The organism is Streptomyces sp. NPDC000404, from assembly GCF_040300365.1.
GTDB classification, from domain to species: domain Bacteria; phylum Actinomycetota; class Actinomycetes; order Streptomycetales; family Streptomycetaceae; genus Streptomyces; species Streptomyces ramulosus.
In genome coordinates this window covers 56,442-112,132 of the sequence record NZ_JBEPDN010000016.1, presented here as the reverse complement: position 1 = coordinate 112,132, position 55,691 = coordinate 56,442, and the positions used below count along the sequence as shown (strand labels likewise).

Genomic DNA, 55,691 nt, shown 5'->3' with positions numbered 1-55,691 from the left:
CCGAACGCCTTCGCCTGCGCGATCTCGTTCTCGTGGTGCGGGAAGACGAGGTCGACGCCGCCGCCGTGGATGTCGAAGGCGCTGCCCAGGTACTTGTGCGCCATCGCGGAGCACTCCAGGTGCCAGCCGGGGCGGCCGCGGCCCCAGGGCGTCTCCCAGCTGGGCTCGCCCTCCTTGGCCGCCTTCCACATCGCGAAGTCCCGCGCGTCCCGCTTGCCGGTCTCGCCCTCGCCCGACGGCTGCCGCAGGCTGTCCAGCTCCTGGTTGGACAGCTCCAGGTAGCCGGGGAAGGAGCGGACGTCGAAGTAGACGTTGCCATCGGCCGCGTAGGCGTGGCCGCGCTCGATGAGGCCGCGCATCATCTCGATCATCTCGGGGATGTGGCCGGTGGCCCGCGGCTCGTAGGTCGGGCGGAGGCAGCCGAGCGCGTCGTACGCCTCGTTGAAGGCGACCTCGTTGGCGTATCCGATCGACCACCACGGGCGACCCTGCTCGGCGGCCTTCTTGATGATCTTGTCGTCGATGTCGGTCACGTTGCGGACGAACGTCACGTCGTAGCCGCGGTAGCTGAACCAGCGGCGCATGATGTCGAAGTTCAGACCGGACCTGATGTGCCCGATGTGCGGCGCAGCCTGCACCGTCGCGCCACACAGGTAGATCGAGACACAGCCCGGAACGAGCGGGGTGAAGTCACGGATCTGCCGGGCGCTGGTGTCGTACAGGCGAATCGTCACGGAACCAGGGTAGTCGGAACGAGGGAGTGCCCCGTGCCCCCTGGGGGCCGCGGTCACCGAAGCGTGACACTCGCCCGTTTCGCTCCGGATCGCCGTACGGAACCGGAGCACGCACCGCGGCGGCCCGCGCCCCCGGCACCGCGCCCGGCTCACCGCTGCCGTGCCGGCCGCACGGTCAGAGGCTGTCGACCACCCGCCGCGGCGCGATCCGTATGATCACCCGCTCACCGCCCTCGGCCTCCGCCTCGGGCGCGAACTCCGCGAAGTCCTTTCCGGTGTACCTCCGCGACAGCTCGTCGATCAGATCCCGGTCGTCGGCGGCGAGGGTGGCGGTGCCGCGGATCTCGGCGTAGACGTACGGCGCGCCCGGCGGCTGGACGAGGACGGTGGCGCGGGAATCGCGCGCCAGATTCCTGGCTTTGCGGCGGCCGCGAGTCGTGGAGATCAAGAGCTCCTCCCCCTCCCGCAGCACCCAGACCGGCGAGAGCTGCGGGCTGCCGTCCGGCTGCACCGTGGCCAGCGTCACGACGACGGGGGTGTCGAGGAGATCCTTCAGAGCATCGGAAAGGGTGGCGGTCACGCGAGGTCCTTCCTGGGACTCGGTCCGGCGGCGAACACTCCCTACCTTGCCCCCAACTCCCCGCCGCATCACGGCATTCCCGCAGTCGTCAGGGAGATACCGGGGCTGCCCGTAGGGGCCACCCGCCGCATCGGCGGACCGCCTCCGGTACCTCCCCTACGGGCTCCCGCCGCGGAACGGGGCCGGCCGCCGCCCGGCGCCCGGCCCCGTTCCGTCCGCGGCTCACGCCGTGCGGACCACCAACGCCGTCGCCACCGCCGCAAGGCCCTCCGCACGGCCGGTCAGACCGAGGCCGTCCGATGTCGTCCCGGACACCGAGACCGGCGCCCCGACGGCGGCGGACAGCGCCCGCTGCGCCTCCTCCCGCCGCTTGCCGACCTTCGGCCGTACGCCGATGACCTGCACGGCGACGTTGCCGATGGCGAACCCTTCGGCCCGTACGATGCGCGCCGCCTCGGCGAGCAGGGTCACACCGGAGGCGCCGGACCACTCGGGGCGGTCGGTGCCGAAGTGCGCGCCGAGGTCGCCGATCCCGGCGGCGGAGAACAGCGCGTCGCAGGCGGCGTGCGCGGCCACATCGCCGTCACTGTGCCCGGCGAGGCCGTACTCGGCGCCCTCCCACAGCAGCCCGGCGCACCACAGCTCCCGTCCCCGCTCGAAGGCGTGGACGTCGGTGCCGATCCCGACGAGCGGCATCCCGGGCAGCCCGACGACGCCCCCTGCCTCCGGCCCCGACTGCTCGGCCGGCTCAGACATACCCATCAGTGGCCCTCCTACGGGCGAGTACGGCCTCGGCCAGGACGAGGTCCAGCGGCCGGGTCACCTTGAACGCTTCCTCATGGCCGGGGACGACGACGACCGGCGCCCCGAGCCGTTCCACCAGCCCCGCGTCGTCGGTGGCGCCCTCGCCCTCGACGACCGTGTCGTGCGCCTTGAGCAGGGTCTCCCGGTCGAAGCCCTGCGGCGTCTGCACGGCGCGCAGCAGCGCCCGCTCGGGGGTGCCGGTCACCGGTTCCGCCTCGCCCCGGGGGCGCGGTTCGACCTGCTTGACGGTGTCGGCGAGCGGCAGCGCCGGGACGACCGCCGGGGCGCCGGCGCGGACGGCGGCGATCACCGCGTCGACGGTGTCGACGGGCACCAGCGGCCGCGCCGCATCGTGCACGAGGACCACGTCGATGCCGTCGGGCAGCGCGTCGAGCCCGCGGCGCACCGACTCCTGACGGGTCTCGCCGCCGGGCACCACCAGCAGCTCGGCGCGGCTGAAGGAGTGCTCGTCGAGGAGGGCGCGCACCTCGGGCGCGCCGTCCGGCGGGGCGACCACGACGACGAGGGAGACGGCGCGGGACGCGGCCATCGCGCGCACCGCGTGGACCAGCATCGGGGTGCCGCCGAGGGTCCGCAGCGCCTTGGGGGCGCCGGGGCCGAGGCGGACGCCGCGGCCGGCCGCGGGGATCACCGCCGCGGTGCGGATCTGGCGGGAGGAATCTGGCATCGAGGGCTCCGGAGTCCGGGAGGTCCCGGAATTGGGGCAGACAGGTTTGTTGTCGCGGCCGACGTGGGTATGGCCACACCGTGCCGGGCGCCACGCCTCAACCGCCCCTTCCGTGACAGTGGTCGAGGCAGTTGTTCCGAGCCCGGCACACCACTTCGCCGCCCGGCGGGCGCCAGCCGTCCCGGGATCGGCCGCGCGGAGCGCAGATATGCCGCAGCGCCCGGCAACAGATCCTCCCGAAGGGATCGTCATCGGGCACCGCGGCATCACTGCGTGCTCATTGCTGCGGCGCGTCGTGCGCGCCGCTCACCACGCCGGTCCGTCCGTGTATGGGTCGCACGGAGCGCTACGGCGCGGTCTGCGCGTCGTCAGGACGCGAGGACCTCGTCGAGCAGGGCCTCGGCCTTGTCTTCGTTGGTGTTCTCCGCGAGGGCGAGCTCGCTCACCAGGATCTGGCGTGCCTTGGCGAGCATGCGCTTCTCACCGGCGGACAGTCCGCGCTCACGCTCCCGGCGCCAGAGATCGCGCACCACTTCGGCGACCTTGATCACGTCACCGGAGGCGAGCTTCTCAAGATTCGCCTTGTAACGACGGGACCAGTTCGTCGGCTCTTCGGCGTACGGTGCACGCAGCACCTCGAAGACCCGGTCCAGCCCGTCCTGGCCGACCACATCGCGCACACCGACGAACTCCGCATTGTCCGCCGGCACGCGAACCGTAAGATCGCCCTGGGCGACCTTCAGCACCAAGTAGGTCTTGTCCACGCCTTTGATCTGGCGAGTTTCGATGGCCTCGATCAGCGCGGCCCCGTGATGGGGATAGACCACGGTGTCGCCAACCTTGAACGTCATGTGACAGGTACCCCTTCCGTGGCTATCCATGCTAACACGGGAACGGACCGTTCTGAATGGCGTTTTCGCAGGTCAGGGCATATCTCAGGGCTTGACAACAACGGCCGCGCCGTGCTGCACAGGGGGGCGGAATGCAGGTATCCGCAGGTGAGAGGTGTTTCTCCGGTGAAGGGAAACGCGTTCGCGGCGAGCCCGGAAGTCCCCGTCCAACGGGGTGAAAGGTCCGCTTTGTACGGATCCGTATGAGCGACTTCCGCTACTCCGTTCGGACTCCTGCGTTCTCTCGGACGGGTTTCTGGAATTGATCACCTTCGGGTGCGCGGACCCGGTGATCAATTCCGCGGGCGGACGGTTTTCCAGGCGAATACTTCTTTCACCGGGGAACGGCACGGAATCCGGCCGCCCGGCCGCTGTAACGCACTCTCCGCGCATATTCCCGTCACAAACCACACGCCGTCGCACCCCGCGGAAGACACATCTGGAGGGGACGGTTCCGGCGCGTCGGGACGGTGGGTGATCGCGCTGGGGGCGGGTCGGGTGCGGCGGCGCGAAGGCGGCTCGGTAACCTAGCGGCGCTGACACACCCTTAGGGCGGCTTTACGCACCCGTCGATCATGACGCGTACGCTGCGCCGCCCAGCCGTCCATCCGCGACCGGACGCCGTTCGGCCGCCGAAGCTCGTCCAAGGAGATGCCGCCGCCGTGAGCCGCAGCCTTCGACGCGGCGTCCTCGCCGCCACCGTCCTCACGCTCTCCGTCGCCTCGCTCTCCGCGTGCAGCGCGGGGAACGACGCCCAGACGCTGGGGATCAAGCCGGACAACGCCGAGACCTCCGTCGGTGACATCAAGGTCCAGAACGCCAACGTGGTCACCCAGCCCGACCTGAAGGCCAAGGGCCCGGCCGTGGTCACCGCGACGGTGTTCAACAACGGCGCCAAGGACCAGAAGCTCGACTCCATCACCCTGCCCGGCACCGGCCAGAGCGCCGAGCTGAGCCCGGCGAAGGGCGCCAAGGGCCCGCTCACCGTGCCCGCCGGCGGCTACCTGGTGCTCGGCGGCAAGGGCAACGCCTCGGCGGTCCTGGCCAACGGCCGGGAGGCCGCGCAGGACGGCAACGCGCAGCCGGTCACCTTCTCCTTCAGCCGCACCGGCAAGGTCCAGCTCCCGGCGCTGGTCGTGCCGGCCAACGGCTACTTCAAGGACTTCGGCCCCGAGGTCGTCCCGCAGCCCGGCACGACGCCGTCCGGCACCGGCCAGCCCTCCGAGAGCGGCAAGCCCTCGGAGTCGGGCAAGCCGTCGGAGTCCGGCAAGCCCACCGAGTCGGGCAAGCCCGGTGAGCCCGCCGGCCAGGGCGAAGAGGCGCACGCCGGCCACTGAGCCGCCGCCACCCGCAGCAACGCCACTGGGGCGCTCCTCCGATCCGGAGGGGCGCCCCAGTGGCGTGCGGTGGCCGCCCCGGAGGGCGGCCGGGCACGGTTACGGCTCGAACTTGTAGCCCAGGCCGCGGACGGTGACGAGGTAGCGCGGGGCGCCCGGGTCCGGTTCGATCTTGGCCCGGAGCCGCTTGACGTGGACGTCCAGCGTCTTGGTGTCGCCCACGTAGTCGGCGCCCCAGACGCGGTCGATGAGCTGCATACGCGTCAGCACCCGGCCGGCGTTGCGCAGCAGCATCTCCAGGAGGTCGAACTCCTTGAGGGGCAGGTCGACCTTGCCGCCGCCGACGGTCACGACGTGCCGGTCGACGTCCATGCGGACCGGACCGGCCTCCAGCGCCTGCGGCGCGACCTCCTCCGGCTCGCCGCGGCGGCGCAGCACCGCGCGGATCCGGGCGACCAGCTCGCGCGAGGAGAACGGCTTGGTGACGTAGTCGTCGGCTCCTATTTCCAGGCCGACGACCTTGTCGATCTCGCTGTCCTTGGCGGTCACCATGATGACCGGGACGTTGGAGCGGCCCCGCAGCTGGCGGCAGACCTCGGTGCCGGGCAGGCCCGGCAGCATCAGGTCGAGCAGGACCAGATCGGCGCCGTTGCGCTCGAACTCGTCCAGGCCGTCGGGGCCCGTCGCCGCGATGGCGACCTCGAAGCCCTCCTTGCGGAGCATGTACGACAGTGCGTCGCTGAACGATTCCTCGTCCTCGACGACGAGCACTCGGGTCACGGAAGGACCTCCGGGGCGGGGTGAGCGGGAAGTGGATCGTTGAAGGTCTCGTACGGGCGGTCCTCGTCGTCGAGGCCCTCCGCAGCGGTGCGGTCGTCGGAGCGTTCGCGGTCGCGTACGGCGCCGGCTTCCGGGAGACGCAGGGTGAAGGTGGAGCCCTGTCCCTCAGCGCTCCACACGGTGACCTCTCCGCCGTGGGAGGCGGCCACGTGTTTGACGATGGCGAGGCCGAGGCCGGTCCCGCCGGTGGCGCGCGAGCGCGCCGGGTCCACGCGGTAGAACCGCTCGAATATGCGGTCCCGGTCCTTCTCCGAGATGCCGATGCCCTGGTCGGTCACGGCGATCTCGATCAGGTCGCCCCCGGGCGCGGACACCCGGCGGGCGGCGATGCCGACGCGGGTGTGCGCCGGGGAGTAGTTGACGGCGTTCTCGACGAGATTGCCGAGGGCGGCGGCGAGCTGACCGCGGTTGCCCCAGACGTGCAGGTCGGGGACGGGCAGCGGGCGGCGGGCGCTCTCGCTCTCCGCGGTGGAGCCGGAGGGCACGCCCATGTTGGAGGCCATGGTGATCTGCTTCGTGCCGGCCGGCTGGCGGCAGCGGTCCATCGCCTCGGCGACCAGCTCCTTGACCGGCACCGGCTCGGCGTCCTCCAGCGGGTCGTCGTTCTGGACCCGGGAGAGGTCGATCAGCTCCTGGACGAGGTTGGTCAGGCGGGTGGCCTCGTTCTGCATCCGGCCGGCGAAGCGGGTGACGGCCTCGGGGTCGTCGCTGGCGTCCATCACCGCTTCGGACAGCAGGGAGAGCGCGCCGACCGGGGTCTTCAGCTCATGGCTGACGTTGGCGACGAAGTCCCGGCGGACCGCCTCGATGCGGCGGGCCTCGGTGAGGTCCTCGACGAGGAGGAGCACCAGCCGGGAGCCGAGCGGGGCGACGCGGGCGGAGACCGCGAGGGTGTCGCCGCGGCCGGTGCCGCGGCGGGGCAGATCCAGCTCGACCTGGCGTATCTCGCCGTCGCGGCGGGTGTCGCGGGTCATCTGCATCATCGGCTCGACCGCGAGCTTCCCGCCGCGGACCAGCCCGAGGGCGTACGCGGCGGAGCTGGCCTTGACGACGGCGTCGGACTCGTCGAGCACGACGGCGGAGGAGCGGAGGACGGAGAGTACGGTGTCGACCCCGGGCGGCAGGACGGCGTCGGTGTGCAGGGAGGTGCGGGTGGGTTTGACCTGGTCCCGCTCGCTCCAGCGGAACGCCAGCATGGCGAAGACGCCGGTCCCCAGACCGGCGACGGCTGCCACTGCGGCGAAGGCCGCGTCCACGTTCATGACTCCAGGTTATGCGGCAGGTCCGACACTTCCCCAGCCGTCCGGGTGTCTGCTCGAACACCCGTCGCCCAGAGTTCACCGTGGCGTCAGAAGTGGTTCATTCCGGCGGCCGCGAATCGGCTGTTCGGGGTGATTCCCGGCCGTTCCGGCGCCCTCGGCCGCGCCGGGCGGCTCCGCGTGCTCCCCCCGGAAGGGGCACGTCACGGGCGTGCGGGGGCGCCTCGGGGGCCGTTCCGTGCGCCGCTCCGGCCGTGGCCGCGTCGCCCAGAGTTCACCTTGAGGCCGTCCCCGCTTCACCCCCGGTGGCACCGCTCTTCGTGATGCCCGCGCACTGTGAGCCGTGCGGATGCGGGCGTCAAGCGGGCCCGCGGCGGCGCACGGCGCGGTGCCGGAACGGTCCGCCGGAGCCGGTGCTTCCGGCGTCCGTGCCGGATCCGGCACCCGGACACTCTCCGGGCCCGTCCGAGGCCCCCTTCCCCGGGCCCCGGGCGGCCGGCGGGCTCTTCGCGGAGTCCGCTCCGTCCGCACACCGTCCGTGGGAGCGTGGGAGCGGAACGTGTGTGCGCATCGTCCGCGCCTCCGTTCGCCCACGTCACCAGTCGATGCGAGAGAAGGTCACAGATGCGGGACGCGTACCACGAGGAGCTGGATTCGATCGGCGAAGGCCTGGTCGAGATGGCCCGCCTCGTCGGCTCCGCGATCGGGCGCGCCACCACGGCGATCCTGGACGCGGACCTCAAGCTGGCCGAGAGCGTGATCGCCGCCGACGAGAAGGTCGACGATCTGCAGCGCGATCTGGAGGCCCGGGCGATAACCCTGCTCGCCCGGCAGCAGCCAGTCGCCACCGACCTGCGGATCGTCGTCACCTCGCTGCGGATGAGCGCCGACCTGGAGCGCTCCGGTGACCTCGCCCAGCACGTCGCGAAGCTGGCCCGGCTGCGCTTCCCGGAGACGGCCGTACCGCGTGATCTGCACGCCACCATCCTGGAGATGGGCCAGCTGGCGCAGCGCCTGATGGCGAAGGCGGGCGAGGTCATCATCACCAAGGACGTCGATCTGGCGCTCCAGCTGGAGCAGGACGACGACGCGATGGACCGGCTGCACCGCGCGCTCTTCCAGCACCTGATGGACGACCGCTGGAAGCACGGCATCGAGACGGCCGTGGACGTGACGCTGCTGGGCCGCTACTACGAGCGGTTCGCCGACCACGCGGTCTCGGTGGCCAAGCGGGTGGTCTACCTGGTGACCGGTGAGCACGCCGACGAGATCGCCCCGCCGACGGGCGTCGAGGGCGCCTGATCCGGCCACTCGCGGCGGGCGCGGACGGGCCCGGCGGCGGGCCGGCCGGGGCGGCGGCGCCGGCCTGCCGGGGCCGGGTGCCGGTCGCGTGCGCCGGGGCCGTGTGCCTCCACGCGCCGTTGACGCGCCGCGGTGCGCGGGCTTGGAATGGCGGCAGGTGATCCAGAGGAGGCAAGTCATGGCACGCACGGAGAACCACGAGACGACGGCCCGCACCGAACAGGTCCCCGGCGAACGGCCCCGTCTGCCGCTGCTCGGCGCATGCGGCTGCGGCGCCGGGTGCAGCTGCGGCTGCCAGGGCGGCGCGCCCTGCCAGTGCGGCGGATCCTGCGGCTGACGTTCGGGCGGCCGCCCCAGAGGCACGACGGCCCCGCGCACCTTCGGGTGCGCGGGGCTTTGCGCTGGGTGCCTGCGTGACGGCGGTGGCGTACGAGTCGCGGGCCCGCAGGTCAGGGGGCGGCGGGTCCCCCGTACGGCCGTAAGCTGACGGAGCGGCGGGCCGGGGGGCCCGCGGGATTCGCATCAGGGGGAACGCACACGCCATGCCGCAGCCGACCGACGCGCACACCACGGATGCCCTGATCGAGCACCGCAGGGAGATCGCCGACCTCCAGCAGCGGATCAAGAACCGGCGCCTTCAGGTACTCGGCCTGTGGCTCACGCCCGTGCTGCTGGTGCTGACGCCGGCGGTGTGGGCGGCGCTGAATCTGCTGATCTGGCTGCGCTCGGACATGCCGGGGGCGCTCAACGGCACCCTGCTCGGCCTGCTCGTCGTGCTGGCGATCGCCACCCTCGTGCAGTTCATGGTCGAGTTCGACGGGAGCTCGCCGTGGCGGGACGCCCGCACCCCGCTGAAGAAGCTGAAGCTCGAACTCGAACTCACCGAGGAGCGCCGCATCCTGGAGGCGCGGCGGCTCACCCCGCCCACGGTGGAGCGGCAGGCGTCGTACAAGGAGCGCATCCCCGGGGAGGTCGCTCGGCTGCGCCGGGAGTCGCGGCACTACCGGCGGGTGCATCTGGTGATGCAGTGGCTGCTGTTCCTCAGCTCGGCCGCGATCTCGGCGGTCACGGCCTGGTTCGACCCACCGCAACCGGCGAAAGGCGCGCTGATCGCCCTCGCGTTCGTCGTCACCGTCGTCACGGGCGCCGCCGGGTACTTCAAGCCGCGGGAGCGGGCCTTCAACCTCCAGCAGACTGCCGACAGCATGGAGCAGCACACCACCGCGCTGGAGCTGGGGATCGCGCCGTACGCCCTCCCGGACGACCGGGAGAACCTGGAGGCGTTCGCCACCACGGTGGAGGGGCTGCGCGCGGACCAACGGATGCGCGAACAGCAACTGGACCAGCCGCAGCAGGGGCAGCAGGAAGTGATCTGAGCCGCACCCCGGGAGCGGCGAAGGACGCGGCGGTCCGCCCGCCGCCTGTGGTTGGGTGGATGTCGATCTTGTAGGTGACTGCCGCGGGGGAGGAAGCATGGCCGAGGAGCAAGGGCCCCAGGTCAAGAAGAAGAAGCACGAGTTCACGTGGTCGGACTGAGTGGAGGGCGCGGTGCTGCTGGTGACAGCGGTGCTGTTCGTGCAGTGGCTGATCGAGAAATAGCCCGCCGGCCCACGGACGGCCCCGGAACGGCGACAAGCCCCCTGCCCACGGAGAATCCGCGGGCAGGGGGCTTGTCGTCAGGGATTACTTCTTCTTGCCCTGGTTCTTCACCGCTTCGATGGCGGCCTTGGCGGCCTCCGGGTCGAGGTAGGTGCCGCCCGGGGTGACGGGCTTGAAGTCGGCGTCCAGCTCGTAGGAGAGGGGGATGCCGGTGGGGATGTTGAGGCCCGCGATGTCGGCGTCGGAGATGCCGTCGAGGTGCTTGACCAGGGCGCGGAGGCTGTTGCCGTGGGCCGCGACCAGGACCGTCTTGCCGGCCAGCAGGTCGGGGACGATGCCGTCGAACCAGTACGGGAGCATGCGGACGACGACGTCCTTGAGGCACTCGGTCCGCGGGCGCAGCTCCGGCGGGAGGGCGGCGTAGCGCGCGTCGTCGAACTGGGAGAACTCGGCGTCGCGGGCGAGGGCCGGCGGCGGGGTGTCGTACGAGCGGCGCCACTTCATGAACTGCTCCTCGCCGAACTCGGCGAGGGTCTGCGCCTTGTCCTTGCCCTGGAGGGCGCCGTAGTGGCGCTCGTTCAGGCGCCAGCTGCGGTGGACGGGGATCCAGTGGCGGTCGGCGGCCTCCAGGGCCAGCTGCGCGGTGCGGATGGCGCGCTTCTGGAGGGAGGTGTGCACGACGTCGGGGAGCAGACCGGCGTCCTTCAGCAGCTCTCCGCCGCGGACCGCCTCCTTCTCGCCCTTCTCGTTGAGGTTGACGTCCACCCAGCCGGTGAACAGGTTCTTCGCGTTCCACTCGCTCTCGCCGTGGCGGAGGAGGATCAGCTTGTACGGTGCGTCGGCCATGCCTTCGAGCCTAATCGACGCCCGGCGGGTGAACGCCGCGAGGCCGGGCCGGGCGGGGAGCGGCACCCGGGGCGGCCGCCGGGCCGAAGCCGCAGGTGGGCGTGGGGGCGGGCGGGCGTGGCCGGTGCGGGCGGCGGGGGACGGGTGCCCCGGCCGCGCGGTGTCTTCCGCCGGCCCGGGGGCCCGGCGCGGGGCGGGTGCGCCGGGGGCGCGTGGCCGGTGGTGCCCGCCCCCGGGACGTTTGACGGTTCCCGTCAATTCGATGGCCGCGGCGTCGGGGCGCTCAGTAGTTTTCCGGTCGGTGGCGGTGCCCGGTGGGGGCGCCGCCGGTCCGGTCGGGTGCCGTGCGCGGTGCCGTCGTCCGCTCATCGTCGGGGGAAAATGACATGCCCGCAGCATCGCGGTTCGCCAGGGCTCTGCCCGCGAGTTTCTCCGGTCTGCCGGCCGCGTTCTGGTGGTTGTGGACCAGCACCCTGGTCAACCGCCTGGGCGGGTTCGTCTCCACGTTTTTGGCCCTCTACCTGACCGTCGAGCGCGGCTACTCCGCCTCGTACGCCGGGTTGGTCGGGGCGCTCTACGGGCTCGGCGGGGTGGTGGGTTCCGTCGGGTCGGGGGTGCTGACGGACCGGGTCGGGCGGCGGCCGACGATGCTGCTGTCGCAGCTGGCGACCGCCGGGTCGGTGGCGACGCTCGGGTTCATGACGCATCCGGTGGCCATCGCGGCGGTGGCGGGTGTCGTCGGCGCCGCCTCCAGCGCCTCGCGGCCCGCCGTGCAGGCGATGATGGCGGACATCGTCGCGCCCGAGGACCGCACCCGCGCCTTCGCGCTCAACTACTGGGCGATCAACATCGGCTTCGCCGTCTCCTCGACGGCCGCCGGGCTGATCGCGGAGCACGGCTATCTGCTGCTCTTCCTCGGCGAGGCGACGCTGGTGCTGGTCTGCGCGCTGGTGGTGTTCCGCAAGCTGCCGGAGTCCCGTCCGCAGGCGGCGGAGGCGGACGGCGGGGAGCGGGCGGCGCCCGCGCGGGTGTCGATGCTGACGGTGGCGCGCGACGGCCGCTTCATGACGGTCGTCGGGCTCAACCTCCTCCTCGCGCTCCTCTTCCAGCAGGCGTATGTGTCGCTGCCGGTGTCGATGGGCCTCGACGGGTTCGGCAGCGGCGACTTCGGACTGGTCATCGCGGTGAACGGCGCGCTGATCGTGCTGCTCCAGATACCGGTCACCCGCTTCATCGAGCACCGCAGCCCCACCGCGCTGCTGATCGGCTCCGCGCTGCTGGCCGGGTACGGCTTCGGGCTCACCGCGGTCGGCGGTTCGGTCGCGGTGTACGCGGTGACCGTCGCCGTCTGGACGCTCGGCGAGATCGTCAACTCCCCCACCCAGATGGGGCTGGTGGTCCGCCTCTCGCCCACCCACGCCCGCGGTCGCTACCAGGGGATGTACGCCATGTCGTGGTCGGTCGCCTCGCTGGCCGCGCCGCTGGTCGGCGGCACCGTCATCGACCACTACGGGCCGCAGGTGCTGTGGGCGGACTGCGCCGTCGTCGGCACCGTCGCGGCGGTCGGCTACGCGCTGCTGCTGCGCCGTCTGCCGGGCACCGGCGCCTCACGGCCGCAGCGCGCGCTGGGCGTCGTAAAGGTTGGGCGGAAAGACCGTGCCCGGGTGTCCGTACCGCTCGGCGCGGGTGCGCAGCGGTCCGGTGAAGTCGGGGGTGTCGATCTGGCCGAACGGGCGGACCTCGCTGATCGCGACGGTCGCGCTGTACGGGGCGATGTCGTCGAGCCGTACGCAGCCGGCGCGGTGGTTGGTGACGGTGATGTTCCAGTGGGTGAAGCGGGCGCCGTAGAGCGGTCCGGCGCTGCCGTCGCCGCCGTGTGCGCCGTCGTTGGTGAGGGTGATGTCCGTCCGGACGTTGGCGAACGGCAGTCCGCGGTGGGTGTCGAAGGTGCCCATCGCCATCCGGCCCCGTGACCAGACGTTGTGGCTGGACAGCCCCTCGACGTTGATGCCGTGCAGTTGGGTGCCGGGCGGCGCCGGGACGGTGCGGCGGTCGAGGGTGAAGTCCTCGACGAGGTTGTCGTGCGAGCCCTCGCGGCAGCAGTACGGGTGGTGGCTGCCGCGCCCGGAGACGCGGGTGCGGCGCAGCGTGCACGCCTTGGCGGCGACGAGCAGGAAGCCGTTGTCGACGTGGCGGACGTGGACGTCGTCGACCCAGCAGTCCCAGGCGCACTGGAGGGCGACGCCGTTGTAGCCCTTGTCGAGGAGGTGCGGGGACTGCGGTGTCTCGGTCATCTCCAGGGTGAGCGCCTCGACCCCGGCGCCGGTCAGCGGCCTGATGTGGGTGGTGAGGCGGGGGCGGAAGGCGGGGCGGGTGTCGAGCGGCAGCGGACGGTCGAGGGTGATGCGGCGGCGCCGGGGGTCGACGGCGGTGATCCGGCAGGGCCACTCGTAGGGGACGTACGAGGTGAGCTTGGTCTTGTCGTCCCAGGAGTAGTCCGCGGCGCCCGGGATGTCGCCGCTCATATGGCGTAGCAGGGTGTGGTCGGCGTCGTCGGAGAGCTGGAGCAGGACGCGGGCGCCGGGGCGCAGGGCGGTGGTGTCGGCGACGGTGAGGGTGCTCTCGCCGCGGCGGGCGGGGCGGATGGTGGTGAGGGTGCGCCAGGCGTCGCGGCGGTTGCCGGTCCAGCCCTCGAACGGCCACTCCCGTGCCGTGATCGCCTCCGTCAGGGACTCCCAACGTGCCTGCGGGCAGAGCCAGACGAGGCCGCCCGCCCAGGACCAGCTGGATTTGTCGCCGCCGTAGCGGCTGCCGTACGGGCCGATGAGGTCGGTGAGGCTGCGGGTGGCGTACAGCGTGGTGCGGCCGCTGCCCGCGCCGCGCAGCACGACGTCGTCGTGACCGATGCGGATGACGGAGTCGATGCGGTAGGTGCCCGGCGGGAGGTACACGGTGCCGCCGCCGCGCCGTCCGGCGTCCCGCAGCGCGCGGTTGAGGGCCGGGGCGGCGTCCGCCGAGCCGTCGGGGCGGGCGCCGTAATCCCGGACCGCGTCGGCCACCACGGGTCGCCGGGGCACCTCGGCGCCGCCGCGGTATCCGGCGCGGCCCACGTAGGGGATCTGCGGGTGGGTGAAGGGGCTGCGGGCGAACTCCCGCCAGAGCGCGGCCGTGGGGGCGCGGGCATCGGCCGGTTCCGCGGACGGCGGCCGTCCGGTGGCCGGTCCGGGCCGGGGTGCGGCGGTCGCGCTGCCGGGCGGCAGGGCCGCCGCCGCGGCGGCCCCGATCGCACCGCCGAGCAGCCCTCGCCTCGTGGTCACCATGCGTCCCGCCCTCCCACGTATACGTATGTGATCGGTGTTCAGGTTGCTGACGGCGTGAGGATGCCACGGGTCGCGGACGGGCGGAAGAGGTCCGGACAACCTCGGCGTTCGGGTCCGGAGGCGTGCTGTCGGGGTGGCCGCGCCCCCGATACGGGTGTCAGCCCCCTCGCGCCCGGCCCGGCGGGTCCACGATGCTGAACACGGGGTCCGCGGCAGCGCGGCGGTCGCCCGGTGGATCGCGTACGGAGGACGGGGGGCGCGGGCGCCGGTGCCGCGCCGGGGCGCGGGCGCGACGCGAGGTACGGCACCGGGCGCCGGAGCGCCCTTCGGGGAACGGCCGTACACGGAGGCGGAGGGAGACGGCAGGGATGGATTCGGCGGAGCAGCGGGTGATCCGGCGGGCGGCGACGGTGGCCGCCGCGGTCATGACGGCCAGTCTGATCGTGGGGGTGGTCTGCGGGACCGGCGGCACGGGCAGACCGGGGGGACGCCCCGGGCCCGGCGGGTCCGGCGAGCCGGTGGCGACGGTGCATTCCACGGGCTCGATGAAGCCGGTGGGTTCGATGAAGCCGGTGGGTTCGGCGGGTACGGCCGGCCGCGGCGCACCGGCGGCCGGCGCACGGGCGCGGACACCGGACGCCGAGTCCTTACGCCTCACGGCGGGCGGCGGCCCGGCGGGTGGACGGCCCCCGGTGGGCGCGAGGGACGCCTTCGGGGGTGCGGCGGGGCCGGGCGTCCGCAACGGCGGGGCGCAGGCGGGCGATTCCAGGGGCGCGCGGCCGGATGCCGGGGAGGGGCTCCCTCCCCGGTCTCACTCCTCCCCCGCTCCCCGCGTCAGATGACCGAACGCCTCAAGGTTCCGCGTCGACTCGCCGCGGGCGACCCGCCAGGCGTACTCCTTGCGGATCGCCGTGGCGAAGCCCATCTCCAGCAGGGTGTTGAAGCTGCCGTCGGCGTTCTCCAGGACGGTGCCGAGGATGCGGTCCAGCTCCTCCTCGGTGACGGCGGTGAGCGGGAACTTCCCGACGAGGTAGACGTCGCCGAGCTGGTCGATCGCGTAACTCACGCCGTAGAGGCGGGTGTTGCGCTCCAGGAGCCAGCGGTGGACGGCCTCGTGGTTCTCGTCGGGGCGCCGGACGACGAAGGCGTTGACGGAGAGGGAGTGGCGGCCGACGACGAGGGAGCAGGTGGTGGCGAGCTTGCGGGTGCCGGGCAGCGTGACGACGTAGCGGCCGGGGGCGGGGGACTCCCACTCCAGCCCGGCCTCGCCGAGCGTGCGCTCGATCACCGCGGCGGCGGCCGTCCCGGCACCCCGGTCCGTCCGCCCGCTCTGCACCTCAGTCGCCTCGTCAGCCATGGGGTGATCGTAGGTGACGGCGCCTTTCCTGCAGTGCGGCGGCGTAGACGTCGCCGGTGGCGGCTGCCGCGGTGTCCCAGCCGAAGGACTGGGCGTGCCGGGCTGCCGCGGCGCCCATCCGGGCGGGCAGCGCCGGATCGGTGACGAAGCGGTCCAGGGCGCGGGCGTAGTCGGCCGGGTCGTGGCCGGGGACGAGCTGACCGGTCACGCCGTCGCGGACGGCCACCGGCAGACCGCCGACCTCGGCGGCGATCACCGGGGTGCCGCACGCCTGCGCCTCGATCGCGACGAGCCCGAAGGATTCGCTGTACGAGGGCATGACCAGCACGGATGCGGCGCGGTACCAGTCGGCGAGCTGCTGCTGGCCGACCGGCGGGCGGAAGCGGACGACGTCGGCGATACCGAGCAGGGCGGCGAGTTTCTGGAGCTCCTCGGGCTTGGCCAGGCCGCTGCCGCTGGGGCCGCCGACCACCGGGACGACGAGCCGGGAGCGCAGCTCGGGCCGCTGTTCCAGGAGGACGGCGACGGCCCGCAGCAGCACGTCGGGGGCCTTGAGGGGCTGTATGCGCCCGGCGAAGAGCGGGATCAGCGCGTCCTGCGGCAGGCCGAGGCGGTCGCGGGCGGCGGCGCGGCCGGCGGCGACGGAGGCGTCCGCGCCGGGGCCGGTCAGGGTGACGGGGGTGGCGCCGGGGCCGAGGGGGCGGAAGCGGTCGAGGTTGACGCCGGGGTGGACGACGGCGACCCGGGCGGGGTCGGCGTCGTAGTGGCGGACCAGCTCGTCGCCCTCCTCGGCGGTGTTGGCTATGAGGCGGTCGGCGGCGCGGACGATCTGGGTCTCGCCGATGACGCGGGCGGCGGGCTCGGGGGTGTCGCCCGCGGCGAGCGAGGCGTTCTTGACCTTGGCCATGGTGTGCATGGCGTGGACGAGCGGGACGCCCCAGCGTTCGGCGGCGAGCCAGCCGACGTGGCCGGAGAGCCAGTAGTGGGCGTGGACGAGGTCGTAGTGGCCGGGGCGGTGGCCCGCCCAGGCCTGCATCACGCCGTGGGTGAAGGCGCAGAGCTGGGCGGGCAGCTCCTCCTTGGCGAGCCCTTCGTACGGCCCGGCGTCGACGTGACGGACGAGGACGCCGGGGGCCAGCTCCACGGCGGGCGGGAGGGTGGCGGTGGTGGCGCGGGTGAAGATCTCCACCTCGATGTTGATCGCGGCGAGCTTCCGGGCCAGTTCGACGATGTAGACGTTCATGCCGCCGGCGTCGCCGGTGCCGGGCTGGTGGAGCGGGGAGGTGTGGACGCTGAGCATCGCCACCCGGCGGGGGCGGCGGCCGGCTCCGGGGAGCCGCAGCCGGGGCGGGCCCGGGTGCTGGCCGAGGGGACGGCTGCGGAGCCGGGACACGTAATGGCTCACTGCGAGCTACCTCTCTCCTGTGGCGGGCTGCGCGCCTCCGGCCTGGTGTAACAACGCGGGCGCGGCTTCCATTTCCCCCGGACCGCCCGCGTTCTGACCGTTATCGATCCGTTACCCTTCGCGGCGGGGTGCCGACTGGACGTGATCACCGCAGCTCGGAAGGGATCCGCCCCGAGGCCGCTTAGGCTCGTCGTATGCCCCGCCGCTCCGCCGCCCCGTCCGCCCGTCCCGTCGGGAACGCCACCCGGGGCACCACCAACCCGAACCGGCTGCGCCGGATGGACCGCTGGATCGCCGCCGAGCACGGGGCGGCGCTGCGGCGCAGCGGGGACCCGGTCGCCGTCGATCTCGGCTACGGGGCGGCGCCCTGGACGGCGCTGGAGCTGCTGACGCGGCTGCGGACGGCCCGGCCGGACGCGCGGGTGGTCGGGGTGGAGATAGATCCGGAGCGGGTGGCGGCGGCCCGGCCGTTCGAGCGGCCCGGGCTGGAGTTCCGGCACGGCGGGTTCGAGGTGCCGCTGCCCGGCGCCCCGGGGCGGGCGCCGGCGTTGATCCGGGCGGCGAACGTGCTGCGGCAGTACGACGAGGACGAGGTCGCGGCGGTCTGGCGGCGGCTCTGCGCGCGGCTGGCGCCGGACGGGCTGCTGGTCGAGGGCACCTGCGACGAGATCGGGCGCCGCCATGTGTGGGTGGCGCTGGGGCCCGAGGGGCCGCGCACGGTGACCTTCGCGGCCCGGCTCGCCTCCCTGGACACCCCGTCCGACCTGGCCGAACGGCTGCCGAAGGCGTTGATCCACCGCAATGTTCCGGGTGAACCGATACATGCCTTCCTCCGCGATTTCGACCGCGCCTGGGCGGCGGCCGCCCCGCTCGGCGCGCTGGGCGCCCGGCAGCGCTGGCTGGCCGCGACCCGTGCGCTGGCCGCCGACTGGCCGCTGACCGGCGACCCGCGCCGCCGCCGTCAGGGCGAGGTCACGGTGGAGTGGGCGGCGGTGGCGCCCCGGGGGTGAGGCCCGGCGGGGGCGTTCACCGCGTACGGGCCGGGCCCGGCGGGCCGCCACGGCCCGCGCGCACCGGCCGGGCCCTCACGCCGCCGGCACCCGCTCCCCCGCCACCCTCCGCGCCAGCTCCCGCAGCCGGGTTTCCGTCCGGGAGCCTTCCGGGGCGCTGTAGGTCACCAAGGTCTGGTCGTCGTCCTCCGCGGCGAGGCGGAGGCTCTCGAAGGTGAGGTCCATGGCGCCGACCCAGGGGTGGACGATGCGTTTGACGCCGTAGCGGCATTCGCTGACCGCCTGGGCCTCCCAGGCGGTGCGGAACTCCGGGCTGCGGTCGAGGAGTTCACCGACGACCGCGGCGATCCGGGCATCGCCCGGGCAGCGGCCGCTCTCGGCGCGCAGGGTGCCGACCACCTGCTCGGCGACGCGTTCCCAGTCCGGGTGGAGGGTGCGGGCGGCCGGGTCGAGGAAGACCAGCAGCGCGGAGTTGCGGCGGTCGGGGGCGACGGATTCGAGGTCGAAGGCGATCCGGCCGCCCAGCGCGTTCCAGGCGAGGAGGTCCAGGCCGCGGCCGACGACCATCGCCGGAACCGCGCCGTCCATCGCGTGCAGCAGCTGCCGCACCTCGGGCCGTACGGTCCGGCCGGGTGCACCCGGGCCCGTCGGTGCGCGGCGGCCGCGGGAGGCGAGGTTGCGCAGATACGTCGCCTCCCCGCCGGTCAGCCGCAGCGCCCCGGCGAGGGCGTCGAGGACCCCGTCGGAGACCGCGGGGGCGCGGCCCTGCTCGATACGGGTGTAGTAGTCGACGCTGATGCCGGCGAGGCCGGCGACCTCCTCGCGGCGCAGACCGCGCACCCGGCGGCGGTGCAGCCCGCCGGGCAGCCCGAGGGCGTCCGGATCGAGCGCCGCGCGGCGGGCCTTGAGGAACGAGCTGATCTCGGCTTCGGCAGACGGCATCCGCCCAGTATGCGGCGGGGCCCGCTCGGGTGGTTCTGCCGGACCCAGGATGCGGCGGGTCTGGTGGCGCGCGGGCGCGGACCGCAGGCTGAGGTCGTCCGCCGCCGGACCCGCGGGGCCGGCGGGCAGGGCTCGGGGGTGTCTTCCCGATCTTCGTGGGGCCGTGACGCGGCACCCACCCCACTCTCCCCAGGAGGAACAGCAGATGAGGCACAGGACGCTCGGCGGCACCGGGATTTCAGTGAGCGAGTTCGCGCTGGGCGCGATGATGCTCAGCCCCATGGGCGGCACCGACCCCGACGAGGGCGTGCGGGCCGTCCAGCGGGCGCTGGAGGCCGGCATCAACTTCGTGGACACCGCCGACATGTACGCGGCGGGCGAGTCGGAGCGGATCGTCGGCCGGGCGCTCAAGGGCCGCCGCGACGAGGTGGTGCTGGCGACCAAGTTCCACCAGCCGATGGGCGACGACCCCAACCAGCGGGGCGGCTCCCGGCGTTGGATCGTCCGCGCGGTCGAGGACAGCCTGCGGCGGCTGGACACCGACCGCATCGACCTCTACCAGATGCACCGCCCCGACCCGGCCACCGATCTGGACGAGACGCTCGGCGCGCTGTCGGACCTCGTCCGGGCGGGAAAGGTGCTGGCGGTGGGGAGTTCGACGTTCCCCGCCGAGCAGATCGTCGAGGCGCAGTGGGTCTCCGAGCGGCGCGGCCACGTCCGCTTCCGCACCGAGCAGCCGCCGTACTCGATCCTGAACCGCGGCGTGGAGGCGGCGGTGCTGCCGACCGCCCAGCGGTACGGGATGGGCGTGCTGACCTGGGGTCCGCTGGGCGCCGGCTGGCTGTCCGGGCGGGATCTGTCGGTGAGTTCGCGGGCGTCGCTGGAGACGCAGAAGTTCGACCTGTCGCTGCCGGGCAACGCCCGCAAGGCCGAGGCGGTGGCGGAGTTGAAGCAGGTGGCGGCGGAGGCGGGGATGACGCTGCCGCATCTGGCGACGGCGTTCGTCCGCGCGCACCCGGCGGTGACGTCCGTGATCATCGGGCCGCGCACCCTCGACCAGCTGAACGGCCTGCTGGCGGGCGCGGACGTGACGCTGGGCGCGGACCTCCTGGACCGCATCGACGCCATCGTCCCGCCTGGCTGCGACCTCAACCCCGCCGACAACTACTACGTCGCCCCGGCGGTGGCGGACGCGGCGCTGCGGCGGCGGTGACCCGTCGCGGCCCGCGGCGTCGCGGGGGCCGGCGGCCGGGTCACCACGGCACCGGGCCCGCGTCCTCGAAGAAGCCGCCGGTCGGGCCGTCATCCGGCAGCGTCGCCAGCCGGATCGCAGCCGCCGCGCCCTGCTGCGGGGTCCGGGTGCCGCTAAAACCGTTGAGATCGGTCGCGCAATACCCCGGGCAGACCGCATTGACCAGGATGTTCGTCTCGCGCAGCTCCTTGGCGTACTGGACGGTGACGGCGTTGAGGAAGGTCTTCGACGGCGCGTAGGCGACGGCGATCGGGCCCGTGTCGGTGCCGGGGGTGGTCTGCCGGGTGAGGGAGCCGGTGCCGCTGGAGACGTTCACGATCCGCGGCGACGGGGAGCGGCGCAGCAGCGGCAGCAGCGCGTTGGTGACGCGGATGACGCCGATGACGTTGGTCTCCACCACCGCCCGGACCGTCGCCGGGTCGACCGTGGTGGGCGACTGCGGCACGGCCCCGGTGATCCCGGCGTTGTTGACGAGGACGTCGAGGCGTCCGGCGCGGTCCTCGACCGTCCGGGCCGCCGCGCGCACGCTCGCGTCGTCGGTCACGTCGAGCGGCACGCCGAACGCGTCGGCCCCGGACTCCCGCAGCCGCGCCACGGCGGCCGCGCGCCGCTCCGCGTCCCGGGCGCCGATCCCGACCCGCCAGCCGAGGGCACCCAGTCCGGCGGCGATCTCGTATCCGATGCCCTTGTTCGCGCCGGTCACCAGCGCGGTGGTCTGTTCGCTCATACCGCCGATCCTGGGCGGGGCCGGTGGCGGGCGGCCAACACCGATGCGGTGGGCGGCGATACCGCACGGGTATCGCCGCTGGTGGGGCGGTGGATCCGGCGCGGGCGGCGCGACCCGCGGCCTGGCGGGGCCCGTAGCCTGGCGAGCGTGGAGACAAGGGAGTTGCGGTACTTCGTGGCCGTCGCCGAGGAGTTGCACTTCGGGCGGGCCGCACAGCGGCTCGGGATCGCGCAGCCGCCGCTGTCCCGGGCGATCCGCCATCTCGAACGGCGCCTCGGGGCGGCGCTGCTGACCCGCACCAGCCGCGCGGTGGCGCTGACGGACGCCGGGGCGGTGCTCCTGCGGGAGGCGCGGGCGGCGCTCGACGCGGTCGAGGCCGCCGAACGCCGCACCCGCCGGGCCGCGCGCGCCGCGCCCGGCCGGCCGGGCGTGGCCCTCGCCACGAAGGCCGGTGCCTCCGGCGCGCTGCTGGCCAGGCTGCTCGACGCGTACGCCGCCGAGCCCGATGCGGTCGCCGTCGATCTGCTGCTGTGCGGCATCGGCGAGCAGGAACGCATGCTGCGCGACGGGCGGGCCGACGTGGCGCTGCTGCACCTGCCGTACGACGGCACCGCCGGCCTGGACACGGAGGAGCTGTGCACCGAGGGCCAGGTGGTGGTGCTGCCGGCCGGGCATCCGCTCACCGACCGCTCCGAGGTGCAAACGGCCGAGGTCAGCGAGCTGCCCGGCCTTCCGCTGCCCCGCTGGCCGGGCCCGGACGGCAGCTATCCGGACGGGCCCGGTCCGCAGGCCCGGGACCATACGCAGCTGTTCCAGCTGATCGCGCTCGGCCGCACCTGCTGGATCGCGCCGGAGTCCTGCCGCGATCAGCTCCGCGAGGATCTCGCCACCGTGCCGGTTCCGGACGCGCCGCCGGTCACGACGGTGATCGCCTGGCCGCCCCACAGCCGTTCCCGGGCCGTCGCCGCGCTGGTCCGGGCCGCGACCCGCGTCTGACCGCAGACGCGGCACACGGACGGCCGGGGCTCCCCGGAGGCGCCCCGGCGGGGCCGGGCGGGAGCAAGGCCGGCACGGGACCCGCGCGGGAGCAGGACCGACACGGGCGGCCTTTTTCGAATTCCTCCGCCGGAATTCGAACTCCTTTCACCCGCCCGACCCGCCGTCCCGGCTCCGCCCGCCCCGGCGCGGAATTCCGCACTAGATTCGTCCGGCGCCCGGATTCCGGGAATTGCCGGAGCAGAATTCCGGGCGCGCCGTGAATTCCGCACCCGGGAGAGAACGTTGACCCTGCCGCTTCGACCGCGCCCCGACCGCCCGACCGCCGCCCACCCGGCGCCCCGGCCTCGCGCATCCCGCACCACCGTCCGCGCCGCCGCCCTCGGGGCGGTCGCCGTGCTGTCCGCCGCGGTGCCCGCCACCGGCGCCGCGGCCACCCCGCCGGCAGACGCCGCGCCGCTCGCCGACGGCGTCTACACCCTGGGCCAGCGCGGACAGCGGGTGACCCAGCCGGCGCCGGACGCCGATGCGCACGTCACGCTGGAGCCGCCCGCGGCGCAGCCGAACGCGCAGCGGTGGGAGGTCCGCTGCGACGACGGCGGCGACTGCACGCTCCGCAATGTGCGCAGCGGCACGTTCCTCGGCCACCGCGGCGGGCCGGGCGCCCATGAGCCGGCGGTGGCACGGACCGCACCGGCGGCCTGGCATCTCGACCCGGCGGGCGCGCCCGGCACCTACCGGCTGCTCGCCGCCGAGGACCGCAATTACGCGCTGGACATCTCGCCGCTGCTCATTTATCCGCCCCGGCTCGACCTGAACAAGGCGGGCGGGAACAGCAGCCAGGTGTGGGAGATCCGGCCGGCGCATTCCTGAGCGGGGAGCGGGAATTTCCGGTCCCGGGATACGGAACGGGCGGTGCGGCCGGAGCCGGCCGCACCCGCGCGCATACGGGGCCGGGCGTACGCGTACGGGCACACGCCGTCGGCACCGGGAGGCGCCCGGAAACTCAAGGGCGCACCCGCACGCCCCTCACCCCAGCGCCCCCGCCCCCCGCAACACCTCCAACAACGCATCCACCAACCCCCGGTCGCGTTCCTGGGTGACCCGGGCGCGGGCCGCTTGCGGGGGCAGCCACAGCAGTTGGTCGACCTCGCGGTTGGGGACGAAGCCGCCGCCGGTGGCCTCGGCGGCCCAGTAGCGGACCTCCTTGGGGCGGCCGTCGACGACGTAGTGGACGGTGGGCAGCCGGGGGCCGAGGTCGCAGGTCATGCCGGTCTCCTCGACCGTTTCGCGGACCGCCGCCGTCCGGAAGCTCTCGCCCCGCTTCAGCTTGCCCTTGGGGTGCGACCAGTCGCCGTACCGGGGCCGGCCGACGAGCGCGATCTCCAGCCCGTCGCCGTTGCCCGCCGGGCGCCACAGGACGCAGCCCGCGGCTCGGATCGGGCGCGCCCCCGGCTCGTCCGGGCCGCGCTTCGCCTCGCTCGCCGCCGCCATCTCGTCGCTCCTCCTGCCGGTCACGGGCCTCCTTCGGACGTCGTTGGCGGGCGTCAGCCCCAGCGGCTCTCGGGCGCGGGCCCGGGGAGCCACAGGCGGCTGAAGGCATGGCGGGCCGCGGCCACCTCGTGGCGCTGGTCGGCGTGGAGGACGCCGAGGGCGTACGCGGTGGCCGGGGCGATGCGGGGCGTGCGGGCGGCGGACGCCGCGGCGGACGCGGCCTCGGCGGCGTCGCGGTGGCGGCCCAGCGCCCGCCCGGCCTCCGCCAGCCGCGGATCGGCGCGGCCCGGCGCCACGACCTCCTGGGCGTAGCGGCTGAGCCGGACCAGCGTGCGCACCTGGTGCCAGGGGGTGTCCTGGCGGTGCTCGGCGGAGAGCGCGTCGGACGGGTAGGCGTGTCCGGCGCGTGCCGGTGGCAGCGCGGCGACGGCCTCGGCGAGGCGGCGGTGGGCGTTCTCGGCGAGCGGCAGGAGCGCCCCGGCGGCCGCCGCGGTGCCGGCCGCGCGGGCCGGCGGCGCCTCGGACGCCAGGACCGCCACCGCGTCCGCGAGCGCGTGGAAGCGGGCGGAGCCCAGCGCCTGGAGGGCGGCGGAGTGGGCGCGGCTGCGGGCCAGGGTGAGCTGCCGGTCGAGGAGGGCGGCGGCGCGCGCGGCGCCCGTCGACAGCAGCCCGTCGCCGTCCGGCCCGTCCGCCGCCTCGGCCGGCTCCGTACCGGCGTCGGCGCGGCCGCGCGCGGGTACGGCGCTCCGGGCGGCGGCCGTGCGCTCCCCGCGCCCGGTGGCGCGGCCGGCGGGCTGCGGCCGGTCGGTGCGGCCGGTGAGGCGCTGGAGGGCGCCCATCAGGCGGTCGCGGCGGTCGGCGAGGGCGTGCTCACGGGCGAGCGTGCCGGACAACCAGCCCAGTTCGGCGCGGAGTTGATCGGACCACGCCTCCTCGGTCAGCGGCCGGAAGGTGTGCAGGGTGGCGCTGATCCGGCGGGCGGCGCGGCGCAGCTGCCGGGCGGCCGCCTCGGCGCCGTCGGCGTCCGAACCGCTCTCGCGGTGCTGCCGCAGGCTGCGCAGGAAGTCCCCGGACCGGTCGTGGAGGTAGGCGGCGAGGGCCTGTCCGGCGGTGGCGCCGTCGCCCGGCGCCGCCTCGGGGACGCCGCCGTACGGGCCGGGCCCGTCCACCACCGCGGCCCGCGTGCCGCATCCCGGGCCGGGCTCGGGTCCGATGCCGATGCCGATGAGACCGCCCGGCCCCCCGGCCGGCAGGTCAGGTCGCTGGGCCACGCCGGCGCCTCCGCGCGTCAATGAGCATTTCCTGTACGTTGCGCAACGGCGTGCCGTCCGCGTCGACCGCGTTGCGGGTCCAGTCGCCGTCGGGGCCGAGATGCCAGGACGAGGTGGTGTCCGAAGTCCCGGTCTCCAGCAGTCTGTTGAGGGCGGCGCGGTGCGCGGGGTCGGTGACCCGCACCAGCGCCTCGATCCGCCGGTCGAGGTTACGGTGCATCATATCGGCGCTGCCCAGCCACACTTCGGGCTCGCCGCCGTTGCCGAAGGCGAAGACCCGGGAGTGTTCCAGGAAGCGGCCGAGGACGCTGCGGACCCGGATGTTCTCGCTCAGTCCCGGCACCCCGGGGCGCAGCGCGCAGATGCCGCGCACCCAGACGTCGACGGGTACGCCGGCCCGGGACGCGCGGTAGAGCGCGTCGATGACCGCCTCGTCGACGATGGAGTTGACCTTGATGCGGACGTAGGCGGGGCGCCCGGCGCGGTGGTGGGTGATCTCCTTGGCGATCCGCTGGAGCAGCCCGTCGCGCAGCGAGCGGGGGGCGACCAGCAGGCGGCGGTAGGTGCCGCGCCGGGAGTAGCCGCTGAGCCGGTTGAAGAGGTCGGAGAGGTCCGCGCCGACCTGCGGGTCGGCGGTGAGCAGGCCGAGGTCCTCGTAGAGCCGGGCGGTCTTGGGGTGGTAGTTGCCGGTGCCGACGTGGGCGTAGCGGCGGAGCGTCTCGCCTTCCTGGCGGACGACGAGCGACAGCTTGCAGTGCGTCTTGAGGCCGACGAGCCCGTAGACGACGTGGCAGCCGGCCTCCTCCAGCTTCCGCGCCCACTTGATGTTGGCCTGCTCGTCGAAGCGGGCCTTGATCTCGACGAGGACGAGGACCTGCTTGCCGGATTCGGCGGCATCGATCAGCGCGTCGACTATGGGCGAGTCGCCCGAGGTGCGGTAGAGCGTCTGCTTGATCGCCAGCACGTCCGGGTCGGCCGCCGCCTGTTCCAGGAACGCCTGGACGGAGGTGGAGAACGAGTCGTACGGATGGTGCAGCAGCACGTCGCGGGCGCGGACGGCGGCGAAGATGTCGGGCGCGGACGCGGACTCGACCTCGGCGAGGTCGCGGTGAGTCCCGGCGACGAACTTGGGGTACTTCAGCTCGGGCCGGTCCTGTGCGCCGATGCCGAAGAGCCCGGTGAGGTCGAGGGGGCCGGGCAGCGGGTAGACCTCGGCCTCGGAGATCTTCAGTTCCTGGACGAGCAGGTCGAGGACGGACGGGTCGATGGACTCCTCGACCTCCAGCCGCACCGGCGGCCCGAAGCGCCGCCGCATCAGCTCCTTCTCCAGCGCCTGCAGGAGGTTCTCCGCGTCGTCCTCCTCCACCTCCAGGTCCTCGTTGCGGGTGACCCGGAACATGTGGTGGGCGCGGACCTCCATCCCCGGGAACAGCTCCTCCAGGTGCGCGGCGATGACGTCCTCCAGCGGGACGTAGCGCTGCGGGGAGGCCTCCAGGAAGCGGGAGAGCAGCGGCGGGACCTTGACCCGCGCGAAGTGGTCGTGGCCGCTGACCGGGTTGCGGACGACGACGGCGAGGTTGAGCGAGAGGCCGGAGATGTACGGGAAGGGGTGTGCGGGGTCGACGGCCAGCGGGGTGAGGACGGGGAAGATCTGCTGGCGGAAGAGGGTGAACAGGCGGGCCTGTTCCTTCTCGGTCAGCTCGGGCCAGCGGATGAGGTGGATGCCGGCGTCGGCGAGGGCGGGGGCGACGTCCTGCTGGTAGCAGGCGGCGTGCCGGGCCATGAGTTCGCGCGAGCGGGTCCAGATGAGATCGAGGACCTCGCGGGGCTGGAGCCCGGAGGCGGAGCGGGTGGCGACGCCGGTGGCGATGCGGCGCTTGAGCCCGGCGACGCGGACCATGAAGAACTCGTCGAGGTTGGACGCGAAGATCGCCAGGAAGTTGGCGCGCTCCAGCAGCGGGGTGGCCGGGTCCTCGGCCAGCTCCAGCACCCGCTCGTTGAACGCCAGCCAGCTGCGCTCGCGGTCGAGGAAGCGTCCGGCGGGCAGCGCCTCGCCGTCCGTCCCGGGGGCGGCGTGCTCCTCGTAGGCGTCCGGATCGGAGTCCAGATCGGGCGCCAGCTCCGGGACGGACGGGGCGACCGCGTTCGGGCGGTGGGCCGCGATGGAACCGACCGACGGCTGGGCCGCGGGGCCCCGGTCCGGCGACGCCACGGCGGGCCGGGGCGGGGCCGCCCGCCCGGTCTCGGTGGGGACCTGAGCGCTCGGCTGCTGGTTCATGTCCCCATTCTTCCGCGCCTGGTGCGTTCCAGGCGCGTCGGACGGGTACGCGGCTGAGAGCCGTGGTGGGGGAACGTTCGGCACAGCGGGCTGCATTCACCGATGCTCGCAAGCGCGTCTGAATCACCGGTAACGCGAACGTGGCGACCAGGCAAGCGGGGCGCTACCGAGCGGGAACGGAGCGTGGGAAACAGGGGCGTACGGGGCCCGCCGGGGCGGCGGAATCCGGCCCGCGCGCGGGGCGCACGGGGCGCGCGGCACCGCGGCATGTTCCGGGGCGCCCGGAGCGGGGTGGAACGCCGCGGATACGGACGGTGGGATGCCCCGGGACGCGGGAACCCCGATGCCCCGGAATACGGCCCGAACGCGGTGGAACGTCCCGGAACACGCCTGGAACGCGGTGGAACAGCGTGGAACGCACCCGAACCCCGACGGCCCTGGAACGCGGCCGGAACGCCCTGGAACACCTCGGAACGCGGCCACGCCCGCCCGCCGGTACCCCTGGAACGCGGCCACGCCCGCCCGCCGCCGTCCCGGAACGCGCCGACGGCGTCCGTTCCACCCCCCAAAGGGCGGGAACGAACGCCGTCGCGTCGTGGAATGCGCAGCTCAGCCGAACTGGCGCCGCACGACCCGGTAGATCACCACCGTCACCAGCGCCGCCAGGGCGAGGGCGATGCCCGCCTCGATCCAGGCCATCGGCCAATGCTGGGATGCCGGGTGCTGGACGAGGTACGAGCCGTCGCCGACGTGGTGGGATTTGAGGCACTCGTCGATGCCCGGCCCGGCGGGGCAGGTGCCCTGCGGGAGGCGCTCGCCGCTGGTGGTGAGGCTGCCCTCGCCCAGGACCCAGGAGGTGTCCGGCACCCGGCCGCCGTGCGGGAAGTCCGTGATCACGGGCGGCAGCAGATGCCCCCTGACCAGCATGAAGGCAAGGGACAGCGCGCCGGAGACACCGAGGGTGACGACCATCGCCGCCACGGTCCGGCGGATCAGCAGCCCGACCAGCGCGCCGACCGCCAGCGCCAGCAGGCTCTGGGCGACGGGCACCGGCCCGAGCGCCTGGAACCCGGAGGCGGAGTACCAGTACGCGCCCAGCGTCTCCTGGCCGCCGGAGCGCCACATCCACAGGTAGCCCGCGGCCAGCCCGGCGGCGGCGACGGCCACCAGCGCGGCGGGCAGCGCCAGCTTTGCGGTCAGCCAGCGCAGCGGCCCGACGGACTGGGTCAGCGCGACCTTGTGGGTGCCGTTCTCCAGCTCCCGGGCGAGCAGCGGCGCACCGACGAACAGGCCGATCAGCGCGGGCAGCAGCACCAGCAGCAGCTGCGCCAGCCGGAAGGTCTTGCCGAACGCCGCCCGGAAGTCCTCCACCTGGCCCTGGAGGCCCTCGCAGCGCGGGTCGTTGGAGATCAGCGCACAGCCCGAGATGTCGTGCTGGGCGAGGTACCCGGACATCAGGCCGCCCTGCACCGCCATCGCGATGCCGCCGGCCACCAGCAGGCCGAGGAGGCCGAGCGCCATCCCCCGGTTCTGCCGCCACACCAGCCACAGCGGACCGCCCCGCCGGCTCGTCCCGGCGGTACGTCCCGCCGCCCCCGCCGTCCGGGGTTCCGTCGCCGTGCTCATACCGTCACTCCTTCGTTCCCGTGCAGTTCCCAGCCGTGTCCCGGGCGCGCCGCGCCGCCCTGCCGCCGTCCGCGCGGGATGCCGGACAGCAGCGGCCCGCCGGCCGCGGGGGACGCCGCACCGCCCCGGGGCGCGCCCGCGTTCCGCGGCAGCCCCGGAACGCCCGGCCGCTGCCAGAGCCGGGGGCCCGCCGGTGCGGCGCCGGACGCGGGGAGCGCGGGCGCCCCGGGCGAGCGCAGACACCCGAGCAGCAGCTCCTCCAGCGACGGTTCGGCCACCTCCCACGGCCCGTCGAGCGGCCCCTGCCGCCGTACCAGCGCGGTGTAGCGCCGCCCCGACCACTGCGTGTCGACGACCGGATGCGCGGCGAGCCGGGACGGCAGCGCCCCGGGCCGGTCGGCGGTGCCCAGCAGCAGCCCGTGCGCGGCGATCACGTCGTCCACCTCGCCCGCCAGCCGGACGCCGCCGTCGCCGAGCAGCAGCAGGTGGTCGCAGATCCCGTCCAGCTCGGCGAGGGCGTGCGAGGACAGCACGATCGTGGTGCCGTACACCGCCGCCTGCTCCATCAGCTGGGCGGCGACCTCGTGCCGGGACAGCGGGCCGAGTCCGGCGAACGGCTCGTCCAGCAGCAGCAGTTCGGGTCCCGTCGCGAGCGCCAGGGCCAGCGCGAAGCGGGCGTACCGCTCCGCCGGCAGCTCCCCGACCCGGGCCTGGAGCGGCACTCGTCCCGCCTCCAGCACGCGTGCGGCGCGCGCCGCCTGCCAGGGCCCGTCGTGCCGGGCGCGGGCGCGGCGCAGCGCCTCGGAAACGGTGCGCCAGGGCCGGCCGGCCCGCTCGCGGCCCAGGTACGCGACCCGCCCGCGGCCGGCCGCCGTCCTGGGGTCGGCGCCGAAGACGCGGACGGCGCCCTCGGTGGGACGCACGAGTCCGGCGGCCAGCGCGAGGAGGGTGCCGGTGCCCGGTCCGGCCAGGGCGCAGATGCGTCCGGCGGGCAGCCGGAACGTGCAGCCTCGCAGCTCACCGTGGCGCCGGTGGCGCCTGCCGAGGCCGGTGGCCTCCATCGCCGCACCCCTCGAAACGCCGCCGAGGGGGCCACTCGTCGCCCGTCGCACCCGCACACCCCTCATTCCACTAATTAAGTAGTGGAAGAGTGAGGGAAATGGGCTGCGCCTGTCAACCTGAGCCGCCTACGCTCCCCCGATGCCAACCTCTCCCGCGCACCCGCCGCTCCCCTTCACCCCGCGCTACCCGCTGCGCACCGCACGCCTCGACCTCCGCCCGGTCACCGACGACGACTTCGCCGCCATCCACGCCTACCAGCGCCTCCCCGACGTCTGCCGGTATCTGTACTGGGGCCCGTTCGACGAGGCCGGCTCCCGCGACTCCGTCACCAAGAAGACCGCCCGCACCACGCTGCGCACCGAGGGCGACGTCCTCCAACTCGCCGTCGTGGTCCGGGAATCCGGCGTACTCGTCGGCGACGTCACCTTCGCCTGGACGAGCGCCACCCACCGCCAGGCGAGCATCGGCTACGTCTTCCACCCCGACCACCACGGCCACGGCTACGCCACCGAGGCGAGCCGCGCCCTCCTCGCCCTCGGCTTCGACCACCTCGGACTCCACCGCATCCAGGCCGAGTTGGACGGCCGCAACACCGCCTCCGCCCGCCTCCTGGAACGCCTCGGCATGCGCCGCGAGGCCCATCTCGTCGAGAACGAACTCCTGGACGGTGAATGGTCCGACGAGGTCATCTACGCGATGTTGGCGCGGGAGTGGGACGCGCTGCGGGCGACGGATCCGCAGGCCGCACCCCGCGTCTGACCTGCGCGTTCCAGCCGGGACGCGACCCGGCCGGGACAGAGCACGGGATGCGAGGGCAGCCTCAAGCCGGTGATCGACGCGCACGGCGGACCGATGCTCTGGAAACCCTCAAGCGCCTTGTCACACGCGGAGCACAACCGTCACGGTTGTCACCATGGCACCCTTTGCAGGACTGAGCGGAAAAAAGCACAGCGGAAAGCAGCACGACGTCGTACCGGTCATCCGGGACGCGGAGGTGATCGCGGCGGCCCTGCGTCAGGCACTGGCCGAGGCCACGCCCGAAGAACGCCCGGGCCTGGAACGCGCCGCCGCCCTCGCGGAATCCACCGCCGCGGCCACCGAAGGCGAGCTGCGCGCCCGCTGGGTCCGCTCCCGGCTGGCGGCCAAGGACTTCACCGGAGACATCGGCTCGGTCGCGGCGGTCAAGGCCCTGCGTCAGGCCGAGCCGAAGCTGAGCCTGCTGGCCGCGGTCGAACTCCAGAAGGACGCCGTGAACCATCCGTAGCGATCCGGCGGCGGCGCGGCCCGGCACGCCCCGGCGTCACGCCGCCGCCGGACCTCCGGCTTCCGCCCCCGGGCCCGCCGCACCGCCGGTCTCCGCCGCCAGATCCACCACCGTGCACCGCCGCAACTCCACGACCAGCTGCGATGCCAGGAACCACGCCGCATGCGGATGCCCGTACGGCAGGAACCCGTCCTCCGAAGCGGCGGCCAACCCACCGCCCCGGCCCGGCGCATGGAACCCGCCGTACACCCCGCGCACCCGCGCCTTCCGCACCCGCACGGCGACCGGATCGCCCAGCTGCGGACAGTGCCGCACCGCCACCGCCGCACACCCCACACAGACCGGCGGCTTCATCCCGTACGCCCCCTCCGGCCACCCCGACGCGCGCCCCTCCTGACGGGGCAGCAGAAACAGCACCCCGCGCCCGGTCCGCCCCGCCGGCTCTCCGCACACCTGGCACAGCCCCGCCAGCAACGCCCGCCGCTGCCGCACCGGATGCACCGCCCGAAACCGCGGCCGCCCCTCCCCCGGCGCCTCCCCGACCCGGCTCCACAACACCCCGTGCGCATCCCGGTCCCCGGCCCGCTCGTCCCGGTACGCCAGCCCCGCCCCGTCCGCCCGCACCGTCAGCGAACGCACGGCCACCCGCTCCCCACTCCAGGCGGTGATATACGGAACGGGCACCTTGCCCTCCCCTGCGAACTGCACCATTGCCACCGGCCTCCTTGCCACGAGGTTCGAATCCCACTCCCGGGTGAAGTCACCTCGGGATGGGCTCAGTTGGTCACCTGGGGAACGCTGCGGGCAATAAAGTGGCACGAGTTGAACGGGCTGCGCTCAAGTTCGCAGCCTGCGCAGGTGCTGGCGTGTGCCCACATGAGGAGAGGCCACAGCGTTGGACGAGACCACCCCACCCGAGCACTTGAATCCGTTGCAACGCTTCGGCCGCGACGTCAGAGAAGTACGCCTGGCCCGCAAGCTCACCCAGAAGCACCTCGCCAACTCGACGGGCTACTCCGATGGCTACGTGAGCAAGGTCGAGTCCGGCACGCTGCTGCCCAGACCCAGCAAGAAGTTCGCCAAGGGCTGCGATGTGGCCTTCGGCACCGGCAAGTTGTTCATGGGGATGCTGGAGCGGATCGAGGAAGGCGACCACCCGAGCTGGTTCGTCCCGTACCTGAACCTGGAGAAGAAGGCGACGCGGATACTGGATTACTCCGCGATCCTCGTGATGGGGCTTCTCCAGACGGAGGATTATGCGCGGGCGGTGTTCCTCTCGCATCACTCCCAGGAGGCATCCGAGGCGATCGAGGGCAAGACCGCAGCACGAGTTCGCCGCCGTGAGATCTTCGAACGAGAGAAGCCTCCGCTCCTGTGGAGCATCATGCACGAGTCATGCCTACGCACGGTGATGGGCAGCGCCGAGGTCATGGCTGGCCAGCTCGCATACCTGCTGGAAGCCGCTGCATCGCCGCACATCACGCTCCAGGTGATGCCGTTCGCGGCAGGCGCCCCGGCCGCCTCCACGAGGCCGTTCACCGTGTTGCGTTTCGACGACTCCCCCGCGGTCCTCTACACGGAAACGCGGGTAGGAGGCAGGATGTATGACTCCGCACAAACGGTCGAAGCTGCCATCGATGACTACGATCTATTGCGGGCCCACGCGTTGTCCCCGGACGCATCACTGGACTTGATCAAAACCGTGCTGAAGGAGTTCCAGGCATGAGCCCCGACGTCGATCTCACCGCCGCCGAGTGGGTCAAGTCCTCGTACAGCGACGCCAACGGCGGCCAGTGCGTCGAGTTCTCCCGCACCTTCACCTGGGTCAAGTCGTCCTACAGCGGCGGCAACGGCGGCCAATGCCTCGAATTCGCGCCCGCCGCGCAGACGCACGGCATAGTCCCGGTCCGCGACAGCAAGAACCCCGACGGGCCCGCGCTGGTCTTCCCCGCCGGGCACTGGACCACGTTCGTCAAGGCCCTGAAGGGCGGGGAGTTCGGGGCTGTGTGAGGGGCGAGAGTCCACCGGCTCCCTGTGCTGCTTACCGGGGGCCACTTCCCTTTCGGGCAGCGGATCGGCGGGAGCCACGCCCCGCCACACGCCGGTTGGCTAGTGTCGAAATCACCGAGTTGAGGCCGGCGGGGGAGGAAAAGACTCCATGAGCAGCGGCAATAACGCCTGGGCCGAGGGGCAGGGCCGCGTATTCCAAGCCTCCGGCGACCAGCACATCATCGAACAGCACTACTACGGCGCCAACTGGACGGGGCCCGATACGGTACGCCGTCCCTCAGTCGGTCGCGCACCCGTTGTGCTGCGCGACCGCTCCGGAGAGATGGACCGCCTGCGCGTCGGGATCGAACCCGGCGTTGGCAATTGCGTCTACGTACTCCACGGCCTTGGCGGCTGCGGCAAGACAGCTGTCGCGTACGCGCTGTTCCAGGACGCCACCGGTCAGGCCGGTCGCATCGGCCTGTGGGTCAACGCCTCCGACTCCGCTTCCTTACGGGCCGGAATGCTTGCGGTCGCAGCTGACCGCGGCGCCTCTGACGGTGAATTGATGGGAGCGCGCAGCGGGTTACGCCCCGCGGCCGATCTGGTCTGGCACTACCTGGACCACTCCGATCAGCCCTGGCTCCTGGTCCTCGACAATGCCGACGACCCCACGATCCTCCGCGACGGCGGGTGGCTCCGCACCAGCCCCACCGGAACCGTCGTCGTCACCACCCGGCAGGCGGCGGCCCACTGGTGGCCAGGTGCCGAGCTCCTTCAATTCGGTGTCCTCCCCCGCGAAGAGGCCGCTCTCGTTCTCCATGATCTGGCGCCCCACGCGGGATCAGTGGAAGATGCAGCAGCGGTCGCTGATCGTCTTGGCCGCCTCCCCCTGGCACTCACTCTGGCCGGCGGATTCCTCGCCCATCAGGTCATCAACCCTTGGACCCTCGCCGACTACGGCCATCAGCTCGGTGGCAATGCCGGCCTCGACCCCATCGAACTCATCGACCAAGGGGCTGTCGCCGTCGGTGGTGACTCACGCCACCTGCTCAGCCGCACCTGGCAACTCTCCCTCGACGCCCTCGCCACACAAGGGCTCCCCGAAGCCGGCCGCCTCCTGCGCCTCCTCTCATGCTGGGCCAACGATCCGCTGCCTCTGTCGACCCTCTCCGGAGCGGAGCTCGGCCCGGAACTCCCGGATTCCCACGTCGAATCAGCGCTTCGGGGGCTCCTCGACCATTCCCTCAGCGAGCTGGTTTCCCGCGAAATTCGATGCCTTCGCACCCATGGCGTCCTTCTCGACAGCGTCGCCCGCACCACCCCTGCCGACCAACGAGAACAGCTCGCGGCCACAGCTTCCCGGCTGCTACTCGCAGCACTGCCGGAGGTTCCTGACCGCGGAGCACAAGAACCGCACGTCAATCTGCTCGCGCCGCATGTGATCGCCCTCCTGCGGAGAGCCATTAACTGGGCAGTCAGCCAACCAACGATGGAAGCCGCAGCGGAATGCGCCCACAGGATCGCCACCGCCGTCCACCGATCCGGCGACTACACCTCTGCGCTGGCCCTGAGCAGCGAGGCTGTGGAGCTCGTTGCCCCGCGTCTCGGCAAAGAAAATGTTTCGGTCATCCGGCTGCGTCAACGCGTAGGACGTGCGCTTTTCCGCCTTGGACGGTTCGAGGAGTCCGAAGCCCTGCACCGAGAAGTGCTAGAAATTTGCGAAAGGACGCTGGGGGCAGAGGAGCCAGACACTCTGGAAACATGCTTGAAGCTGTCCGCCCCACTTGTGAACCTTAATCGCGAAGCGGATGCTCTCTCACTGATTCGGCGAGCAGTCGAGGGTCGCATTCGACTCTTCGGGGCCGAGCACCCGCTCACCGTTCTCGCACGAACGTCCCTCCTGGCACAGTCTATAAATCCGGAAGATATTGCGGCAGATTCAGCGCTGGTAACGGAATGCTACCGCCAGTTCGGCGAGAATCACCCCCTCACACTTCGAGTGGAACTCGACTACGCATACGCCCTCCGCCGCTCAGGAAATCCCACAGGTTCCCTCCCTCACATCCGAGCAGCTTTCGCGGGGCACGTACAGCGCTTTGGACTCGATTACCCGATCACATTGAACGCGCGATCCACATTAACTGCAGTTCTGACCGCGCTTGGACGCCATGCGGAGGCAATCGAGCACGCAGAGGCCCTCGTGGAGGGACGGACCAGAGTGCTGGGGCCCGAACACCCTTGGACGCTTCGCGCTCAGGAACTCCTGCATCAAAATCGACGCGCACAAAGCGGCACGTGAGACGCCGCAGATGCATGGAAGTCCAGGCGTGAGGGACCGAGCGGAAGACGTTCGCAGGGGATTGTCCGGAAGCCCGCTCCCCCCGGTGCTGCACACCAGGGAAAGCGGGCTTCCTCTTTCGTCGCCGCGCAGCGGGACCCACGACCCGCGCACGGCGACCGTTCAGTGGCCGGTCACCGGATGGCAGTGGGTGGCCGATCCGGTCAGCGGTTGTAGATCGCCATGATCGGGTCGCTGTCGTCGCACCACACCTCGTGGTAGCCGTTCGCCTGGGCGAACGGCAGTTCCTTCGCTTCGCACTCCGCCTTCGAGGGGTACCGCAGAGCGCCGACGGGCACCCAGCCGTCACCGGGCGGCGGGGCGGCGAACGCGCTGGCGGCGGACAGCGGGATGGAAACCGCCGCGGCACCGACCGCAAGGCCGATGCCGATACGGGAACGCCAGGACTTCATCGATTCCTCCATAAGGGGCAGTAACGAATTCAGCGCTGTCCGGCACACGCGCCATCACATTTCCAAGTCCCGCTAAACGCTGGGACGTTGATGGTGCGTGTTTTTCATGGAGAGAGATGCGGTCCCGGCGGGGGAAGTTCGCTGCGGGATGTGGATTTCTCGGCTCTGCCCTTCCGCTTATGCGACCCCGGTCCGTACGGGCAAGCCCTGGGATGGCGCGCGTAATGCGAGGGCAAAGCGGCAGGCCGTCAGGGTGAGCAGGCGCCCGGGCGTGGGCGGGCGCTATCACCGGCTCCCGCCTACGCCGGGTCACCGGCTCACCCCTCCGCCTCCAGGCCGGACCCACCCGGGGCGGCGCCCAGCAGCGCGCAGACCGCCCCCCGGACGCGGGCGTCCGCCGCGGCAGCGCCGTCGGCGTGGAATTTGCCGTCGAGGCGCAGGAAGGCGAGGCCGTGGACCAGGCCCCAGACGGCGGTGGACAGCGCCTCCGGGTCGGCGCCGGGGAAGACATCGCGGACGACTCGGCCCACGCAGTCCCACACCGCGGCGGCAGCGGCGGTCCGCTCCGCGGCCGCGGGATCGCAGGGTTCGGCGAACATCACCCGGAACAGCGCGGGGCGCTCGACCGCGAAGTGGACGTAGGCGACGGCGACGGCGGCGAGGTCCTCGGGCGCGCGCGGGGCGGGGTGGGCGGCGGCGAGGTGGTCGGCGAGTTCGCGGTAGCCCTGTGCGGCGACGGCCGAGACCAGCGCTTCGCGGTCGGCGAAGTGACGGTAGGGGGCGGTCGCCGAGACGCCCGCGCGGCGGGCGACGGCGCGCAGCGACAGCGCGGCGCCGCCGTCCTCCTCCAGCAGGTCGCGGGCGGCGCGGAGGCAGGAGGCGCGCAGGTCGCCGTGGTGGTACGAGCCGGTCTGCGGTGTCATGGGTCACCCTCACTCATGTTTGCACCGCTTACATTCCCGTCTTAATGTGAGCGGTGTACACATTCTAGTGGAGGGTGAGGAGACCCCGATGGCGGACGACCTGTTCACACCGTTGCGGCTGGCTTCGGGCGCGGAGCTGCCCAACCGGATCGCGAAGGCGGCCATGGAGGAGAACCTGGCCGGTCCGGGCCAGCTGCCCGACCGGCGGCTGCTCACCCTCTACCGCGCCTGGTCCGAGGGCGGCAGCGGCCTGCTGATCACCGGCAACGTCATGGTCCACGCCGAGGCGCTCACCGGCCCCGGCGGTGTCGTCCTCGACGCCGCCGCGCCCCTGGCGCCCTTCACCGAGTGGGCCCGCGCGGCCAAGTCGGGCGGCGCGGCCGTGTGGATGCAGATCAACCACCCCGGCCGTCAGGTCCCCTCCGGCATGCCCGGTGTGGTGTGGGGCCCGTCCGACATCGGCGTCGACCTCGGCCGGCACAGCAACCGCTTCGGCCGCCCCTCCGCCATGACGGCCGAGCAGATCGCGGCGACCGTCGAGCGGTTCGCCGTCACCGCCCGCCGCGCCGCCGAGGCCGGATTCGACGGGGTGGAGATCCACGCCGCCCACGGCTACCTGCTGTCGCAGTTCCTCTCCCCGCTGGTCAACACCCGTACCGACGAGTGGGGCGGCGACCCGGCCCGCCGCGCCCGGCTGCTGCTGGACGTGGTGCGCGCCGTCCGCGCCGCCGTCCCGCCGTCCTTCGCCGTCGCGGTCAAGCTCAACTCCGCGGACTTCCAGCGCGGCGGCTTCGACGCCGACGACGCCCGCGAGGTGATCGCGATGCTCGCGCCCCTCGGCGTCGACCTGGTCGAGCTGTCCGGCGGCAGCTACGAGAGCCCGGCGATGACCGGCCGCGCCGCCGACGAGCGCACCCGCGCCCGGGAGGCGTACTTCCTCGACCTCGCCGCCGATCTGGTCCGCACCAGCCCGGTCCCGCTGATGCTCACCGGCGGCATCACCCGGCGCGAGACCGCCGAGCGGGTCCTCGCGGACGGCGTCGCGGTCGCCGGTATGGGCACCGCCCTCGCCGTCACCCCCGACCTGCCCCGCCGCTGGGCCGCCGGCACCGAGGCCGCGCGGGCGCTGCGCCCGGTGACCTGGTCCGACAAGGCGCTCGCCGCGGCCGCGAGCATGGCGCAGGTCCGTCACCAGCTGCGTCGCCTGGCCCGCGGCCGCCGCGTCGCCCCCGGCACCCGGCCCGCCGTGGCACTGCTCGCCGAACAGCTCCAGCAGCGCACGGCCCTGCGCCGCTACCGCGCCTGGCTGGACACCCGGCAGCCGGAGGCGGCGTAACCACGGCCGGGGCGTGGGGCGTTGCCGCCCGGCGGGAGCGGGCCGTATGCCCCCACGCCGAGGGCCCCGCGACCGGCGTACGGTCGCGGGGCCCCCGGCTCGGCAAACGGCCCGGCTCAGGTCTCCGACCGGTACATCAGGTCCGTCTCGTGCGTCACGAAGCCCAGGCGTTCGTACACCGTCACCGCGGCCGTGTTGTCCGCGTCGACGTAGAGCATCGCGGTCGGCAGGCCCTCGGCGGCCAGGTGGCGCAGGCCGATGGCGGTGAGGGCCTTGCCGAGGCCGCCGCCCTGGGCGCCGGGGCGGACGCCGACGACGTAGACCTCGCCGAGGCCCTCGTCGGCGTGCACCTTCGTCCAGTGGAAGCCGACCAGCGTGCCCTCGCGCTCCGCGAGGAAGAAGCCCTTCGGATCGAACCAGGCCTCGGCCTTGCGGTCGTCGAGATCGCGCTGGGTCAGCGAGCCCTGCTCGGGGTGGTGCGCGAAGGCGGCGGCGTTCACCTCCAGCCAGGCGGCGTCGTCCTGGCCGGGCTGGAAGGTGCGGACCGTGACGCCCTCGGGGAGCCGCGGTTCGGGCAGGTCGAGGTTGGTCAACGGGCGGCGCATCTGGCGCAGTTCGCGGAACTTCGTCAGGCCGAGGGTCTGCGCCAGGTGGCGGGCGGCGGCGTGGCCGCCGTGGGCCCAGACGCGCAGCCGGCGACCGGACTGGGCGAGCAGCTCGTTGCCGAGCGCCCGGCCGTGGCCGCGGCCGCGGTGTGCGGGGTGGACGACCAGTTCGGCGGCGGGCGCCTCCACCGGGTCGGTGTCCTCCAGCTGGCCGTAGCCGACCAGCTCGACGCCGTCCTCGGCCTCCTCGGACGGCACGGTCACCAGCAGGTGCCGCACCCCTTCCCGGGCGCCGCCGCGCAGCTGGAGCCGCCCCTGTTCGGACACAGCGGGCTGCCCGTCGGTCCGCGCGGCCTGCTCGATCAGCGCGAGCACCTCGGCGGCTTCCTGGGACGTGAGCGTGTCGGCGACCCGAATCCGGCGGCCGGTGGGGCCCATCTCCTGTGCAGCGTCAGTCATGCTCTGAAGCGTACGGCCCCGGGGGGCGGGGCGGACGGAGTCGTGGGGGCGGCCGGCAGGGGGCCGGGTCTCCCGCCCGGAGGCAACCGGCAGCTCCACGTCGACGGATCGCGTACGGCTACGGCCTGCGCAATCCCGGCAGGGCCGGGCAACCCGTCCTGCCCGCCTCGGCAACGCGCGGGAACAGCACTTCTTTGGACGACTCACAGACAGCGGGCCTTACCACCTGGAATGCCACCCCGCCTTGGATTCCGACCGAACCACGCGGAATCGGCCATTTCCAGCAGAAGGTCATAGGCCGCAACTCTTGGAATATCGCGATGACTTGGCGCTGAAGCAGACAATAATGGGCACGTCTACGCGGGAAGATTGGCGTAAAGGTGTGATTTTTCCTTGCCATGCACAGGCCGATCGCCACATGCTCGTCCCGCTCCCGGTCGAAGGGATCGACTCACGCCTGACCAGCTTGTGAGGGAAGTCAAGGCCGTGACGATCAAGTGGTGGAGCGCAGTCCGTGACGCACCGCCGGGCGGGAACCCCCGCCCGGCTTTGTCAGCCCTCCCCCGCGACCAGCAAGGACGAGATGTCTCTGCAGTTCACCCGATGCTCCTTCCGGTACGGCCGGAAGGTGCCGGTCCTCGACGGGCTCAGCCTGACCATCGACCACAGAGCCGCCGTCCTGCTGGGACCGAACGGCGCCGGCAAATCCACCCTGATGGGCATCGCCGCCTCCTGGCTCGCTCCCACCCGCGGCGCCGTCGCATGGCGCGGCCGCACGCCGGGCACCACCCGCGAGCGCGCGGCCTACCGCGCCGCCGTGGGCTGGCTCCCGCAGCACATCAAACCCATGCCGGGCCTGACCGTCCGCGAGAACGTCGCCTACATCGGCTGGCTGAAGGGCATGGCCCGCCGCGAGGCGTGGGACCGCTCCGCCCCCGCGCTGGAACGCGTCAAGCTCACCGGCCTCGCCGACCGCAGGAGCCACCAGCTCTCCGGCGGCCAGCTGCGCCGCATGGGCATCGCCGGAACCCTGGTGCACCACAGCGAACTCGTGCTGCTGGACGAGCCCACCGCCGGTCTGGACCCCTCCCAGCGCAAGGTCTTCCGCCAGGTCCTCGACGACCTGCTCACCGACGTCCACATCGTGGTCTCCACCCATCAGACCGAGGACCTCGATGCCGTCTACGACCACGTCGTGGTCCTGGACCGCGGCACGGTCCGATTCCAGGGCGCCACCTCCGGATTCCTGAACCTGGCCCACCCCGACCTGCCCGAGTCCCGTCGGGCCGAGGGTGCCTACACGCAGCTGATCGAAGAGGAGGTGTGAAGAGTGCGCTGGCGTACCGTCCTCCGTTCCTCCTCCGCCGCCTGGCTCGCCCCGCTCCTGGCCGCCTTCGTCGCCTTCCTGCTCCGCGACGACCTGGTAGCCGGTGTCACCGCCGGCTACTGGCCCAGCGTCTTCGGCGCGGCCACCTTCGCCCTGCCCTTCGTCACTCCCGCCTGCGCCGCAGCCGGGGCGTGGGAGGGCTCCCGCCTGGCACGTGGCAAGGTCGCCGCTTGGGCTCCGGCCCGTGGCGGGCCGGCCATCGCCTGGCCGGTGCTCCTGCCCGTACTGGCCCTGGGCCTGCTCGGCATGGGCGTCGCGGTCGGCTTCACCCTGACCGAGGCCGCCCCCACCGGCGGGCTGCCCCCGCTCGGCGTGGCCGCCATGTGGCTGATCGTCTTCCTCGCCAACGCCATGGCCGGCTTCCTGCTCGGCCGCAAGCTGCCGCTGGTCATCGCCGTTCCGCTGGCCCTGATCCTCAGCTTCGTCCTCACCGCCTACCCCGCCACCCTCGAACCGCTGTGGCTGCGCCACATGGTCACCGGCGGCGTCGACGGCTGCTGCTCGCTGGACCAAACCCTCAACTGGCGCCCGGTGGCCAGCACCTCCGTCCTCGCCCTGGCCGTCGTCCTCGCCGCCGCCCTGGCACTGACCGCCACGGGCAGACGCGCCATCCGCTTCGGTACCACGGGCCTGCTGGCGGCCGGGCTGCTGGGCAGCGGCGCCCTGGCCTACGGGCTGCCCGCGACACCGACCACTCCTCGCTCCACCGCCGCGCTGACCTGCAGCGGCTCCGATCCGCAGGTGTGCGTCTGGCCCGAACTGAGCAGTGACCTGCCCACCATTCAACGCGTGGCCGCAGGCGCCCGGCAGCGCCTGCGGCACGCCGGTCTGAGCCTGCCGACACAGCTCACCATGGCGGAACACCCCGGCGCCGGCGCTCAGTACATCGGCTCCTGGGAGCGGGCCACCACCGACAACGTGCGCATCGGCATCGCCACCGGACTGCTGCCCGCCAACCCGCCGGCCTGCGCTGCCAAGGGCGACTTCCCCGGCGAAGTCGCCTTCGGTCCCCTGAGCGCCTGGCTGTCCCTGACCACCGGCGCGAGCGAGGACGAGGTCGCCAACCGCTACGGCCAACAGGAAACCGCTCTCGCCGCGCGCCTTCGCACCGCGCCTGCTGCCCAGCAGCGCGCCTGGTTCCAGCGCAACGAACCCGCGCTGCACGACTGCACCACCAAGCCCCGGCTCAAGCCGTCCGGCCAGGCCGCGGGAGGAGCACAGTGACCTGGTGGCTGAAGGCCAGGGCCGTACCGCAGGTCCTCGCTGCCGTACTCGCCGCGGTGCTGCTGAGCGCCCTGGCGCAAGGGGAAGCCATCCCGGTTCCAACCATCATCGGGCCCTCCGGCTCGCTTCTCTTCGGCCAGATCCTCGGCCTGCTGCCCACCGTGGTCCTGCTCTGGGGCATCGAGCGGGGCGACACCGTGGCCGAGGAGGTCGCCGTCCGGCCCGCACGCCCGCGCACCCTGGCCCTGTGCCTGTCCTACTCCGTCGTGCTCGCCACGCTGACGCTCTCCGTCCACGCGCTCCTCGACCGGCCGGATGTCCTGTCCATGGCCCGCAACAGCATCGGCTCCCTCGGCGCGGCACTGGTCCTGCGGGCACTGGCCGGTCCCGGCATCGCCGCCATCGCCGTCGCCGCCCTGCCGCTGCTGTGCGCGGCGGCCGGACGTCGCCCGGGCGGCTCGGCACAGCCGTGGGCCTGGCCCATCCACCCGGCCGACTCCGCCCTGGCCCTCGCCGAAGCCGGGTTTCTGCTCGTGGCCGGTTGCCTTCTGCTGCTGTGGCGGCGACGGCCGGTGGTGAATCTCCTGGCGCTGGGGGCGTGACGGGGCGGTGCCCCTACGGGTCCCGCCTTCGCGCGGGGCGAGCCCCTGGGGGCACCTGGCCGAGGGCCTCGCCTCTACAGGCCGGGACCTCGAGGGCCGCCCGTACAGGGCACTTGGGCCCCGGGGCGATGCCCGTACGGAACACCGGCCCCCAGCCACCCCCGCTCACCCCCTCACGGACGCCTCACCCGCACCCTCGCATCGGACGTTGTCCCGTACCGCCTCCAGGTAGGCGGCCACCGCGTCCCGGTTGCGGATGAGGCAGTCGATGCGTTCGGTCATGCGGTCGCGTTCGCGTTCCAGTGTGGTGAGCATTTCGGGTGTCGCGTCGGCGAAGACGATGTCCCGCGGTTTGTCGAGGCAGGGGAGGATCTGCTTGATGATCCGGGTCGGCAGTCCGGCGTCGAGCAGCCCTCTGATCTGCAGGACCCGGTCCGCGAGGCGTTCGTCGTAGGTGCGGTAGCCGTTCGCGCAGCGCTGGGAGATGATCAGGCCCTGCTCCTCGTAGTAGCGCAGCAGGCGGCGGGAGGCGCCGGTCCGTTCGGACAGCTCTCCGATACGCATGTGCTCCACCTCACGTAGCGGCCGGTTGACCTTCACATGGATGTGAAGGTTTGAGCATACGTGCCATGACAACGACAACGGCAACGACAACGCAGAGCGCAGATGCGGCAGTTCAATGCCCGGCACGTACGCAGGACGGGAAGCTCCCGATGGCCGCGTTGCTGGCGCTGGCCACGGCCGTCTTCCTCACCAGCCTGACCGAGACGCTTCCCGCCGGCGTCCTGCCGGCGATGAGCGCCGGGCTCGGCGTCACGGAATCCGCGGCGGGCCAGACGGTCACGGTCTACGCGATCGGGACCGCGCTGACCGCGATTCCGCTCACCGCCGCCACCGCGGGATGGCGGCGCAAGCGGCTGCTGCTGACGGCCATGGGCGCGTTCGCCGCCGCCAACACGGTCACGGCGCTGTCATCGGACTATCCGCTCACCCTGGCCGCCCGGTTCGTCGCCGGGGTGGCCGCGGGGCTGGCCTGGGCGCTGCTGGCCGGGTACGCCCGCCGCTTGGCGCCGGGGCCGCTGCAGGGCAAGGCCATCGCCGTCGCCATGGCGGGCATACCGGTCGCCCTCTCGCTGGGCGTGCCCGCGGGGACCTTCGTCGGCAAGGCGCTCGGCTGGCGCGTGGCCTTCCTGGCGATGACCGGCCTCACCCTGGTCCTGCTCGCCTGGATCACCGCGGCGGTCCCGGACCTTCCGGGTCAGCGCGGACAGGGCCGCCGCCCCTCGATGCTGCGGGTCCTGGGCGTGCCCGGGGTGCGGCCCGTCCTCTTCGTCACGCTGGTCTTCGTACTGGCCCACACGATCCTCTACGCCTACATCGCCGCCTTCCTCGACCGGGTCGGCATGGGCGGGTCGACCGACCTGGTGCTGCTGGTCTTCGGCGCCGCCTCCCTGGTGAGCATCTGGTGCGTGGGGGCCCTCATCGACCGGCGGCTGCGTCTCCTCACCATCGGCAGCACCCTGCTGGTCGGCCTGGCGGCCGCCCTGCTGGCGCTGCCGACCGGCAGCCATCTCCTCGTTCACGTCGCGGTGCTGCTGTGGGGCCTGGGCTGGGGAGGCGTGCCGACATTGCTGCAGACCGCTGTGGCCGACGCCGGGGGCGAGGCGGCGGACGCCGCGCAGGCCGCGCTCGTCACCTTGTGGAACGCGGCGATGGCGGCCGGCGGCGTCGTCGGCGGCCTGCTCCTCGGCGGGCTCGGCGCGAGGTCCTTCCCGTGGAGCGTCCTGGTGCTCCTGGTGCCGGTGCTGATCGTGGTGGTCGCCGCGCGCGGACACGGCTTCCCGGCGGAGCGGTCCGGCTCGGCCTCGTGACCGCCCGCGCCGACGCCGCGCCGCCCGCAGCCGCCCGGGCGGCACAGCAGGCCACCCGCCCCGTTCCGGCCAACGACCCGTCACCATCCGGCCACCTCCCAGGGCCTGTTGCGCTACGCGCGTTGACCGTAGGCTGCGTCCGCCCGGACGCAGTCGCGTGCCGGTACCGCAGCCCCGCCCGGCCGCCCGCCACCCGTGCGGCGCCGCCGGGCGACCGGTCCACGGAAGGGATCTCATGGAAGCGACACCCCAACGGCGCCGCCTGGTGCGCAGACTGACGGCAGGAGCGGCGGTGCTGGCCGCCGCCACCGCGGTCACCGCGGCCTCCCTGCCGTCCGGCGCGGGAGCGGACGCCGGCCGCGCGGGCACCGCCCGGGGGCGCACCGTCGACGTCCAGCTGCTCTCGTTCAACGACTTCCACGGCAACCTGGAGCCGCCGCAGGGCTCGTCCGGGACGGTCGAGGAGATCCAGCAGGACGGCAGCAAGAAGACGGTCGCGGCGGGCGGCGTCGAGTACCTCGCCCAGTCGCTGCGCACGGCCCGTAAGGGACATCCCTACTCCGTGACGGCGGCCGCCGGGGACATGGTCGGGGCCAGCCCGCTGCTCTCCGGGCTCTTCCACGACGAGCCGACCATCGAGGCGATGAACAAGCTCGGCCTCGACGTCACCTCGGTCGGCAACCACGAATTCGACGAGGGGCGGGCCGAGCTGACCCGCCTCCAGAAGGGCGGCTGCCACCCCAAGGACGGCTGCTTCGAGCAGGGCAAGACCTTCCAGGGCGCCGACTTCCCCTATCTGACGGCCAACGTCACCGACGACAAGACCGGAAAGCCGCTGCTCAAGCCGTACACCGTGTGGAAGCGCAACGGCGTGAAGATCGGCTTCATCGGGGTGACCCTGAAGGGGACCCCCGACATCGTCAACGCCGACGGCGTCAAGGGCCTGACGTTCCACGACGAGGTCGCCACGATCGACAAGTACGCCAAGGTCCTCGACAAGCAGGGCGTGAAGTCGGTCGTCGCCCTCATCCACGAGGGCGGGATGCCCGCCTCCACCTCGTACAACTACGACTGCGACAGCCCCGGTCCGGGCGACGGGATCTCCGGGCCGATCACCGAGATCGCCAAGAAGGTGACCCCGAAGGTCGACGCGCTGGTCACCGGCCACACCCACCAGTCGTATGTCTGCACCGTCCCCGACCCCTCCGGGAAGCCCCGTACGGTCACCTCCGCCGCGTCGTTCGGGAAGCTCTACACCGAGACCACGCTGACGTACGACCGCGCCACCGGCGACATCGTGCGGACGAACGTGAAGGCGCGCGGCGGCGCCGGGCGCGCGGCCAACCACGTGGTGGACCGGACGCAGCCCAAGGCGGCGGACATGACGTCGCTGATCGACCGCTGGAACAAGCTGGCCGCGCCGGTCGCGAACCGGCCCGTCGGGCACATCTCCGCGGACATCGCGGGGCGGGGCGCGCAGGTTCCGGAGTCGCCGCTCGGCGATGTCGTCGCGGACGCGCAGCGCGAGGCGGCCAAGGCGCCGGACAAGGGCGGCGCGCAGCTCGCCCTGATGAACCCCGGGGGGATCCGTTCGGATCTGGCCTACGCGGCGTCCGGCAAGGAGGGCGACGGGGTCGTCACCTACGGGGAGGCGTTCACCGTCCAGCCGTTCACCAACATGATGCGGACCCTCGACCTGACCGGCGCGCAGCTGCTCACCGCGCTCCAGCAGCAGGTCAGCGGCGCCAACGAGGCATCGCCGAAGATCCTTCAGGTCTCCGGCGGGTTCACCTACACCCTGGACATGACGAAGTCCGGCGCCGACCGGATCGTCAAGGACTCGGTGAAGCTGGACGGCGCCGCGCTCGACCCGGCGAAGACCTACCGCGTCGCGATGAACGAGTTCCTGGCCGGCGGCGGCGACGGCTTCCCCGTCTTCAAGGACGGTAAGAACTCCCTGGTCGGCGGCTCCGACCTGGACGCCTTCACCGCCTACCTGACGGCCCACTCGTCGGCGGACAAGCCGCTGACACCGCCGAAGGCCGACCGGATCACCGTCGTGAAGTAGCCCTGCCAAAGCGGCAGTTGACCCGCCGCTCACCTACGGGATTGCCTCTACGGGATTGCCCTTACGGGCCCGCGCCCGGCCGCCGCCCGGGCCGCGCGGCCCGTAGGGGCTGCCCCACCGGGTACCCGGCCGGACCGGGCGCCGGGACCCGTGAGGGCTGCCCCGGACACCCCGGACGGGACGCGCCACGGGGCCGCCGGACCACCCCGGGGAATGCCCCTACGGGCCGCGCGGGCGGACGGATCCGGCCGACCCGGGCGGACCGCGCCACCCGGCGCAAATCCCCCTTCCGGTGGCCGGATCCGCGCCAGGTTTCCCGCTCCGGGCCGCCGACAATCGTGGCGTTGCGCACTTACGGCCGGGTCGAGTTGCTAACGGGGGACCCGCTCATGGTCAGATGTGCGGATGCGAACCCCCCAACGCATATCTTCACCCTCGTCCCCGCTCCCCGAACCGGGATCCGCCGCCCCACCGGCACCGGACGAGAAGGACCGGGACACCCGTGAGTTCGAGCCGGTCAACCCGTACGCGGACCTGGCCGCCCTCGCCGACCCCGAGCCGGAGCCGGAGCCCGAGCCCGCCGAGCCGCACCGGCTGGAGCAGCGCCGCTACCTCAACGAACGGGACGGCAGCGACGATCCGCTCGGTCTGGGGCTGCGCTCGGACGAGGACGACCCGGACGCCTGGCAGCCGCCCAACCACCGCCGGATGAAGCGCGGCATCAGCCGCTTCGCCGCCGTGCCGCTCACCTTCAAGGTGCTGGTCGCGGTCGTGGTGCTCGCCGCCTTCCTCGCCCTCGGCGACCGCTTCGCCGTGCTGTACGCGCAGAACAAGGCCGAGGAGCAGATCAAGAAGGCGATGCATCTGACGGCCGCGCCCGAGGTCGACATCAAGGGCTTCCCCTTCCTCACCCAGGTGCTGGACAAGCACCTGGAGCAGGTCGACGTCACCATCCCGGACGTGGCGGCCGACCGGGTCTCGCTCGCGAAGTTCGAGGCCAGCGCCCGCGACATCCGGCTGGACGGCGATCTGCCGACCGCCGTCAAGGGCGCCACCATCGGGCAGATGCACGGCACCGTGCTGCTCGCCTTCGAGGACATGAACCGTGAACTGGGCGCCTCCCAGGTCAAGTTCAGCGAGATGGGCCCGAACGAGGTCCGCGCCGTGGGCCGCCTGCCGATCGCCGGGCACGAGCTGCGGATGCACGCCCAGGCCCGTATCCAGCAGGCCGGCGACCGTGGCGTGTCCACGCAGATCAGCAAGATGCGGCTGGACATCGGTGACGTCGCCGTCTACCGCCCCGGCACCGGCAAGGAGGAGGGCCTGCGGCTGACGCAGAAGGCCGCCGGGGAGCTGAGCCGCCAGGCCGGGAAGATCAAGTCGATGCTGAGCGTCCCGGCGATCGTGAAGCGCATCGGCATCCCGCAGGAGTACGTCGACGAGGCGCTGCACAACTCCGACAAGCTGCACGAGCTGACCGGCTCGCCGGACTTCGTGGCGAAGCTGATGAAGGTCAACCTCGTCGATGTGGTCGTCGACCATCCGTGGCTGCTGGAGAAGGTCGGCATCGACCCGAAGGTCCTCGGCGCCCTCTCCGGCCTGACCAAGCCGCAGCTCGCCGACCAGCTGTCGCTCTCCTTCCGCCTCCCGAAGACCCCCGGTGACGTGCGGCTGCGCCACATCTCCGTCGAGGAGGACGGCATCCGCGCCGAACTCGACGGCCGCGACCTGCCGTTCGGCGACGCGGCGAAGAAGGCGGGCAAGTAGCGGCGGCGGGGAGTGCGGGCCGGGGCCCGGCCGGAGCCCGTACGGCTTCGGCCGGGCCCCGGGCCGTTCCCGCCGGCCGCTCCCGTCGGCCCGCTCCCGTCGGCCCGGCGTCCGGCCGGGTCCCGCTCGGCGCTCGGCTGAGAGCGAAGCGTGCGGCATCCGCCCGGCCCTCCGGCTAGGTTCGGCCCATGGATGCCGTTCCCGCAGATCCGCTGGATCCGGATGTCGCACTCGTGCTGGGCTGCTACGCGGCCTACGCCCGCGGCGACATCGCCGCCGCGATCGCCCCGCTCCATCCGGACGTCGAGTGGATCGAGCCCGAAGAATTCCCGAACGGCGGCCGCCGCCGGGGCCCCGCGGCCGTCGCCGACTATCTGCGCGCCTCCCACGCCCTGTGGAGCGAGTTGCACTCCGAGCCGGTCCCGTACCGGCTCGGCGCGGACATCGTGATCGTCCACCACGCCCACGGCCGCCTCACCGACGGCACGCCCCAGGACCTCACCGTTGCCGACGTCTTCACCCTCCGCGGCGGCCAGGTGATCCGTATGCGGGCCTACGCCGACCCCGCCGAGGCCGTCGAGGCCGCCCGGGAGCCCTAGGAACGGCCGGGGGACTCCCCCGGCTCTCCCGGTGGCGTCGGCCCCGGTGCGGGCGGCGTCGGCTCCGGCCCCGCGGCCGTCGGGCCCGCGGGCGGCGGCGTGGGCGCGCCCGGCAGGGTCAGCACCGCCTCCGTGCCGCCGCCCGGTGCGGGCCGCAGCAGCACGCCGCCGCCGGCCTGCTCCGCGGTCCGCGCCACGATCGACAGGCCCAGACCGCTGCCGGGCAGCGAACGGGCCGACGGCGAGCGCCAGAACCGGGCGAAGACATGCGGGAGTTCGTCCTCCGCGATGCCCGGGCCGTGATCGCGTACGGTCAGCTCGCCCGCCGCCAGCCGGACCTCGACGGTGCCGCCCGCCGGGCTGAACTTCACCGCGTTGTCCAGCAGATTGACCACCGCGCGCTCCAGCGCCGCCGGCTCCGCGCGCACGTACCAGGGCGCGAGATCGGAGGTGACGGTCAGCGTCGGGCCGCGCAGCCGGGCCCGCTCCAGGGCCGCCGCGACCGTGTCGTGCAGCGCCACCACCCGCACCGCCGCACCGCCCGGCCCGCCGTCCGGCGTCCGCGACAGCTCCTGGAGATCGCCGATCAGCGACGCCAACTCCCCCATCTGCGCCTTCACCGACGTCAGCAGCGCCTCCTTGTCGGCGGGCGGGATCGGGCGGCCGGAGCGTTCGCTGCGGACCAGCAGATCGATGTTGGTCCGCAGCGACGTCAGCGGCGTCCGCAGCTCGTGCCCGGCGTCCGCGATCAGCTGCCGCTGGAGTTCCCGGGAGGCGGCGAGCGCCGCGGTCATGGAGTTGAACGCGCGCGACAGCCGGGCGATCTCGTCCTCGCCGTCGTCCGGGATGCGGATCGTCAGGTCCTCGGTCCGCGCGATGTGCTCGGCGGCGTCGGTCAGCCGGTCGACCGGCTTGAGCCCGGCGCGCGCCACCCACAGTCCGGCGGTCGCGGCGCCCAGCACCCCGACCCCGGAGACGATCAGCAACACCAGCGCCAGCTGGTTCAGCGGCTGGGTGACCTGGTCCATCGGGGCGGCGACGGAGACCGCGATGCGGTTGCCGCGGGCGTCGGTGATCGGGCCCGGGTAGTGCAGCGTCGCCACCCGCATCTGGGTGCCGTCCACGGCGCGGGTGGTGTGGACGGCGGACTCCAGCCGCCCGTCCGCGACGGCCACGTCGGCGCGCTGCGCCGGGATCGGCTCCTTCTCCGGCGAGGTGCACACGTCCCCGGAGGTCGACACCAGCTGCACGGTGTACGGCGTGGGCTGGAACGCCACCTGCCCGTCGGCCGTGCCCGAACAGGAGATCTTCAGCGCCTGGACGTAGCCCTGGCCGACATCGACGCTGCGCAGCGTGGAGTCGAGCTGTTCGGTGAGCCGGTCGCGGGTGATCAGCCAGCAGGCGGCGGCGGACGCCGCGACGGCGAGGGCCACGGCGACGGCGGTGAGCATCGCGAGCCGGGAGCGGAGCGGCAGCTGCCGGTAGCGGCGGGCGGCGCGCGCCAGCAGCCCGGGCGCGGTCTCCGCCGCGAAGGCGCCGCCCGGGGCGTCCGGGGCGTCCGGCGGCGGGGGCTGTGCGGTCATTCGCCGCCGCCCTCCGCGCGCAGCACGTAGCCGACGCCGCGCACCGTGTGCACCAGCCGCGGCTCGCCCGCCGCCTCCGTCTTGCGGCGCAGATACATCACGTACACGTCCAGGGAGTTGGAGGTCGGCTCGAAGTCGAAGCCCCAGACGGCCTTGAGGATCTGCTCACGGGTGAGGACCTGCCGCGGGTGCGCGAGGAACATCTCCAGCAGCGTGAACTCCGTCCGGGTCAGCTCGACGGGCCGCTCGCCGCGGGTCACCTCGCGGGTCGCCAGGTCCATCCGCAGATCGGCGAAGGCGAGGACGTCGCCGTCCGCGGGCTGCGCCCCGGCGGCCGCCGCGTAGGAGCTGCGGCGGAGCAACGCCCGGATGCGGGCGAGGAGTTCGTCCAGTTCGAAGGGTTTGACGAGGTAGTCGTCGGCGCCCGCGTCGAGGCCGGTGACGCGGTCGCCGACGGTGTCGCGGGCGGTCAGCATCAAGATCGGCACGGTCACCCCGCTCGCCCGCAGCCGGCGGGCGGCGGTCAGCCCGTCCATCCGCGGCATCAGGACGTCCAGCACGATCAGCTCCGGATCGTACGTGGCGACCTTCTCGACGGCGTCGAGCCCGTCGACGGCCTCCTCGGTGGCGTACCCCTCGAACGCCAGCGAGCGCCGCAGCGCCTCGCGGACCGCGGGCTCGTCGTCGACGATCAGGATGCGGGCGGGCTGGTCACCGTGGTCGGCGGGGCTCATGCGCGACTACCTCTGGATACCTCTGGACGCGATACGGGACGGCGGGCGGCGGGCCGCCCGGGCCAAGCGTCGCACGAGGGCGGCCCGGCCCGAGGGGAGGTCGGGCCGGGCGGCGGGCGTGCACGGGCCCGGGCGGGCGCGGGGGACGGGCAGGCCCGGGGGACGGGCGGACGCGGGAACCGGGCGGCGGGGCGGCCGACCGGCCCCACACCGGCCGGCCGCCCCGCCGCCCGGGACTCACACCCCGCTGTTCGGCCCGCCGCTGCCGCCACCGCGCAGCGCGGCGAGGTCCGCCTTGACGGTGTTGATCGGGATCGCGAACCCCAGCCCCACGCTGCCCGCGGTGCTGCTGCTGGCCGAACTCGGCGAGTACATCGCGGAGTTGATGCCGACGACCTGCCCGGCCATGTTGATCAGCGCGCCACCGGAGTTGCCGGGGTTGAGCGAGGCGTCGGTCTGGATGGCCTTGTACGAGGTCTTCGACGAGCCGGTGTCGCCGTTGTAGCGGTTGCCGCCGAACTCGAACGGCCACTGGTCGCCGCCGGGCCCCTGGTCCTGGCCCTGTCCGTCGCTCTTGGGCACCGTGACATCGCGGTTGAGCGCGGAGACGATGCCGCTGGTCACCGAGCCGGTCAGGCCCTCCGGCGAGCCGATCGCCACGACCTGGTCGCCGACCGCCAGGCTTCCGGAGTCGCCGAGGCTCGCGGGCGTCAGCCCCTTCGTGTCGTGCACCTTGACCAGCGCCAGGTCCTTGTCGGGGTCGGTCCCGACGACGTTCGCGATCTTCCGGCTGCCGTCGCTGAACGCGACGGCCACCGTGCGGGCGCCGGCCACCACATGGTTGTTGGTGACGATCTCGCCCTTGCCGGTGACGACCACACCGGAGCCGGTGGACTCGCCCTCCGCGGACCGCGCCCGGATCTCGACTATCGACGGGCTGACCGCCTTCGCCACCGCGGAGACCCCGCTCCCGCTGGTCTTCCCCGCGTTGACCAGCGGCGCGGAGACCGTCGAGCCCTGCCCGTGCTGCGTCGCCCCGGCGATCAGCGCCGCGCTGCCGCCGCCGATGAGACCGGAGGCCAGCGCCACCGCCGCGATCAGCGCGACCGGCCGCCGCGCCCGCTGCCGCGGCGCCTCCGGCTGCGGTGCGACCGGGTTGGCACCCGCGAACCCCGCGTACGTACCCTCACCGCCGGGCGCGTACGGAGGCGGCGGCGGGTACGCCGCTCCCGCCCCGCCCGCGCGGGCGCCGTCGCCGTGGCCGTAGCCGTACGGCCCGTCCTGGGACATCTCATCGCCGCTGCCGCGGTAGCTCTCGGTCATGTGATCACTGTGCGCGGCCACCATGAGAACCGGGTGAGAACGCCCTGAGAGACCCGGCAGAAGTGGGTATGCCCGGTATAAGTCCACCCGCCCGGAGGCGCCCGGCGTGCCCCGCGCCGCCCGGTGTCAGCCGCCGCAGCCGCAGGAGCGGCGGACCACCAGCCGCGAGGGGAACTGCCGCAGCCGCTCGCGGCGCGAGCCGGCCACCCGCAGCCCGTCGTCGAGGACGAGATCGACGGCGGCGCGCGCCATCGCCTCCCGGTCCGAGGCGACCGTCGTCAGCGGCGGATCGGTCAGCCCGGCTTCCTTCACATCGTCGAACCCGGCGACCGCCAGCTCACCCGGCACATCGATCCGCAGCTCCCGCGCGGCCCGCAGCACGCCGATGGCCTGGTCGTCGGTGGCGCACATCAGGGCCGGCGGCCGGTTCGGCCCGGCCAGCAGCTCCAGCGCGACCTGGTAGGCGTCGTAGCGGTTGTACGGGGCCTGGAAGTAGCGGCCCTCCAGCGACCGGCCCGCCTCCATCATCGCCCGGCGCCACCCCTCGACGTGGTCGGTGACCGGGTCGCCGGACTTGGGCGTCTCCTCCGTACCGCCGAGGAACGCGACGTACGGGTGGCCGTGCTCCAGCAGGTGCCGGGTGGCGAGCTGGGCGCCCCACACGTCGTCGGTCATCACCGCGACGTCGTCGATCGCGTCGGGCCTGCGGTGCAGCAGCACCACCCGGGCGTCCCAGGCGTCGATCTCGGCGGCGGCGTGCTCGCTGGGGCCCTGGCTGATCAGGATCAGCCCGGAGACCCGCATCCCGAGGAACGCGCGGAGGTAGTGGACCTCGCGTTCGTCGAGGTAGTTGGCGTTGCCGACCAGCACCATCTTGCCGCGCTCGGCCGCGGCCTGTTCCACGGCGTGCGCCATCTCCGCGAAGAACGGCTGCCGGGCGTCGGGGACGATCAGCCCTATGAGGTCGGTACGGCGCGACGCCATCGCCTGCGCGACGCGGTCCGGGCGGTACCCCAGCTCCTTGATCGCGGCGAGCACCCGCTCACGGGTGGCCGGGGCGACCGGCCTCGGTCCGTTGTTGATGACATAGCTGACCACCGCGGTCGAGGTCCCCGCCAGCCTTGCCACATCATCCCGCGTCACCTTGGCCACGCGCGGCAGTCTACGCGGGTGAACGGGGGTCTCCCCAGGGCCGGGGCGGCCGGCGGTTCACAGGGCGGGTGATCGGGTGTCCCGGGCCGTGAACCGCCGGCCCGCGGTCACTTCTTGCCGGTCCGCGCCCCGGTCGCCGCGCCGCCGGAGCGCGCGGTCTCCTTCTCGGACGGCGGGGCCGCGGTCTTCTTCGCGGCCTTCTCCTTCGCCTCGGCCGCGCGCTCCGCCTTGTCCGGCACCACGAAGCGGTAGCCGACGTTGCGGACGGTGCCGATCAGCGACTCGTGCTCGGGGCCGAGCTTCGCGCGCAGCCGCCGCACGTGGACGTCCACGGTGCGGGTGCCGCCGAAGTAGTCGTAGCCCCAGACCTCCTGCAGCAGCTGGGCGCGGGTGAAGACCCGGCCCGGGTGCTGCGCGAGGTACTTCAGCAGCTCGAACTCCTTGAAGGTCAGGTCCAGGACCCGGCCTTTGAGCTTGGCGCTGTAGGTCGCCTCGTCCACCGAGAGATCACCGGTGCGGATCTCCATCGGGCTGTCGTCGACCGACAGCTGGCGGCGGCCCAGGGCCAGCCGCAGCCGGGCCTCGACCTCGGCGGGGCCCGCCGTGTCGAGCAGGACGTCGTCGACGCCCCAGTCGGCGGTGACGGCGGCGAGTCCGCCCTCGGTCACCACGAGGATCAGGGGACAGCCGGGGCCCGTGGACCGCAGCAGCTGGCACAGCGACCGCACCTGCGGCAGGTCGCGGCGGCCGTCGATGAGGATGACGTCCGCTCCGGGGGTGTCGATCAGGGCCGGGCCCTCGGCAGGAGCCACCCGCACGCCGTGCAGCAGCAGGCCGAGGGCGGGGAGCACCTCCGCCGATGGCTGCAGCGCGTTGGTCAGCAGCAGGAGGGAACTCACTTCCGACCACCTGCCCGGTACCCGGCCCGTTCTTGTCGGTACTGCTCGCTTCGCTCGCCCATGACGTCTGGTTCCTCCTCGGTCCCTGCGACGGGGGCACCACCCGGCCTCGGCCGGGGGAGTCTGCGGCACTGCTTCGTACGCTGCTTTCGGCCACGCACCGTGCCTGCCCGAAAGCACAAAAGGATCCGGGGGCTTCGCTGCCCGGATCCTCCACGCCCAGCAGAATAGCCCACATGTCCCCCGGACCCGAGGTCGATCCCGGCCGCTCCCGTGTTCCTTCGGTCACGTCGCGTGGTCACCGCGCGTCGTTGCTGACCGCCGACGGCGTCCGGATCGAGGCCGCGTACGCCCCGCGCGCCGGCGCCGCCGACGGGTCCCGCGCAGGCGCCGCCGACACCCTCGCGCTGGTCGTCGCGCACGGCTTCACCGGCTCGCTGGAGCGCCCGGCGCTGCGCCGCGCGGCCGCCGCGTTCCGGGACCGGGCGGCGGTGGTGACGTTCTCCTTCCGCGGCCACGGGCGCTCCGGCGGGCGCTCCACCGTGGGCGACCGCGAGGTGGAGGACGTGGCCGCGGCGGTCCGCTGGGCCCGGGCGCTGGGCCACCGCCGCGTCGCCACCCTCGGCTTCTCCATGGGCGGCTCGGTGGTGCTGCGCCACGCGGCCCTGCACGGACCGGCGCACGAGGGGCGCACTGCAGCTCACACCGATGCGGTGGTGTCCGTGAGCGCCCCCGCGCGCTGGTATTACCGCGGCACCGCCTCGATGCGCCGCCTCCACTGGGCCGTCACCCGCCCCACCGGGCGCCTCGTCTCCCGCGTCGGTCTGCGCACCCGCATCCACCCCGAGGACTGGGACCCGGTGCCCCTCTCCCCCGTCGCCGCGGTCCCGCTGATCGCGCCCGTCCCGCTGCTCCTCGTGCACGGCGACCGCGATCCGTACTTCCCGCTCGACCACCCCCGGATGCTGTACGCCGCCGCCTCCCCGGCCACCTGCGACCTCTGGCTCGAACCGGGCTTCGGCCACGCCGAGAACGCCGCCGCCCCCGAACTGCTGGACCGGATCGGGGGGTGGCTCGGGGAGCGGCTACCCATGCCTGAATGATAGGAGCTTGGTATCATTGCGTCATGCTCTATCGCACCCCACGTCTCCAGCCCGCCGACCAGAAGGTCCTGGACGAGATCGACGGCCTGCGGGAGCAGCTCCGGCATGCGGTGCAGCAGGTCCCCAGGAAGTGGGAGCTCGATCTTCGTAAGGCCCTGACCGCCGGTGCCATCGCCGCCTCGAACACCATCGAGGGCTACCGCGTCGACGCCAAGGACGTCGCCGACCTGATGGACGGCGAACGCGAGGTGGACGCCAGCGAGGAGAACAAGGCGGAGACGCTCGCCTACCAGCAGGCCATGACGTACATCCAGTCGCTCCACGACGCCCCCGACTTCCGCTACAGCAAGGGCCTCCTCAACGGTCTCCACTGGATGCTCCAGGGGCACCACCATCCCCTCACCACGGCGGGGCAGTGGCGCAGAACCGC

The 55,691-nt window shown here is 73.1% G+C and carries 51 protein-coding genes and 1 pseudogene (2 of these 52 cut by a window edge); 24 read left to right on the top strand and 28 right to left on the bottom strand.

The features are described from left to right. From cysS to ABT345_RS28160, 5 genes are all read right to left on the bottom strand, one after another. Nucleotides 1-734 carry the 5' portion of a cysteine--tRNA ligase gene (cysS, locus tag ABT345_RS28180; protein WP_345079143.1) on the bottom strand. It extends 658 nt beyond the left edge of the window, so the window shows 734 of its 1,392 coding nt (coding positions 1-734); it begins with the start codon at nt 732-734; the stop codon falls past the left edge of the window. Between the two features lie 175 nt (nt 735-909). Next, nucleotides 910-1,314: a PPOX class F420-dependent oxidoreductase gene (locus ABT345_RS28175; RefSeq protein WP_345079140.1), complete on the bottom strand. Its 405-nt coding sequence runs from the start codon at nt 1,312-1,314 to the stop codon at nt 910-912. A 222-nt stretch (nt 1,315-1,536) separates the two neighbouring features. Next, on the bottom strand, nt 1,537-2,070 hold the full coding sequence (gene ispF / locus ABT345_RS28170; protein WP_386459646.1) for a 2-C-methyl-D-erythritol 2,4-cyclodiphosphate synthase: 534 nt from the start codon (nt 2,068-2,070) through the stop codon (nt 1,537-1,539). Further along, nucleotides 2,063-2,806: a 2-C-methyl-D-erythritol 4-phosphate cytidylyltransferase gene (gene ispD / locus ABT345_RS28165; protein WP_345079137.1), complete on the bottom strand. Its 744-nt coding sequence runs from the start codon at nt 2,804-2,806 to the stop codon at nt 2,063-2,065. Before ispD ends, ispF begins: the two co-directional genes overlap by 8 nt. A gap of 368 nt (nt 2,807-3,174) precedes the next feature. Next, complete coding sequence (locus tag ABT345_RS28160) at nt 3,175-3,657, bottom strand: CarD family transcriptional regulator (protein WP_003953493.1); 483 nt, start codon at nt 3,655-3,657, stop codon at nt 3,175-3,177. A 701-nt stretch (nt 3,658-4,358) separates the two neighbouring features. Here ABT345_RS28160 and ABT345_RS28155 point away from each other — a divergent pair. Continuing rightward, nucleotides 4,359-5,033 carry a copper chaperone PCu(A)C domain-containing protein gene (locus ABT345_RS28155; RefSeq protein WP_345079134.1) on the top strand — a complete coding sequence of 225 codons (675 nt, stop codon included), beginning with the start codon at nt 4,359-4,361 and terminating at the stop codon, nt 5,031-5,033. Between the two features lie 99 nt (nt 5,034-5,132). Here ABT345_RS28155 and phoP read toward each other — a convergent pair whose 3' ends face one another. Next, nucleotides 5,133-5,813: a two-component system response regulator PhoP gene (gene phoP / locus ABT345_RS28150; RefSeq protein ID WP_052856056.1), complete on the bottom strand. Its 681-nt coding sequence runs from the start codon at nt 5,811-5,813 to the stop codon at nt 5,133-5,135. Further along, nucleotides 5,810-7,135 (bottom strand): two-component system sensor histidine kinase PhoR, encoded by a 1,326-nt coding sequence (phoR, locus tag ABT345_RS28145; RefSeq protein WP_345079126.1) that lies wholly within the window; start codon nt 7,133-7,135, stop codon nt 5,810-5,812. The genes phoP and phoR overlap by 4 nt, the downstream gene beginning before the upstream one ends. Nucleotides 7,136-7,756: 621 nt before the next feature. Here phoR and phoU point away from each other — a divergent pair. The 3 genes from phoU (at nt 7,757) to ABT345_RS28130 (ending at nt 9,810) form a co-directional block, all read left to right on the top strand. Continuing rightward, nucleotides 7,757-8,434 carry a phosphate signaling complex protein PhoU gene (phoU, locus tag ABT345_RS28140; RefSeq protein ID WP_030288826.1) on the top strand — a complete coding sequence of 226 codons (678 nt, stop codon included), beginning with the start codon at nt 7,757-7,759 and terminating at the stop codon, nt 8,432-8,434. A gap of 178 nt (nt 8,435-8,612) precedes the next feature. Further along, nucleotides 8,613-8,771, top strand: coding sequence for a hypothetical protein (locus ABT345_RS28135; RefSeq protein WP_157848096.1), 159 nt, complete (start codon nt 8,613-8,615; stop codon nt 8,769-8,771). A gap of 205 nt (nt 8,772-8,976) precedes the next feature. Beyond that, nucleotides 8,977-9,810, top strand: a complete 834-nt coding sequence (locus ABT345_RS28130) for a DUF4231 domain-containing protein (protein ID WP_345079118.1) — start codon at nt 8,977-8,979, stop codon at nt 9,808-9,810. A 307-nt stretch (nt 9,811-10,117) separates the two neighbouring features. Here ABT345_RS28130 and ABT345_RS28125 read toward each other — a convergent pair whose 3' ends face one another. Then, nucleotides 10,118-10,879 (bottom strand): phosphoglyceromutase, encoded by a 762-nt coding sequence (locus ABT345_RS28125; RefSeq protein ID WP_345079115.1) that lies wholly within the window; start codon nt 10,877-10,879, stop codon nt 10,118-10,120. A 386-nt stretch (nt 10,880-11,265) separates the two neighbouring features. Between ABT345_RS28125 and ABT345_RS28120 the strand changes: the two are divergent. Next, nucleotides 11,266-12,483, top strand: a pseudogene (locus ABT345_RS28120) (MDR family MFS transporter); the annotation flags it as partial. Nucleotides 12,484-12,486: 3 nt separating this feature from the next. On the opposite strand, the gene ABT345_RS33285 reads toward ABT345_RS28120, so the two are convergent. From ABT345_RS33285 to mshA, 3 genes are all read right to left on the bottom strand, one after another. Continuing rightward, nucleotides 12,487-14,199 carry a glycoside hydrolase family 55 protein gene (locus ABT345_RS33285; protein ID WP_386459428.1) on the bottom strand — a complete coding sequence of 571 codons (1,713 nt, stop codon included), beginning with the start codon at nt 14,197-14,199 and terminating at the stop codon, nt 12,487-12,489. Nucleotides 14,200-15,010: 811 nt separating this feature from the next. Then, nucleotides 15,011-15,556, bottom strand: coding sequence for a type III secretion system chaperone family protein (locus ABT345_RS28110; RefSeq protein ID WP_345079109.1), 546 nt, complete (start codon nt 15,554-15,556; stop codon nt 15,011-15,013). Then, a complete protein-coding gene (mshA, locus tag ABT345_RS28105; RefSeq protein ID WP_345079106.1) occupies nt 15,549-16,961 on the bottom strand; it encodes a D-inositol-3-phosphate glycosyltransferase in 1,413 nt (470 codons plus the stop codon). The genes ABT345_RS28110 and mshA overlap by 8 nt, the downstream gene beginning before the upstream one ends. A gap of 194 nt (nt 16,962-17,155) precedes the next feature. Here mshA and ABT345_RS28100 point away from each other — a divergent pair, with 194 nt between their 5' ends. Next, nucleotides 17,156-17,971 carry a class I SAM-dependent methyltransferase gene (locus ABT345_RS28100; protein ID WP_345079103.1) on the top strand — a complete coding sequence of 272 codons (816 nt, stop codon included), beginning with the start codon at nt 17,156-17,158 and terminating at the stop codon, nt 17,969-17,971. Between the two features lie 75 nt (nt 17,972-18,046). On the opposite strand, the gene ABT345_RS28095 is transcribed toward ABT345_RS28100, so the two are convergent. Beyond that, a complete protein-coding gene (locus ABT345_RS28095) occupies nt 18,047-18,913 on the bottom strand; it encodes a helix-turn-helix transcriptional regulator (protein WP_345079100.1) in 867 nt (288 codons plus the stop codon). Nucleotides 18,914-19,118: 205 nt separating this feature from the next. Here ABT345_RS28095 and ABT345_RS28090 point away from each other — a divergent pair, with 205 nt between their 5' ends. Next, complete coding sequence (locus ABT345_RS28090) at nt 19,119-20,126, top strand: aldo/keto reductase (RefSeq protein WP_345079097.1); 1,008 nt, start codon at nt 19,119-19,121, stop codon at nt 20,124-20,126. A 40-nt stretch (nt 20,127-20,166) separates the two neighbouring features. Here ABT345_RS28090 and ABT345_RS28085 read toward each other — a convergent pair whose 3' ends face one another. Then, entirely contained in the window at nt 20,167-20,892 is a 726-nt protein-coding gene (locus tag ABT345_RS28085) for an SDR family oxidoreductase (RefSeq protein ID WP_345079094.1), read from the bottom strand. Nucleotides 20,893-21,039: 147 nt separating this feature from the next. On the opposite strand from ABT345_RS28085, the gene ABT345_RS28080 reads away from it, so the two are divergent. After that, nucleotides 21,040-21,888: a LysR family transcriptional regulator gene (locus ABT345_RS28080; RefSeq protein WP_345079091.1), complete on the top strand. Its 849-nt coding sequence runs from the start codon at nt 21,040-21,042 to the stop codon at nt 21,886-21,888. 285 nt (nt 21,889-22,173) lie between these two features. Then, nucleotides 22,174-22,761 (top strand): RICIN domain-containing protein, encoded by a 588-nt coding sequence (locus ABT345_RS28075; RefSeq protein ID WP_345079088.1) that lies wholly within the window; start codon nt 22,174-22,176, stop codon nt 22,759-22,761. 156 nt (nt 22,762-22,917) lie between these two features. Here the strand turns inward: ABT345_RS28075 and ABT345_RS28070 are convergent, their stop codons facing one another. The 5 genes from ABT345_RS28070 to ABT345_RS28050 all read right to left on the bottom strand — a co-directional run bounded on the left by ABT345_RS28070 (nt 22,918) and on the right by ABT345_RS28050 (nt 29,618). After that, nucleotides 22,918-23,382 carry an NUDIX hydrolase gene (locus ABT345_RS28070; RefSeq protein ID WP_345079872.1) on the bottom strand — a complete coding sequence of 155 codons (465 nt, stop codon included), beginning with the start codon at nt 23,380-23,382 and terminating at the stop codon, nt 22,918-22,920. 53 nt (nt 23,383-23,435) lie between these two features. Beyond that, complete coding sequence (locus ABT345_RS28065; RefSeq protein WP_386459421.1) at nt 23,436-24,653, bottom strand: CHAD domain-containing protein; 1,218 nt, start codon at nt 24,651-24,653, stop codon at nt 23,436-23,438. Continuing rightward, nucleotides 24,637-26,931, bottom strand: coding sequence for an RNA degradosome polyphosphate kinase (locus ABT345_RS28060; RefSeq protein ID WP_345079085.1), 2,295 nt, complete (start codon nt 26,929-26,931; stop codon nt 24,637-24,639). Before ABT345_RS28060 ends, ABT345_RS28065 begins: the two co-directional genes overlap by 17 nt. Nucleotides 26,932-27,540: 609 nt before the next feature. Beyond that, on the bottom strand, nt 27,541-28,557 hold the full coding sequence (locus tag ABT345_RS28055) for an ABC-2 membrane transporter-related protein (protein WP_345079082.1): 1,017 nt from the start codon (nt 28,555-28,557) through the stop codon (nt 27,541-27,543). After that, the gene (locus ABT345_RS28050; RefSeq protein WP_345079079.1) at nt 28,554-29,618 is read right to left on the bottom strand and encodes an ATP-binding cassette domain-containing protein; all 1,065 of its coding nucleotides are present in this window, start codon (nt 29,616-29,618) and stop codon (nt 28,554-28,556) included. Before ABT345_RS28050 ends, ABT345_RS28055 begins: the two co-directional genes overlap by 4 nt. A 139-nt stretch (nt 29,619-29,757) precedes the next feature. Between ABT345_RS28050 and ABT345_RS28045 the strand changes: the two genes are divergently transcribed. Both ABT345_RS28045 and ABT345_RS28040 read left to right on the top strand, forming a co-directional pair. Next, nucleotides 29,758-30,378, top strand: coding sequence for a GNAT family N-acetyltransferase (locus tag ABT345_RS28045; protein WP_345079076.1), 621 nt, complete (start codon nt 29,758-29,760; stop codon nt 30,376-30,378). Nucleotides 30,379-30,532: 154 nt separating this feature from the next. Further along, nucleotides 30,533-30,883 (top strand): hypothetical protein, encoded by a 351-nt coding sequence (locus tag ABT345_RS28040; protein ID WP_345079073.1) that lies wholly within the window; start codon nt 30,533-30,535, stop codon nt 30,881-30,883. Nucleotides 30,884-30,919: 36 nt separating this feature from the next. Here ABT345_RS28040 and ABT345_RS28035 read toward each other — a convergent pair whose 3' ends face one another. Beyond that, on the bottom strand, nt 30,920-31,594 hold the full coding sequence (locus ABT345_RS28035; protein ID WP_345079070.1) for a hypothetical protein: 675 nt from the start codon (nt 31,592-31,594) through the stop codon (nt 30,920-30,922). Between the two features lie 184 nt (nt 31,595-31,778). Here ABT345_RS28035 and ABT345_RS28030 point away from each other — a divergent pair, with 184 nt between their 5' ends. The 3 genes from ABT345_RS28030 (at nt 31,779) to ABT345_RS28020 (ending at nt 35,174) form a co-directional block, all read left to right on the top strand. After that, nucleotides 31,779-32,609, top strand: a complete 831-nt coding sequence (locus ABT345_RS28030; protein WP_345079068.1) for a helix-turn-helix domain-containing protein — start codon at nt 31,779-31,781, stop codon at nt 32,607-32,609. Continuing rightward, entirely contained in the window at nt 32,606-32,893 is a 288-nt protein-coding gene (locus ABT345_RS28025; RefSeq protein WP_345079065.1) for a DUF397 domain-containing protein, read from the top strand. Before ABT345_RS28030 ends, ABT345_RS28025 begins: the two co-directional genes overlap by 4 nt. A gap of 148 nt (nt 32,894-33,041) precedes the next feature. Continuing rightward, entirely contained in the window at nt 33,042-35,174 is a 2,133-nt protein-coding gene (locus tag ABT345_RS28020) for a tetratricopeptide repeat protein (protein WP_345079062.1), read from the top strand. A 203-nt stretch (nt 35,175-35,377) separates the two neighbouring features. Here ABT345_RS28020 and ABT345_RS28015 read toward each other — a convergent pair whose 3' ends face one another. Further along, nucleotides 35,378-35,626 (bottom strand): hypothetical protein, encoded by a 249-nt coding sequence (locus ABT345_RS28015; protein WP_345079059.1) that lies wholly within the window; start codon nt 35,624-35,626, stop codon nt 35,378-35,380. Between the two features lie 317 nt (nt 35,627-35,943). Beyond that, nucleotides 35,944-36,549 (bottom strand): TetR/AcrR family transcriptional regulator, encoded by a 606-nt coding sequence (locus ABT345_RS28010; protein WP_345079056.1) that lies wholly within the window; start codon nt 36,547-36,549, stop codon nt 35,944-35,946. Nucleotides 36,550-36,637: 88 nt separating this feature from the next. Here ABT345_RS28010 and ABT345_RS28005 point away from each other — a divergent pair, with 88 nt between their 5' ends. Continuing rightward, entirely contained in the window at nt 36,638-37,885 is a 1,248-nt protein-coding gene (locus ABT345_RS28005) for an NADH:flavin oxidoreductase/NADH oxidase family protein (RefSeq protein WP_345079053.1), read from the top strand. A 116-nt stretch (nt 37,886-38,001) separates the two neighbouring features. Here ABT345_RS28005 and mshD read toward each other — a convergent pair whose 3' ends face one another. Further along, nucleotides 38,002-38,928 carry a mycothiol synthase gene (gene mshD / locus ABT345_RS28000; RefSeq protein ID WP_386459642.1) on the bottom strand — a complete coding sequence of 309 codons (927 nt, stop codon included), beginning with the start codon at nt 38,926-38,928 and terminating at the stop codon, nt 38,002-38,004. 604 nt (nt 38,929-39,532) lie between these two features. Here mshD and ABT345_RS27995 point away from each other — a divergent pair. From ABT345_RS27995 to ABT345_RS27985, 3 genes are read left to right on the top strand one after another with little or no spacing between them, the layout of a single operon-like run. Next, a complete protein-coding gene (locus tag ABT345_RS27995) occupies nt 39,533-40,276 on the top strand; it encodes an ATP-binding cassette domain-containing protein (RefSeq protein WP_345079047.1) in 744 nt (247 codons plus the stop codon). 3 nt (nt 40,277-40,279) lie between these two features. Next, nucleotides 40,280-41,560, top strand: a complete 1,281-nt coding sequence (locus ABT345_RS27990) for a DUF7224 domain-containing protein (RefSeq protein ID WP_345079044.1) — start codon at nt 40,280-40,282, stop codon at nt 41,558-41,560. Continuing rightward, a complete protein-coding gene (locus tag ABT345_RS27985; RefSeq protein WP_345079041.1) occupies nt 41,557-42,162 on the top strand; it encodes a hypothetical protein in 606 nt (201 codons plus the stop codon). The genes ABT345_RS27990 and ABT345_RS27985 overlap by 4 nt, the downstream gene beginning before the upstream one ends. Nucleotides 42,163-42,327: 165 nt before the next feature. Here ABT345_RS27985 and ABT345_RS27980 read toward each other — a convergent pair whose 3' ends face one another. Continuing rightward, nucleotides 42,328-42,726 carry a MerR family transcriptional regulator gene (locus tag ABT345_RS27980; protein ID WP_345079038.1) on the bottom strand — a complete coding sequence of 133 codons (399 nt, stop codon included), beginning with the start codon at nt 42,724-42,726 and terminating at the stop codon, nt 42,328-42,330. 65 nt (nt 42,727-42,791) lie between these two features. Between ABT345_RS27980 and ABT345_RS27975 the strand changes: the two genes are divergently transcribed. The 4 genes from ABT345_RS27975 (at nt 42,792) to ABT345_RS27960 (ending at nt 48,467) form a co-directional block, all read left to right on the top strand. Continuing rightward, nucleotides 42,792-44,033 (top strand): MFS transporter, encoded by a 1,242-nt coding sequence (locus ABT345_RS27975; protein ID WP_386459411.1) that lies wholly within the window; start codon nt 42,792-42,794, stop codon nt 44,031-44,033. A gap of 235 nt (nt 44,034-44,268) precedes the next feature. After that, the gene (locus tag ABT345_RS27970) at nt 44,269-46,101 is read left to right on the top strand and encodes a bifunctional metallophosphatase/5'-nucleotidase (RefSeq protein ID WP_345079032.1); all 1,833 of its coding nucleotides are present in this window, start codon (nt 44,269-44,271) and stop codon (nt 46,099-46,101) included. Nucleotides 46,102-46,506: 405 nt separating this feature from the next. Further along, nucleotides 46,507-47,868 carry an LmeA family phospholipid-binding protein gene (locus tag ABT345_RS27965; RefSeq protein WP_345079029.1) on the top strand — a complete coding sequence of 454 codons (1,362 nt, stop codon included), beginning with the start codon at nt 46,507-46,509 and terminating at the stop codon, nt 47,866-47,868. A gap of 188 nt (nt 47,869-48,056) precedes the next feature. Beyond that, on the top strand, nt 48,057-48,467 hold the full coding sequence (locus ABT345_RS27960; RefSeq protein WP_345079026.1) for a nuclear transport factor 2 family protein: 411 nt from the start codon (nt 48,057-48,059) through the stop codon (nt 48,465-48,467). On the opposite strand, the gene ABT345_RS27955 is transcribed toward ABT345_RS27960, so the two are convergent. The 5 genes from ABT345_RS27955 to ABT345_RS27935 all read right to left on the bottom strand — a co-directional run bounded on the left by ABT345_RS27955 (nt 48,464) and on the right by ABT345_RS27935 (nt 54,158). Further along, a complete protein-coding gene (locus ABT345_RS27955; RefSeq protein WP_386459408.1) occupies nt 48,464-50,050 on the bottom strand; it encodes a sensor histidine kinase in 1,587 nt (528 codons plus the stop codon). The two genes, ABT345_RS27960 and ABT345_RS27955, sit on opposite strands and share 4 nt — an antisense overlap. Further along, nucleotides 50,047-50,784: a response regulator transcription factor gene (locus ABT345_RS27950; RefSeq protein WP_345079023.1), complete on the bottom strand. Its 738-nt coding sequence runs from the start codon at nt 50,782-50,784 to the stop codon at nt 50,047-50,049. Before ABT345_RS27950 ends, ABT345_RS27955 begins: the two co-directional genes overlap by 4 nt. Before the next feature lie 237 nt (nt 50,785-51,021). Beyond that, complete coding sequence (locus tag ABT345_RS27945; RefSeq protein WP_345079020.1) at nt 51,022-52,107, bottom strand: S1C family serine protease; 1,086 nt, start codon at nt 52,105-52,107, stop codon at nt 51,022-51,024. 126 nt (nt 52,108-52,233) lie between these two features. After that, on the bottom strand, nt 52,234-53,259 hold the full coding sequence (locus ABT345_RS27940) for a LacI family DNA-binding transcriptional regulator (RefSeq protein ID WP_345079017.1): 1,026 nt from the start codon (nt 53,257-53,259) through the stop codon (nt 52,234-52,236). A 107-nt stretch (nt 53,260-53,366) separates the two neighbouring features. Continuing rightward, the gene (locus tag ABT345_RS27935; RefSeq protein WP_345079014.1) at nt 53,367-54,158 is read right to left on the bottom strand and encodes a response regulator transcription factor; all 792 of its coding nucleotides are present in this window, start codon (nt 54,156-54,158) and stop codon (nt 53,367-53,369) included. A gap of 236 nt (nt 54,159-54,394) precedes the next feature. Between ABT345_RS27935 and ABT345_RS27930 the strand changes: the two genes are divergently transcribed. Both ABT345_RS27930 and ABT345_RS27925 read left to right on the top strand, forming a co-directional pair. Further along, the gene (locus tag ABT345_RS27930; RefSeq protein WP_345079011.1) at nt 54,395-55,261 is read left to right on the top strand and encodes an alpha/beta hydrolase; all 867 of its coding nucleotides are present in this window, start codon (nt 54,395-54,397) and stop codon (nt 55,259-55,261) included. A gap of 23 nt (nt 55,262-55,284) precedes the next feature. Beyond that, nucleotides 55,285-55,691: the 5' portion of a Fic family protein gene (locus ABT345_RS27925; RefSeq protein ID WP_345079008.1), read on the top strand. It continues 733 nt past the right edge of the window; only the first 407 of its 1,140 coding nucleotides appear in the window; the start codon lies at nt 55,285-55,287; its stop codon lies off the right edge, out of view.

What these genes read in the sequence shown, in the direction of transcription:
- ABT345_RS28020 (WP_345079062.1), top strand. Translation starts at nt 33,042, where the DNA reads ATGAGCAGCGGCAATAACGCCTGGGCCGAGGGGCAGGGCCGCGTATTC.
- ABT345_RS27960 (WP_345079026.1), top strand. Translation starts at nt 48,057, where the DNA reads ATGGATGCCGTTCCCGCAGATCCGCTGGATCCGGATGTCGCACTCGTG.
- ABT345_RS28015 (WP_345079059.1), bottom strand. Translation starts at nt 35,626, where the DNA reads ATGAAGTCCTGGCGTTCCCGTATCGGCATCGGCCTTGCGGTCGGTGCC.
- ABT345_RS28060 (WP_345079085.1), bottom strand. Translation starts at nt 26,931, where the DNA reads ATGAACCAGCAGCCGAGCGCTCAGGTCCCCACCGAGACCGGGCGGGCG.
- ispF (WP_386459646.1), bottom strand. Translation starts at nt 2,070, where the DNA reads ATGTCTGAGCCGGCCGAGCAGTCGGGGCCGGAGGCAGGGGGCGTCGTC.
- ABT345_RS27945 (WP_345079020.1), bottom strand. Translation starts at nt 52,107, where the DNA reads ATGACCGAGAGCTACCGCGGCAGCGGCGATGAGATGTCCCAGGACGGG.
- ABT345_RS28005 (WP_345079053.1), top strand. Translation starts at nt 36,638, where the DNA reads ATGGCGGACGACCTGTTCACACCGTTGCGGCTGGCTTCGGGCGCGGAG.
- ABT345_RS28045 (WP_345079076.1), top strand. Translation starts at nt 29,758, where the DNA reads ATGCCAACCTCTCCCGCGCACCCGCCGCTCCCCTTCACCCCGCGCTAC.
- phoR (WP_345079126.1), bottom strand. Translation starts at nt 7,135, where the DNA reads ATGAACGTGGACGCGGCCTTCGCCGCAGTGGCAGCCGTCGCCGGTCTG.
- ABT345_RS28040 (WP_345079073.1), top strand. Translation starts at nt 30,533, where the DNA reads ATGGCACCCTTTGCAGGACTGAGCGGAAAAAAGCACAGCGGAAAGCAG.
- ABT345_RS28070 (WP_345079872.1), bottom strand. Translation starts at nt 23,382, where the DNA reads ATGGCGGCGGCGAGCGAGGCGAAGCGCGGCCCGGACGAGCCGGGGGCG.
- ABT345_RS28130 (WP_345079118.1), top strand. Translation starts at nt 8,977, where the DNA reads ATGCCGCAGCCGACCGACGCGCACACCACGGATGCCCTGATCGAGCAC.
- ABT345_RS27980 (WP_345079038.1), bottom strand. Translation starts at nt 42,726, where the DNA reads ATGCGTATCGGAGAGCTGTCCGAACGGACCGGCGCCTCCCGCCGCCTG.
- phoU (WP_030288826.1), top strand. Translation starts at nt 7,757, where the DNA reads ATGCGGGACGCGTACCACGAGGAGCTGGATTCGATCGGCGAAGGCCTG.
- ABT345_RS28110 (WP_345079109.1), bottom strand. Translation starts at nt 15,556, where the DNA reads ATGGCTGACGAGGCGACTGAGGTGCAGAGCGGGCGGACGGACCGGGGT.
- ABT345_RS27955 (WP_386459408.1), bottom strand. Translation starts at nt 50,050, where the DNA reads ATGACCGCACAGCCCCCGCCGCCGGACGCCCCGGACGCCCCGGGCGGC.
- ABT345_RS27970 (WP_345079032.1), top strand. Translation starts at nt 44,269, where the DNA reads ATGGAAGCGACACCCCAACGGCGCCGCCTGGTGCGCAGACTGACGGCA.
- ABT345_RS27950 (WP_345079023.1), bottom strand. Translation starts at nt 50,784, where the DNA reads ATGAGCCCCGCCGACCACGGTGACCAGCCCGCCCGCATCCTGATCGTC.
- ispD (WP_345079137.1), bottom strand. Translation starts at nt 2,806, where the DNA reads ATGCCAGATTCCTCCCGCCAGATCCGCACCGCGGCGGTGATCCCCGCG.
- mshD (WP_386459642.1), bottom strand. Translation starts at nt 38,928, where the DNA reads ATGGGCCCCACCGGCCGCCGGATTCGGGTCGCCGACACGCTCACGTCC.
- ABT345_RS27965 (WP_345079029.1), top strand. Translation starts at nt 46,507, where the DNA reads ATGCGAACCCCCCAACGCATATCTTCACCCTCGTCCCCGCTCCCCGAA.
- ABT345_RS27995 (WP_345079047.1), top strand. Translation starts at nt 39,533, where the DNA reads ATGTCTCTGCAGTTCACCCGATGCTCCTTCCGGTACGGCCGGAAGGTG.
- ABT345_RS28160 (WP_003953493.1), bottom strand. Translation starts at nt 3,657, where the DNA reads ATGACGTTCAAGGTTGGCGACACCGTGGTCTATCCCCATCACGGGGCC.
- ABT345_RS33285 (WP_386459428.1), bottom strand. Translation starts at nt 14,199, where the DNA reads ATGGTGACCACGAGGCGAGGGCTGCTCGGCGGTGCGATCGGGGCCGCC.
- ABT345_RS28010 (WP_345079056.1), bottom strand. Translation starts at nt 36,549, where the DNA reads ATGACACCGCAGACCGGCTCGTACCACCACGGCGACCTGCGCGCCTCC.
- ABT345_RS28035 (WP_345079070.1), bottom strand. Translation starts at nt 31,594, where the DNA reads ATGGTGCAGTTCGCAGGGGAGGGCAAGGTGCCCGTTCCGTATATCACC.
- ABT345_RS27975 (WP_386459411.1), top strand. Translation starts at nt 42,792, where the DNA reads ATGACAACGACAACGGCAACGACAACGCAGAGCGCAGATGCGGCAGTT.
- ABT345_RS27930 (WP_345079011.1), top strand. Translation starts at nt 54,395, where the DNA reads ATGTCCCCCGGACCCGAGGTCGATCCCGGCCGCTCCCGTGTTCCTTCG.
- ABT345_RS28025 (WP_345079065.1), top strand. Translation starts at nt 32,606, where the DNA reads ATGAGCCCCGACGTCGATCTCACCGCCGCCGAGTGGGTCAAGTCCTCG.
- ABT345_RS28055 (WP_345079082.1), bottom strand. Translation starts at nt 28,557, where the DNA reads ATGAGCACGGCGACGGAACCCCGGACGGCGGGGGCGGCGGGACGTACC.
- ABT345_RS28135 (WP_157848096.1), top strand. Translation starts at nt 8,613, where the DNA reads ATGGCACGCACGGAGAACCACGAGACGACGGCCCGCACCGAACAGGTC.
- ABT345_RS28085 (WP_345079094.1), bottom strand. Translation starts at nt 20,892, where the DNA reads ATGAGCGAACAGACCACCGCGCTGGTGACCGGCGCGAACAAGGGCATC.
- ABT345_RS28050 (WP_345079079.1), bottom strand. Translation starts at nt 29,618, where the DNA reads ATGGAGGCCACCGGCCTCGGCAGGCGCCACCGGCGCCACGGTGAGCTG.
- ABT345_RS28125 (WP_345079115.1), bottom strand. Translation starts at nt 10,879, where the DNA reads ATGGCCGACGCACCGTACAAGCTGATCCTCCTCCGCCACGGCGAGAGC.
- ABT345_RS28090 (WP_345079097.1), top strand. Translation starts at nt 19,119, where the DNA reads ATGAGGCACAGGACGCTCGGCGGCACCGGGATTTCAGTGAGCGAGTTC.
- ABT345_RS28100 (WP_345079103.1), top strand. Translation starts at nt 17,156, where the DNA reads ATGCCCCGCCGCTCCGCCGCCCCGTCCGCCCGTCCCGTCGGGAACGCC.
- ABT345_RS28095 (WP_345079100.1), bottom strand. Translation starts at nt 18,913, where the DNA reads ATGCCGTCTGCCGAAGCCGAGATCAGCTCGTTCCTCAAGGCCCGCCGC.